This window comes from Xanthomonas theicola (assembly GCF_014236795.1).
In the GTDB taxonomy this organism is placed as follows: Bacteria; Pseudomonadota; Gammaproteobacteria; order Xanthomonadales; family Xanthomonadaceae; genus Xanthomonas_A; species Xanthomonas_A theicola.
In genome coordinates this window covers 1,304,312-1,359,556 of sequence record NZ_CP049017.1, presented here as the reverse complement: position 1 = coordinate 1,359,556, position 55,245 = coordinate 1,304,312, and the positions used below count along the sequence as shown (strand labels likewise).

The following is a 55,245-nucleotide window of genomic DNA, read 5'->3' as shown; positions in this document are numbered from 1 at the left end:
GACGCGCAGGCGTTGCGGCGGCCAGCGCAGGCCGTGCCGCGCGTCGAGTTCGGCGTACAGCGCGCGCAGGTCGGCCGCCGCGGTGCGCACCTGTTCGTGCTCGATGCCCGCCGCCTCGCGCAGGCTGGCGAAATACAGCACGCTCACCTGCACGCTCATGCCACGTTCCCGACGTCGCGCTTGCCGCCGCGCTTGCCGAGCAGCCGCACCGGGCCGATGGTCATCGCGTGGGTCAGTGCCTTGCACATGTCGTAGACGGTCAGCGCGGCGACACTGGCGCCGGTCAGCGCCTCCATCTCCACGCCGGTGCGGTGCACGGTACGCACGCTGCATTCGATGCGCAGCACCTGCGGCGAGGCCCAGTCGACGGTAAAGCGGCAGCCGTCGATCGGCAGCGGATGGCAGAACGGGATCAGTTCATGAGTGCGCTTGACCGCCATGGTGCCGGCGATCACCGCCGTGTCGACGATGCCGCCCTTGGCGCTGCGCAGCGCATCGGCGCGCAATTGCGCGGCCACCGTGGCGGGAAAGCGCACCCGCGATTCGGCCACGGCGACACGTGCAGTGACGGTCTTGGACGAGACGTCGACCATCGCCGGCAACCCGCGCGGATCCAGATGGGTCAGCGCTTTCGCCGCCGCGCGGGCGTGCTTGGCCGGTTTCTTGTTCATAGGCTGCGCTGCCGCTCCACGGCACCATGCTCAGGCGCTGCCGGACATCGGCGTGCCTTGGTGGATCGGTTGTTCAGCGATTCGTCCATGCCGCTCATCCACCGATCAGGAACATCTCGACGTGCTTGCCGCGCGCCGCCCGCGCATCGCCACGCAGTTCGCTGTAGCGATCGCCGCGCTGGCCCCACAGCGCCTGCACGCGTTCGGCCAGCGCGTCCTCGCCGCCGGCCAACGCCGGTTTCAGGTCGGTGCCGGCGGCAGCGAACAGGCAGGTATAGAGCTGGCCGTCGGCCGAAACCCGGGCGCGATGGCAGTCGCCGCAGAACGGCGCGCTGACCGATCTGACGAAGCCGATCTCGCCGCCACCGTCGACGAAGGCATGGCGCGCGGCGACTTCGCCGGCGTAGTGCGGATCCAGCGCGCGCAGCGGCCAGCGCGCGGCGATACGCTCGCGCAGTTCGGCTGACGGCACCACCCGCTCGCGGCGCCAGGCGTTGCAGGTGCCCACGTCCATGTACTCGATGAAGCGCAGCACCTGGCCGCTGCCGCGGAAGTGCGCCAGCAGCGGCAGCACCTGGTCGTCATTGATGCCGCGCTGGATCACGCAATTGATCTTGACCGGCCCCAGACCGGCGGCCACCGCCGCGTCGATACCCGCAAGCACCTGCGCCATCTCGCCGCGGCCGCCGGACATATGCCGGAAGGTCGCCGCGTCGATCGCGTCCAGGCTCACCGTGACTCGATGCAATCCGGCCTCGCGCAAGGCCTGTGCGTGCCGCGCCAGCAGCGAGCCGTTGGTGGTCATGGCCAAGTCGTCGAGGCCGGGGATGCGCGCCAGCCGTCGCACCAGTTCGGGCAGGTCGCGGCGCAGCAGCGGCTCGCCGCCGGTCAGGCGCAGCTTGCTGACGCCGTTGCGCACGAAGGCGCGCACCAGCGTCTCGATCTGCTCGAACGACAGCCGCGAGGCCGCATCGAGGCCGTGGTCCTCGGGCAGCTTGTCGGCCGGCATGCAGTAGCCGCAACGGAAGTTGCAGGCCTCGATCACCGACAGGCGCAGGTCGCGCAGCGGCCGTCCCAACCGATCCACCGGCGCAGCAGGCGGCAGCAGCGGGCGCAACACCGTGCTCATGGCGCCGGCACCTGCGGCGCGCGCGGCATGTCCAGGGCCACGCACTCGCCCGGCCGCGCGACGCGGTGGCCGCGCGCGCGCAGGGCCTCGGCATCCTCGGCGCTGGCGTAGTGGTGCAGCATCATGCGTTGCAGCAGCTCGGCGGGATATTCCCGCTCCAGGTCGTCCGCGCCAGTATGCGACGGATTGCCGTGAAGGCCGCAGTCATGCGCCACCAGCTCGCCGTCGCCGGCATAACGGCTCAGCATTTCCGGGATCGGCCGGGTATCGCCGCTCCACACCAGCGCGCCCTGCAGGCGCAGCCCGTAGGCGGTTTCCGGCCAGTGGTGGCGCACCGGGAACACCTCCAGGCGCACCCCCTGGTGCCAGAACGCATCGCCCACCGCGATCAGCTGGAACGCGTCCCAGAAGTTGGCGCCGCCTTCGGCCAGGACGTTCGGGTAGTCGGCGACGCGCCGGTGCAACAGCGGCAGCACCGGCGCCGGCACGTACAGCCGCACCTTGCCGCGCCGCGCCGAGAAATAGGCGTCCACGAACAGCCGCTCGAACCCGGCCACGTGGTCCAGGTGCACATGGGTCACGAACAGCGCCTGCGGCATCGCCCCGTAATGCGCCTGGTAGGCGCTCAGGCCCTCGCCGCCGCAATCGATGCTCAGCCACGGCGCGCCATCGCGCTCGATGGTGGCCATCGGCGAGCCCAGCTCCACCGCCGAAGCGTTGCCGACGCCCTGGAAGCGCAGCGCCCAGGCCATCAGTAGCCCCGGTTCCAGGCCAGGTCGTAGGCGCGGCGCAGGCGCGCGTAGTCCTTGTTGACTTCGTCGACGCTGCGCTCACCGCGCAGCTTCAGCAGCGAGCGTTGCAGGCGCTTGAGGTTGCGCTCGCGCCAGCGCGTGGCCGGAATGCGCAGTACGCCGCGGTCGAAATCGATCAGCCAGCCGCGGCCGTTGCCGTCGAACAGGATGTTGTGCGCGTTGAGGTCGGCGTGATCCAGCCCGGCGCGATGGAAGTGCGCGACCAGCCGCCCGGCCTCCTCCCACGGCGCACCGCGCCCGGCGGCATGCGCGCGATCGGCCAGCGAGCGCACCCCTTCCAGCCGCTCTATCAGGATCGCGGCGCGGTAGCGCAGCCCCTGACGCAGGTAGCAGGCGGCCAGCGGCCGCGGCACCGGCAGCTTGCGCGCGATCAGCACGCGCATCAGCCGGAACTCGGCGAAGCTGCGGGTGCGGTCGGCGCCGGACCAGACGTAGCGGTCGCGACTGAGCCTGGCGACCAGGCCGCCGCGCCGGTACTGGCGCAGCACGCAGGTGCCGAACGGGGCGTCGACGAACCAGGCGCCGCCACGGCCGCCCTCGTCCACCGGACGCGCGCGCTCGGCCCAGTGGGCAGCGGAGAACAACGCCGGCTCGGCTTGCCGCAACCGTTGGCGGTCGAACAGAATGGCGCCATAGCCGCGGCCCTCGCGGTACGGCGTCAGCGCTTCGGTGGCGTCGAATGCGACCATTCAACGAGTCTAACAACACCATGCCGGCAACGCTCCCCTCGCTGTGCCTGTTGCGCCTATCGGCGCTTGGGGACGTGACCCACGTGGTCCCCCTGGTGCGGACCCTGCAGCGCGCCTGGCCCGAGGCGGCGCCGCTGCACTGGGTCATCGACAAAGCCGGGCGCAAGCTGCTCGACGGCCTGTCCGGGGTCGTCTTCCACGACTACGACAAGCGCAGCGGCGTGGTCGGCATGCGCGCGCTGCGCCGCGAACTGCCGCCGCAAGGCTTCGATGCACTGCTGCAGATGCAGGTGGCGCTGCGCGCCAACGTGCTGTCCTCGTTCATCCGCGCGCGCCGCCGCATCGGCTACGACCCCAGCCGCTCCAAGGACCTGCACGGCCTGTTCGTCAACGAGCGCATCCCGGACCGCCCCGGCATCCATGTGCTCGACGCGATCGGCAGCTTCTGCGAACCGCTGGGTCTACGCCAGACCGAGGTACGCTGGGACCTGCCGGTGCCCAGGGACGCACACGCCTGGGCGCGCGCGCAGTGGCCCGACGACGGCCGCCCGGCGTTGCTGATCTCAGCGTGCTCCAGCCACGTGCGCCGCAACTGGTACCCCGACCGCTACGCAGCGGTCGCCGACCACGCCGCCGCGCAGGGCTGGCGGGTGGTGTTGTGCGGGGGCGTCAGCGCACTGGAGCGCAGCACCGCCGACGCCATCGTCGCGGCCGCGCGCGCGCCGCTGCTGGACCTGGTCGGCCGCGACACGCTCAAGCAGCTGCCGGCGCTGCTGCAGCGCGCGGCGCTGGTGATGACCCCCGACTCCGGCCCGATGCACATTGCCAACGCCATGGGCAGCAAGGTGCTGGGGCTGCACGCGGCGAGCAACCCGCGCCGCAGCGGGCCCTATTCGGACATCCGCTACTGCGTGGACAAGTACGACGCAGCCGCGCGCAAGTACCTCGGCAAGCCGGCCGCGCAGCTGAAATGGGGCAGCAAGATCGAGTTCGACGCGGTGATGGCGCTGATCGGCGTGGACGACGCGATCGCCGCGTTCGAGCGCTACCGCACCGACCACGGCATGTGAGCCGGCAGCGGCGCGGGACCACCGCCGCCTCGCATGCGCCCTAGCTGCGAACGCCACCGCAGGCCCCCGCCCAGCCGCCGCACGGCGACACCGCCGGAAGGCGGCGGCGCGCCCGGCCCCCGCTCAGGATGCGGCGCCACGGTAGTCCTGGTAGGACTTCTCTTCGACGTAGCTGGAGCCCAGCGCCAGATTGATCTGCTTCTTGATCCGCGCGCGCTCGTCGTTCTCGTAGTACACGCTGCGCGCGAGCCTGATGAACTCCTCATCGAAAGCCTGCGCCTTTTCCTTCGCCCGGATCTCGTCCTCAATCGCCCACAGGCGCTCGTTGACCGCCCTCAGCTCGGCCCGCAGGCGGGCGATGTCGCCGCCGGCGGTCGGATGCGCCATCCAGGTCTTTTCCAGCGCCGACAGCTCCGCGCGCACGTTGGCCAGCTTGCCCGCATCGCCGATGCGCTCGGACTTGATCTGCAGGATGGCGATCTTGTCGAGCAATTCGCCGAAGGAGATGGGGGCCAGGATTTCGGACATGGGAACACCCAAGCGATGGTGACCGGGAAGTGTAGCGGACGCGCCTTAAGGAAGGTCTGAACAACTCCGGCTGATCCTGCGACAATCGCACTGAGCCCAAGGGGATGACGACGATGCAGTTTTCTTTCGGCGACGCGGCGTACAACGGCAAGGGCAAGCAGACGCGGCGCGAGGTGTTCCTGGCGCAGATGGATCAGGTGGTGCCGTGGAATGGCCTGCTGGCGCTGATCGAGCCGCACTACCCGAAGTCGGGCCAGCCGGGGCGGCCGCCGTCCCCGCTGGAGACGATGCGGCGCATCCACTTTTTGCAGCAATGGTACGCACGGAGCAATCCGTCGGCGGAAGAAGCCCTGTAGGACACGGTGTCGATGCGCCGTTTCGCGAAGATCGGCGGCCTGGATGAGGTGCCGGAGGAGACCACGATTCTCAAGTGCCGCCACTTGCTGGAGCAGTACGATTTGGCGCGCACGCTGTTGGACCGGGTCAATGCGCATCTGTCGCGCAAGGGCCAGAGCTTGCGTGGTGGCACCATCGTGGACGCCACGATCATTGCCGCGCCCCGTTCGACCAAGAACCAGGACGGCGAGCGTGATCGGCAGATGCACCAGACCAAGAAGGGCAATCAATATTTCTTCGGGATGAAGGCGCACGTCGGGGTGGACGACGAGTCCGGCCTGGTGCACCACGTGGAATGCACGGCGGCCAACGCGGCGGACATCACGCAGGCGCCCAAGCTGCTGCACGGCAAGCAGGACACGGTGTGCGGCGACAGCGGTTACACCTGCCTGGTGGAGAAGCGCGAGGAGAGGACGAGCAAGCGCAAGCGGCGCTACCTGATCGCCGAGAAGCCCTCCAAGCTCAAGCAGATCAACAACAAGCGCGAATTGAAGTGGGCCCGACGCTGGGAGCATGCCAAGGCCAGCCTGCGAGCGAAGGTGGAACACCCGTTTCGGGTGATCAAGCGCCAGTTTGGCTACGTCAAGGTGCGCTATCGCGGCTTGGCGAAGAACACCGCGCAGGTGCTGACGCTGTTTGCGCTGTCGAACCCGTGGATGAAGCCAAAGCAGTTGATGCCTGTCGTGGGGAGGGTGTGCCTGTCACCCGGGCAATACCCCGAAAATGCGCCGGAGACGGCGAAAACCAAGGGGCTGAGTGCCGTCAGCGTGGCCGATTTGGATTGCCTCATCCTCTGACGGCGTTGATCAGACCTTCCTTAAAGCCGCGTGGGCGCGCATGGACGCAGCCGCCCAAAAAGGGCTCATCGCGGAATCGTGTGGGTGTGCTCGGCGAGTTGAAGTCGCCTTGGTCCTTGGAAGCACCTGATTACCCATCAGTCGCATCCCTTGATTCGGGGCTGGTCAATGCTGCAAGCCGCTGATTCGACAGAGGCGATGCGACGATGGCCAAGAAGAACCTGATCCAGTTCCAGGCGGGCATGAGCCTGCCGGCGTTCCTGCGGTCCTATGGGAACGAAGCGCAATGCCGGCAAGCCGTCTTTGAACAACGGTGGCCGCAAGGCTTCTTTTGCCCAGCGTGTGGACATCGGCGGTCTTGCCAGTTGCACAGCCGCGATCTGCTCCAATGCAATCGCTGCAAACATCAGACCTCCTTGACGCGCGGCACCTTGTTCGCTGATACCAAGCTGCCGTTGCGCACCTGGTTCCTGGCGATCTACCTCCTCAGCCAGCACAAGAACGGCATCTCGGCGTTGGCGCTGCGCCGGCAACTTGGAGTGAGCTACAACACCGCCTGGCTGATCAAACACAAATTGATGCAAGCCATGGTCGAACGCGAAGCCTCCCATCAGTTGAGCGGGGATATACAGGTGGACGACGCCTTTTGGGGCGGAGAGCGCCACGGCGGCGGGGCCGGCCGTGGCAGTCCGGGCAAGACCCCGTTTGTGGCCGCCGTTCAGTGCTCTGCGCAGGGACATCCTGTCGCCATGCGCCTGGATGTGGTGGCCGGTTTTCGCAAGGCCGAACTGACCCGCTGGGCAAGCCGCTATGTCGCCCCAGGCAGTCGCGTTGTTTCCGATGGCCTGAGCTGCTTCCCAGGCGTGGCCCTGGCCGGATGCCACCATACCGCCATCTTCAACCGCGGCCGGCGAGTGCCCACAGAGCCGGCGCTTATCTGGGTCAACACCCTCCTGGGCAACATCAAGAACGCCTTGCATGGCACCTATCACGCCTTGCGCCCAAAGTACCTGCAGCGCTACCTCAGCGAGTTCTGCTATCGCTTCAACCGACGCTTCGACCTGGCCGCCTTGGTGCCACGATTGATCTGCGCCTCCCTCCACACTCCACCGCTGCCCTATCGGATTGCTACGCTGGATGCGTGATGTGGGTAATCAGGTGGAAGCAAGCCCTTTTCCGCGATGTGTAGATGCGGGGTTCTACCCCGAAATCACGGCCGGTTGTGAAAGGGAGGAAAACCTTAGATCCTGCTGGATGCTCCTTCGCCGCCTCCTTGGGCTGTGGAATCGCTCGATGTATTCGAACACATCGGCCCTGGCTGCATCGAGTGTTTGGTACTTCATGCGATAGATGCGCTCGCGCTTGAGCTGGCCGAAGAAGCCCTCGCAGGCCGCGTTGTCACCGCCGTGGCCCACCGCACTCATCGAGCACACTAGCGCATTGGCCACCAAGTAATCCTGGTCGTGGCCGCTGCGGAACTGACTGCCACGATCCGAGCGCAGGATCACCGGCTCGCTGCCCTGGCGTTGCCAGACAGCCATCTGCACCGCGCCGATCATCCTTTGCCGATCCTGGCGATGAGGCATCGACCAGCCCACGACCAGATGGCTGAGCAAGTCGAGCACACTGCACAGGTACAACTTTCCTTCATCGGTCTTGATCTCGGGGATGTCGGTCAGCCCTACGGCTCAGTGTTGGCTTGGAGTAAGAGGTAGCCATCATGGTGCCCACCTGCAATCGTTCGGTCAGGTGTTGAAGGGATTCCGGATCGAAAGGCTTTCTTCGATGATGAGGCCGTGGTGCATGTCTTCCGTGTACAGGGTCTGACAGCCTTCGATGGCCGCCGCCGCAATGATGCAGGCATCGTAGAACGACAGCTGGTGCCGCTCGGCCAACTGCCGAGCCCGGTCGTGCACGTCGACCGTGAGAGGCACAACTTTACAGAACTCCCGCACCAGCGCAAGGAACTGCCCCACCTCGCCCCACCCCATCTTGAGCTTGCGCACACACACGTGCGTGACTTCGTTGAGTACCTGCACGCTGATGATCGGCCGCCGCTGAAGGAGCTTTTCAGCATCGTCCGCCTTCGCAGAGTCCTCGGACAGCAGGTAGAGCACCATGTTGCTGTCGAGGAATATCTTGGCGCTACCCCCGGCCATTGGCCTCTTCCCGGTTGAACCTGAAATCTGCTGGAAGCTTGCCGCGGAACGCGCGTAACCGTTCCAGCAAAGCTTCCGAACCTGGCTTTTTACGCACCGCGAAAAGGCGCGGCTCGTCCACAACAATCTCGATGTCGTCGCCCTCGCGCAGTTCCAGGGCCTCCACAAGGCTCGCAGGCAGTCGCACTGCCAGACTATTGCCCCACTTGGCTACCTGCATGTTGACGCCCTCCAGAGATATACATCACTGACGTATATCCTACAACTCCTGAGTGTCTTCGCAACCCCCGACGTCATTGGGTGACCTACCTAGCACTACCAGTCAGCGTGCATCCCGTGGTGATCCTTTTGCCTGCGGCAGTGTTGCTAGGAATGGAGGCTATCGCCGGTTCTGCGTGTCTACAAGCACCGCGTCGTCATTTGCAGCGGTTATCGGCTCAGTCCATTGATGTCAGTGAAATCAAAAGCCTCCTGATCGATGAAGCGCCCCGCACTGCGCAGCAGGGGAAGTAGCTCATCGTCCGCATACGCACAACCTGTGCGGCCAGGGTCTATTTGCTGAGATTTGGCGGCCATCTCTGGCAGGTGACCTCCACCGGCTGCCAGCAAGTACGACAGGTGTGCATAGCCAGGTCGCCAGGCCCTTGCCTGGGGAAAGACCTCGCGAAGGCTGGCGAGGATCTGCATCCCGGAGTGGTCAAGGTCACCAAAAAAATGCACGGGCAGCAGTGTTGAGCCGCTCCGCTCACTCCCTCGCGGCTCGAACAGCCAAGCCTCAATCGCTGGCAACAACGCTGCGAACGCAGGTTGACGCAAGTACAGGCGACAGCCCGCGCGCGAGCGCAACCTTCGGGCGCTGCCACGGAAACCCGCTGCATAAACCAGCAGGCTATCTTGCCAGTCTGAGTTACGCGCATCTGCCATGTGCTCGAAGGTGACTAGGTTCTCAATAAACAGAACCTCAGTGAGGGCGCGGGCTTTGCATTCATGGGTGTCTGCCATTTGCCTGGGAGAAGGCGCCAGCAGCAACTGAATCGGCACCTCGGCGAACTGGCCCGAAGTCGAGCCGAGTAGTCTCAGAAGTTCTTCGCGATGGTCCAGTACCTTGGAGCGCCCCTGGAAGGCACGCGCAGATGCCTCACGCAAGGCCATCGATCGGCCTGAACGGCATAGCGCGGCCAACGTGGCGAGGCTGCGGGTAGCCTCTTCCAGCGGCAGCCCTTCCATCGGAACCAGCGGGCTGCGGGCCAAGTGGTCCAGCACGGCGGCCGGATCGACAGGCGCCTCCTGCGGATGCGCTGACCAGTGCGCAGCCAAGTGATCTCGCCACTGCTGCCGCCAGCGCTGGGCCTGCGGGGTGTAACCGACCCACGCCGCAAGGGCGTCGAAATCACACAGTTCCAGTCGAGGCTTGCGATCACTGAAGTCGGCGAATGCGCGAGGTGCCTCCAGCAGCAACGTCGCCCATCCCGTGGCACATAGATCATCGAGTTGCATGCGCAGCAACTGAATCTGATCGGCATCCACGGCATCATGTAGTTCAGGTGCGGTCTTGCGATCCAAAGGCAGGCGCACGGGTCCCAAGGCCGTGCTGCGCTCGGCCTTCGCGAGCAGCAACCGTGCCAAGCGCAGCAGGAAGGGATGAGGCGCCGGCAAATAAGGTATCGAGGAGGATTCAGGCGTATCCATCATCAGGACTGGGGTCGGCCCTCGGTATAACCATCATCACCCTCTTTAATCGCCGGGCCGGATGTCTGGACACTCTCCGGCAAATTGGCAGGTTGGATGGTCGTCTGTTGCTGATGCTCTGCCAGCCAATGGGCACGTGCGGTCTCGCGGGCCTGCTCGGCATGCGCCCCCCATAACTTGGCCAGCGCGGGGCGGTTGAGCGTTTTTTCCTGGACTTCACTGATGAACAGTTCCTGGAATCCCTCCCCGCTCGGCCTGCGCGCCATCACCTTGGAAAAGGTGAACTCCTTGTCGAACTCGGGCTTGACCGCGCCCGACTTGGAGGTGGGCATGGCCACCACGAGTTGCAGCCCCAACGTCTGCGACAGGAACTGCAGCACGTTGCGCGAGCGTGCTTCATCCATCTTGGAGAATGCCTCATCGCTGAGCATCAGCCTCAGGGAGGGCGCCCCGCGGCGGTCACGACCAAAATGCCCGAGCGCATGGGCCAGCACAGCCGAGCGCACCACGTAAAACGGTGTTTCCAGCTCTCCGCCCGAGCCCGTGCCCCAGGTGGACAACCGTGTGGTACCTACCGGGCTGGTGCGCAAAATGTCATAGCGCCGATAGTTGCGATAGTCGGCCAGTTCGCGCAACGCGCGTTCGCTGGCCCCCTGGTCGTTGGCCAGCAGCAGGCAACGAATTTCCTCCGCGGTGGCGCGTTGCTCGTCGGTGAGCCGGGGCGAGGTGAAAATGGAGCCCCGATCATGCTCCAACCCTTCGACGGCGCGCTCCACCGCCTCGAAAAACTCCTGCACCTTCTGCATGCGAGGCACCCAATCCCATTCCAGCTTGAAGGTGTCGTTACCGAAGCGGATGTCCTGCAGATGGCGGTTGAGGCGCTGCAGCGTTAGCGCGCCTTGCTTGACGTCGTCGCGCACCTTGAAGCAAAAGCTGCTAGTGAAGACGTGGTTGAACTGGCCTTCGGCATCGCGCAGGGCGCGTGCATTGTCCGCCAGGCCGATGGCACGCTGGCGCTGGATCTGCTCGGCAATGGCGGAGCGAGCACGCTCAACCAGCGGCAGCAACTCTTCCAGGCGGTCCATGCTGCGCGGTGGGTCGATCCATGCGAAGCGCTCGCTGTCGTCGCGCGCACCCGATAGATAGACGCCCACGGCCTGCGCGAGTTCTCGCAGTGTGCGAGGCAGTCCTTCGCGCAAGCTCTGTACGCGCTGACGCAGCGCATCCAGGCTGGTTTCCGGTTCGGCCGCCAGCGACTGGGCCTCTGCCAGCAGTTGGGACTCGATGGCCAGCGCGGGCACGGCACCCGCAAAGCGCGAGGCCCACACCGTGGCGTTGGCATAGGCGATATCGAGCTCAGGCAGGCGTTCGGTCAGGTTTTTCTCGCGGCGGCGCAGTTCCGTGAGCTCCTTGCCCGTGGCGCCGACCTGGATCAGCTCTTCATTGCGCTGCCCGGTGACGCTCCCGATGCGGATCTTCAGGTCTGTTTGCTCTGCCAACAGCGCATCAATGGCCGACAGATCCAGCGCCTTGAGTGCCTGTTCGGCATGTGCATGCTGAACTTGGCTTTCCAATACAGCGAGCACCAACGGCGTCAGCGGCGTGAATACGGCGCCGTTGAACATGCGGGTAATCGCGAGCAGCGACTGTCGCAGCGCGGCAAGGTCCCGCGTCTGTGATGCCAGGCGCTTGAGTTCATCCTCGCACCATTGCCGCCGTCGCCGGCGCGCGGCCTCGCCGAATGCCAGTTCTCCATCGGGTGCGCGACATGCAAACATGCCGTAGCCCCGGCTGCCCAATCCTTCTTCCATCAGCCCCTGAGGGGTACGAGCCAGCTCGTCTTCGGTGTCCACTTTGCGTACGCGACCATACTGTGCGAGCAAGAAGGCGTGAGCCACCGGGTGCTGGCAGATCAACTCATGCAGCACGGCACGCGCTTCCAATTGGCGGCCCTCGGTGTCTTCCATCGCCTTGCGGCCTTGCACGACTTTTGGAGAGCGAATGCGGTAGTACTGCTTGACCAGCCGGGCACACTGCGCTTCCATACCAGCCTCGACGATGATGGCGAACCGGTCCCCCCCCATATAGCCTTCGATGGCGTTCTGCCAGTGGGTACCTGCGCGGGGCTCCACCAGTTGTGCCAGCAAGTGGGGACGGGCAGAGGGAATCTCTCGTTCGATCAGCGCCACCGCTTCATGTGCGTCCTTCGGACCTTGCGCTCGACCCGACTGCAGGCGGCGTAGTTCGGCGTCACGCTGCTCGGCGTCGTCCTTCAACTGGTTTAGCTGCATACCTACGTCGGTCAAGGCTTGCAGCACCGCACCTTGCACCGAGGCATCGTGGTCGTGAATGCCCTGGCGCAAGGTGGCCAGTTGCACGTCGAAGGCTTCCAGTTCGAAGGCAGGCAACTGCATGTCCAGAGCGCCGGCGCGTGTGTAGGCCCGGGCTATCGCTGGCCAGGGCTTGAGGACCTGCTGCGCGGCAGGACGCAGGGCTTCTACCGTAGCAGCCAGCGTTGGTACGGCCGACAAGTCCAGCGCCAGCAGTTGTTCGAGTTGTACAGCCATTGCGCCGATTCCGTGCGCCGCTTCCTGTACACGCCCCCAGTGCAAGCGAAACTGGTCGGACTGCAGCCGGATTTGGTTCTCCAGTGCCTGCTTCTCCAGTGCTACGTCGCTGTCGTCCAGGCGCTTGTCCACTCCGCGCAGTTGCTCGCGCAACTGGGTTTCCTGAGCGTCGAGCGAGGCCAGCTTCTCCTGCAATTGCGCCTGCCTCTTGTCCTGCGCAACGATCTGGCGCAGCACGGACGCCAGGTCATCGTGCGCCTCGCTGCGCGTGCGCATGGCATGGGCGATGGTGGTGGTGACGAATCGCCTAGCCTCTTGCAGTACCTGGTCGGCGCTGTCCTGGGCGGTGTCAAGCCGCCCCAGATTCAACGCCAGGCGCTCGGCCTCCAGCTTCAGGCTGGCGATGGACCGCATCAGCTCGCGCATCTTGTCAAGATCCTTGCTGAAGTCGTGCGGTTCCAAGATCTCGTCGCGCACAAGGTCGTTGACATTGCCTAGTTCCTTGTAAGCCATGGCCTTGACAAGCGACTTGGCCGCGCGGGTAGCGTCGTGCTCGCCTACCGCCGTCTTGCCCATCAGCGCGCCATACAGGTGCTGCAGATAGCCGCCCTTGTCGGGGAAGCGTTGCACCACCGCGGCAGACCTGTCGGTGTTGGCCTGCAGGCGGTGCTGGAGCTGCACGTACAGTTCCTTGAGCGGCAAAGGCATTGCGGCGAGCGCCTCCCCCGCGCGGCGAGCCAGATGGTCCAGCGAAAGCACTCGGCGCACGATGAAGAACTGCGGCGCACCCTGCAGGACGGCGCGCCGGCCATCCTCGAAAGCCTCCACACCCACCAACGCAGTGAAGGACTCCGCTTGCTCGCCCACCTGTTCGGATGCCTCGAATACGATGCCGGCATAGCTGGTCGAGCGGCTGCGCAGAAACACGCCGTCGGCCTGCTGTCCCAGGGCGTAGGCTGCCAAGGTGCGCGGCTCCTTGCCGCCACGCCGGCCCTGCGTGGACTCGTCCTGGCCGATGTTGAACTGCACTACATGCTGGTGCGCGGCTGTGAGTACGGTCTGGATCGCATCGAGCAGCGTGGACTTGCCCGACCCCGATTCGCCGGTCAGCAAAACGGCGTCGGCGAAGTGCCATTCACGGTCCTCCAGCGATCCCCAATGCCAAGTGAGCAGCTTGGCGATCCTCATGGGACGTCCTCGGGCGCTGGTGCGACGGTGAGCATGGAGGTGGGCTGGCGACCAACGATCCGCAAAGCCTCCTCCAGTGCCTCGTCGCTGACGAAACTCATCACCGGCCGCAGCACGGCCAGGCCCATCTGCATGTCTCCGGCGTCATCTCCCTCAACGAAATGGAGCACGCGGTGCTTGCGCAGTTCGCGCAGCAGGACCATGCGTTCACTGGCGGCGTTGGGCAGCTTGTGCGCCAACAGCGACACCACCGCTTGTGAAAGTTCCTCCAGGCTGATGGCCAGTCGTTCGTCCACCAGTGGACGTCGTCCAGTCAGCGCCTCGGTGTAGAGAAAGCGCAGAGCGATCACAGCGGCCACGAAATCGCGCGACAGGCGGGCGCGCAGGCGGCGCACGCCGTCTTCCTCGTCATCGCCTCCACCTTCCCCAGGGGGATAAAGCCGCAGCAGGCGCGCGTCGCTGTCGTGGACCAAAACGAATCCTATGCAGGCGAACCACTCGCGCAGCAGTTGCTCGCACTGGATGGCATCGTCATACAGCGCGGCCTCTGGCCGGGAGAGCTCACGCCACACCACGCCACTGGCCAAAAGTCGCCCAACCAATTCGGCGAAGCGTGCGGGCTTGAGGTTAGCGCCGCCCTCGCTCGCCAACCGCTGTTCGAGGTACTGGGCCACGGATTGCAGCATGTGTTCAGTGCCCCCTACCTGCATGGTCGGTCATTACATCGATTCCATCCGTCGGTTCGATGCGCAACTCATAGTCATCTGCCTGAAAGTAAGGCGTGCTCACTTGTCTGGTCGTCTTTCGAGCCTGCAAGAGGCGGCGCCCTTCGGCCGAACGCGCTGCGCCCACGGCATGCAGAACACGCACTGCGCCCTCGGCCGTATCCACCGGCAGCGCCGCCAGTGTGATCGGTCCTCTCTGCAGGTGGGGTATCAGGCCTTGCAGCACCTGTTGATCGCTGAAGGCAAAAGCTTCGGCTTCAGCCCGGCGCAGCAGCGCGTTCAGACGGCTGGTCTCGTCCACTACCAGCGCAGCCTGCGCAGGGGCTTCGGTCTCACGGTCGCGCAATGTCCAGCGCAACACGCCGCCGGGCAGACGGATCTCACTGGTAGCCAGTCGCTGAGCCAGCGCGTCGAGCAGTCCCTCGCGGGCGGGCTCCGGTTTCTCCTTCAGCCAGGCCATGGTGCGGCCCAGGGCGGATTCGGCACCATAGTCCAGGGACAGCGCTTGTCTCAGCAAGCTGGTGAAGCGGCGCGCGTAGTTGTTCATCTCCGAGCGCAACATGGGCAACTTCAAGCTGCAGGCGGCTTCGACCATGCTCTCGATGCGGTCCGCGAGCCACAGCATCGGGCTGCGGCCCTGCGCAGTGTGTTCAAGCCAGGGTGCGCGCTGCAGCAGATGAGCGTCCACCCCGTCGCGTTGCTCGCCGTCGAGGGCTCGCACCTCTTCCAAAGCCTCGCTGATCTGGCCGCGATGGCGCTCCGCCGAATCGGCCACCAGGCGCACGGCGTACTCCCGCGCAAAGCGCTTCTCGATGAAATCATTAAACTCGTTCCAGGCCACCTTCTGCGCCAGAGCTTCTCGCGTCAGGCTCTGGATCAAGTGGCGGAAATACTCGATGTCGTCCTGCAGGTCCTGCACTACGCGGCTAGCGAACTCATGGGCGTCCAGCAGTTCATCGGCATCTCGGGCGGCGATGAACGCCGCCAGCGCTTTGCGGGCCGAGCGCATGTTTCGCTGGCGCGTCTTGGCGCGGGAGTCATCAAGGTTGGCAAAGGTCTCGCTGAAGGCCTTGCCAGCCCGGCTCAGTTTGAGCGTGGGCCGCAGATCGATCGGGTCGCGGTAATCCTCCAGCCAGCCGTGTTCCTTGAGCTTGCGCAGCAGGTCGCTTGCGTAGGCACGCTCTTCTTCGGCACGTACAGTCTGCCCGGCTTCGAAGGCCAGACCGCGCAGCACGGGATTGGCCAGTGCATGTTGAATCACCTCCAGCACCAGTTCGCGGGTCAGCACCTCTGCGTAGTCGGCATTGGCTCCGTGCACCCGCTCGTGCAGGGCGCGCAGCACGGCAGCGCACAGCTCACGGTTGTCGTGAGTGAGGGGGCGAAAGAAGTATTCACGGGGAGGGACGAAGAACTGCATGCACTGCCTCAGGGATACTTGGACAAAAACCAACGCTGGCGATACCCACGGATACAAACACACCAAATACTAGGCTATGTCACAGGCGGGAGCGATGCAGCGACCGCAGCGGCTTCAGACATTTGCATGAATCCACTGGAGCAGACGCGGCACCGGCGATGCAGTCAGTATGCAAATGCGTCCACTTTGAAGGCCACTGGATCGCACGTATTGGCACCCTGCACTACCAGGTAGTAGTCGCCAGGTTCCACGTTGTCGCTCATGGTGTCGCTGCAGATCTCGACCGCTTTGGAGACGGCGACGCCTTTGGTGTTGAAGACCTGCAAGCCTGGCGTGGCGCCGTCGAAATCCGACTCGCCCAGGCATGATAGGTCGTGCGTATAGACATGCAGGTAGACCGTTTTGTTGCCGCGATTGGCATCGATGCGGTAAGTGCGGCTCTCGCCCGGGCCGATGGTGATGGGATGGAGCCGGCCATTGCCCCAAAGCCCCAAGGCCGTATCGCGGCCGATGGGGTACTGCACGAACTTGCGCTGCCAGGCGACCGGCTTGCCGTCGATCAGAACACGCCCATCGACATCGATGTGGACACGATGGGCATCCACCTGGGCCGCGACAGCTGCAATGGCGGACACGCTCCGGCTCTCGCGCCATGGACTCTGGCGCACCTGGATGCGGGTGCCATCGGACGCATCCAGCAGCCAGAACTCGCCGGCCCGCTGCGTGGTCAGAATCCGTCCACTGGGCAGGCGGTAGTGGGGCTCGCCGGCGCCCTTCGCGCCCCCCCAAGCGGGCGCGTGGGCGCCACTGGGAGCCGGAACCGGTGCAGGCGGCGGCTGGGCCTGCGTGCGACAGGTTCCGATGGCCGGATTGGCGGCCGGCGGACTGACACCCGCCTCCGCGCTGCAAACTTTGGACACGGCGGCGAGCGAGGCGGCCAACTTGTCCTGCTTGTCGCTGAGCGCCTTGCGTTCGGCCGCATCGCCCACACCCGCCTGGGCGCACCAGGCATTGATTTCGGCCGAAGATTTCGGCCGAAGCGCCCGCCAGCGCCTGCGTGTCTGTCTGTCACAGCGTTGCCAGGTCCAAAGGCCTCGTTCCAGATCGAACTGCTCTGGCACCGCCGAGCGCAACTCAGCCGTTCGAACGCCGGTCAGGAACAGCAATTGAATGCCCTGGCGCGTGGTCTTGAAGCCACGGTACTTACGCAATGTCCGCAGGAACGCGGGCAACTCCTCCATGCGCAGGAACGGGTTATGGCTCACTGGAGGCTTCGGCACGGCCACGATGTCCAGATCGCTGGCAGGGTTCGCAGGCAGGCCCTTCTCCACCATTGCGTAGCGAAACATCTGGTTGAACCAGGTGCGCACCTTCTCCGCGGTGGTCAGCGCATGGCAGCGCTCGATCTTGCGACGTCCGACGTCCCCCCGGTTTTGAGTAGCACGGCGATTTGGAGTCTAATCCCCAACGAGACGGAGATTGGACGTGAAGAAGCGCTTTTCCGAAGAGCAGATCATCGGCTTCCTGCGTGAGGCCGAAGCCGGCGTGGCGGTGAAGGACCTGTGCCGGCGGCACGGGTTCAGCGAGGCCTCCTACTACCTGTGGCGCAGCAAGTTCGGCGGCATGAGCGTGCCGGAGGCCAAGCGGCTCAAGGAGCTGGAGGCGGAGAACACGCGGCTGAAGAAGCTGCTGGCCGAGCAGCTGTTCGAGAACGACGTCATCAAGGACGCCCTGCGAAAAAAGTGGTGACCGCACCGGCGCGCAGGATGCTGGTGCGGCACCTGATGGAGCGCGGGCTCCCTGAGCGGCGGGCGCTGGCCGTGGTGCGGATGAGCGCCAGCGCGCTGCGCTACGTCCCACGTCCGGATCGCAACGTCGAGCTGCGCGAGCGGATCCTGGCGCTAGCGCAGCAGCACAAGCGCTACGGCGTCGGGATGATCTATCTGAAGCTGCGGCAGGAGCAGTGGCCGGTGAACTACAAGCGGGTGGAACGGCTGTATCAGGAGGCCAGGTTGCAGGTGCGCCGGCGCAAGCGGAAGAAGGTGCTGCTGGGCGAGCGCCAACCGTTGCTTCGGCCTGGAACCGCCAACCAGGTCCGGTCGATGGACTTCGTGTTCGACCGCACCGCCGAGGGCCGGGTGCTCAAGGCCCTGACCATCGTCGACGATGCCACGCACGAGGCGGTGGCGATCGAGGTGGAGCGGGCCATCTCCGGCCACGGCGTGGCCCGGGTGCTGGATCGGCTGGCGCTGACACGGGGTCTGCCGCAGGTGATCCGCACCGACAACGGCAAGGAGTTCTGCGGCAAGACGATGGTGACGTGGGCCCACGAGCGCGGTGTGCAGCTGCGCTTGATCCAGCCAGGCAAGCCGAACCAGAACGCCTACATCGAGAGCTTCAACGGCCGCCTGCGCGACGAATGCCTCAACGAGCACTGGTTCCCGAGGCTGCTGCACGCCCGCACCGAGATCGAGACCTGGCGACGGGAATATAACGAGGAGCGACCGAAGAAGATCTTGGGCGGCCTGACCCCGGCCGCCTATGCCCAACAGCTAGCGGCCAAAGCCGCTACGATGAAACCCGGACTCTAAAGAGCCCCGCTACTGAAAGCGGGGGGACGTCGGCGGTGCTACGGAATAGCTCGCTGTCGGTCATCGGCACTAAGCGTAACGGGGGCGTGTCCACGTCGATGCATATCACTGCGCGCAAAGAACAATTCAACCGGGCCTTTGTCGGCGCATTGGCGGCGCAAGCGGGGATCAATTCCTCCGTGCCGACCGTTGACAATGACAGCATCGACATCACGTTCATTGGCAAGGACTTTCGTGGCCTGATACGTGATCCGCAGAGTAAATATCCCCCGGCAAAGCCGGGGGCTTTAGAGATGTGAGCCGCTCAAAGCGGCTGCGGGAGCGCTACGCGCCTCCCTTGTTAGGGCCACCTGAAGGTGGCCGACTACCTCGGCAACTGCAATTGGTCCAAGCGCCGATCTTCCGCCTCTTGGTTCTGGATGTATGCCCCGATCAACCCTTCATCCCGACCTACCCTCGTAACGAAGTAACCTCGCGCCCAGAAGCTCTGCCCTACAAAGTTCCGCTTCCGCTCCCCATACACCCGCGCTAGGTGGATGGCGCTCTTGCCCTTGATATAGCCCACTGGACCGGCCAGATTTCCGTAGACACTCAGTCGCCGCTCTGCGCGTAGCGCCTTTCAAACTCTACCGGTGACACGCCGCCAGCGGAACCATGCCGGCGGATCGGGTTGTAGAACATCTCGATATAGTCGAACACGTCCGATGCCGCCATGGCGCGTGTCGGGTAGATCCGACGCTTGATACGTTCCTTCTTCAAGACGCTGAAGAAGCTCTCGGCCACGGCGTTGTCATGGCAGTTCCCGCGTCGGCTCATGCTCGGCACCATCCGGTGCGCCTTCAGGAACGACTGCCAATCGCTGCTGGTGAACTGCCAGCCCTGGTCGGAGTGCACCATCACGCCAGGACCGGGCTTGCGCCGCCACGCCGCTGCCACCAGTGCCTGCAGCACCAGATCGCTGGTCATTGTCGAAGCGGTTGCCCAACCCACGATCTGGCGCCAATACAGCTCCATTACCGCTGCCAAGAACAGCCAGCCCTCGTAGGTGCGGAGATAGGTGATGTCCGTGACCCAGACCTTGTTCGGGGCCTGCGGAATGAAGTCCCGGTTGAGCACATTCGCCACCACGCCGACCGGACCTCCCCGCTAACGCGGCTTGCTGCCGTAGCCAACCTGCGCTCGCAAGCCTTCGGCCTTCATCAAGCGCCGCACCCGGTGACGGCTGCAACGCTCGCCGGCCTCACGCAGATCCAGGGTGAGCTTGCGATAGCCGTACACCGCGCCGCTGGCCAGCCAGTGGTGCTTGATCAGGCCCAGCAAGCGCTGGTCCTCGCGTTCGCGGACGCTGGTGCCGTTGCGCAGCCAGGCCTAGTAACCACTGCGATGCACGCCCAGCACCCGGCACATCGTCGCCAGACGAAACTCCCGGACGTGCGCACGCATGAACGCGTACTTCGCCCTTACCCCTTGGCAAAGTACGCGGCGGCTTTTTCTAGGATGTCGCGCTCCTCGGTTACCCGCCTCAGTTCGGCCTTGAGCCGGCGAATCTCCGCTGAGTCGGTCGACGCCGCTGCAGCGCCGGCTGCCGGCGCCATCTTCCTGGCGGCCTGCACCCACCCGTATAGCGTGTGCTTGGGAATCCCGATTCGGGAGGCCACATCCACCACCGTGAAGCCGCGTTCGATCACCTGCTTCACCGCCTCGGCCCGGAACTCATCCGTGTACTGCTTGCTGTTGCCCATAAACACCTCGGTCATTGCCATCAATTATGGCGTCCGGATGTCTACGAAAGGCTGGCCGGTCCAGACTCCCGGATACGTCAAACTTCTACTGCCTCCCCGGCAGAGCCGGGGGAACTCTCAGGTTGGTTTAGCCTCGCACGACGCGCTGACCGGGCTGCCGAACCGGCGCATGCTGGAACGGAGCCTGTCGCAGCGCGTGGCCGACCTGCGCCGCAAGACTCGCCGGCATGGGTTGATCGTCCTCGACATCGATCACTTCAAGGAGGCCAACGACTTCTACGGGCATGCCGCCGGCGACCGTACTCTGACCGAACTGGCCGCGCGGCTGCGCTTCGAGGTACGGGCGCCGGACGAGGTGTTCCGTTTCGGCGGCGAGGAATTCGTGGTGGTGGCGCGGCTGCAATCGCGCAGCGAACTGGCCGCGTTCAGCAAGCGCCTGCACCAGGCCGCGCGCGAGGCGTTGCGCGGCCCCAACGGCAACATTACCGTGTCCCTCGGTGCGGCCATGCTGTGCGACGAGCAGCACTGGCAGGATTGGTTCTCGCGCGCGGACACGGCGCTGTACCAGGCCAAGAACGGCGGCCGCGACAACGACGTGGTCGCCGACGACCTGACCCAGGACTGATCGACCGCGTTGCCCGCGCGCCAGCCCTGAGCCGGTGGGCGCGCGGCCGCCAGCAGCCGGGTGCCGCAGTGCCCGTGCCGTCCGTCAGCGCGCAACCGGCGGCGATGGCGCCAGCGCCACCTCCTGCGGCAGCACCGCGTCCTGGCCCCAGCCGCCGAGCGCCTTGTACACCCGCACTACGCCGATGTTGACCGCCGCCTGCGCATCGGCAAGGGCGTCGTCGGCGGCCAGTTGGGTACGCTGGGTGTCGAGCAGGGTCAGGAAGTCCTCCGAGCCCTCGCGGTAGCGGATCTGCGCCAACGCTTCGGCGCGCTGCGCCGCCTGCGCCTGCTCGGCCACGATCGCCAGCCGCGCCTGCTGCTTGGCGTAGGCGGTCAGTGCGTTCTCGGTGTCTTCCAGCGCACCGAGTACCGCCTTCTCGTAGTCGGCGGCGGCACCGTCGGCCTGCGCCTCGCTCGCGCGCAAGCGCGCCCGCACGGTGCCGAAGTCGAACGCGGCCCAGGTGATCGACGGGCTCAGCGACCAAGCCTTGCTGCTGCCTTGCAGCAGCGAGCCGGCATCGCCGGACAGGAAGCCGACGAAGCCGCTGAAGCTGATCCGTGGGAACAGGTCGGCCGTGGCCACGCCGACCCGCGCCGTCGCCGCCGCCAGCCGGCGCTCGGCGATGCGCACGTCGGGGCGACGGCGCAGCAGCTGGGTGGTATCGCCGAGCGGCAACTCGCGGGCGTAGGCCGGCATGGCACGTGGCGCCAGCATCGCGTCCAGCGCGCCGGGCGTGCGTCCCAGCAGCACCGCCAGACGATGCCGGGCCTGCGCCTCGCTGACTTCCAGCAACGGGATGTCGGCCTCGATCGCCTTCAGCCGGGCGCGGCTGCTCTGCACGTCCAGTTCGCTACCGGCACCCAGTTGCCAGCGGGTCTCGGTCAGGCGCTGGGTGTCGCGCAGGTTGTCCAGCGTGGTGCGCGCCACCGCGATGCGTTTCTGCGCGCCGCGCAGTTCGAAGTAGTTGCGCGCCACTTCCGCGGCCACGGTCACCTGCGCATCGGCCATGCCGGCCTGCTCGGCCTCCAGGTCCGCGCGCGCCGCTTCGCTGGCGCGGCGCTGGCGTCCGAACAGGTCCAGTTCCCAGCCGGCATCGAAGCCCAGGCTGTAGCTCTCGGTCAGCACGCGCGCGCCGCCGGCGTCGGCATCCGGCGCCTTGCCGCGGCTGTAGTCGCCGTTGGCGGTGACGTGCGGCGCCTGGTCCAGGCGCCGTTCGGCGAAGGCCGCGCGCGCCTGGTGCACGCGCGACAAGGCGATGCGCAGGTCGAGGTTGGCGGTCAGGCTCTGGTGCACCAGTTGCTCCAGCACCGGGTCGTCGAACTGCGCCCACCACGACGCCACCGGCGAGGTGGTGGCGAACACCGGCGCCGCCGCGCCTTGCAGGGTCACCGGCGCCGGTTCGGGCGCGCGGTAGTTGGGGCCGACGCTGGCGCAGGCGCTGAGCAGCGCCAACGCCAGCGCGCCGATCGCGGGACGGATCACCATGGCAGCACCTGGCCCACATGGGTGTAGCTGCCGGTCGGGCCGTCGGCGTCGAGCAGCGCCATCATCACGCTGCTGCGCGCGCCGTCGGCCACCTCCAGTTCGCCCTCGCCGGCGTTCATGTCGGTCTTCACGTAGCCGGGGTGGATGGTGTTGACCTTGATCGGGGTGTCGCGCAGTTCGTAGGCCAGCTGCACGGTCCACGCGTTCACCGCGCTCTTGGACACGTTGTAGGCCGGCACCTTGAAGTCGTAGATCGGCGAGCCCGGCTGGCTGTGCAGCGTGACCGAGCCGAGCAGGCTGGACACGTTGACGATGCGCGCGGCCGGCGCGGCGCGCAGCAGCGGCAAGAACGCCTGGGTCACCGCAATCAGGCCGAACACGTTGGTGTCGAAGGTGCTGCGCCAGGTCTCCAGGCTCTGCTGCGAGACCGCCAGCTTGAGGTCGTCGAGCAGGATGCCGGCGTTGTTGACCAGGATGTCGAGCCGGCCGTGGCGCGCCTGCACGGCGGCCACGGCGGCGGCGATGCTGGCGGCGTCGGTGACGTCCAGGGTCAGCGCCTCCACCGGCAGGCCCTCGCCCTGCAGTTCCAGGGCGGCGGCGGTGGCGCGGGTGGTATCGCGGCCGGCCAGCAGCGTGTGCACGCCGGCCTCGGCCAGCTGGCGCACGGTGTGCAGGCCGATGCCGCGGGTGGCGCCGGTGACGAGGGCGATTTTCTGGGTCGTGGTCATGCGGATTTCCTTGGATGAGGGAATGGACGATGAAGGAATGGACGGATCAGGCGTGGGTCGACGCATCGGCGGCGTGCGCCGGCGCATGCGACACCAGCGGACGCCCGGCCAGCTTGCGCAGGGCGACGTAGAACACGGGGGTGAGGAACAGGCCGAACAAGGTCACCCCGAGCATGCCGGCGAACACGGTGATGCCGGTGGCCGAGCGCACTTCCGCGCCGGCGCCGTGCGAGAACACCAGCGGCACGGTGCCGGCGATGAACGCGATCGAGGTCATCACGATCGGACGCAGGCGCAGGCGGCAGGCCTGCAGCGCCGATTCCACGATGCCCTTGCCCTGCAGCTCCAGTTCGCGGGCGAACTCGACGATCAGGATCGCGTTCTTGCACGCCAGGCCCATCAGCACCACCAGGCCGACCTGCACGAACACGTTGTTGTCGCCGCCGCTCAGCCACACCCCGAACAGCGCCGACAGCAGCGTCATCGGCACAATCAGGATCACCGCCAGCGGCAGCGTCCAGCTTTCGTACAGCGCGGCCAGCACCAGGAACGCCAGCAGCACCGCCAGCGGGAACACCACCATCGCTGCGTTGCCCTGGGTCGCCTGCTGGTAGCTCAGGTCGGTCCATTCGATCTCCATGCCGTTGGGCAGCACCTGCTTGGCGATCTGGGTGAGCTTGGCCATCGCTTCGGCCGAGGACAGCATGCGCGCATCGGCCTCGCCGGCCAAGTCGGCGGCCGGATAGCCGTTGTAGCGCAGCACCGGGTCCGGGCCGTAGCTCTGCTTGATCGTCACCATCGCGCCGATCGGCACCATGTCGCCGGCCGCGTTGCGGGTGCGCAGCCGCGCGATGTCCTCGACGTTCTCGCGGAACGGCGCGTCGGCCTGGGCGATCACCTGCCAGGTGCGGCCGAACTGGTTGAAGTCGTTGACGTAGGTCGAGCCGAGATAGGTCTGCAAGGTGTCGAACAGATCGGTCAGGGCCACGCCCTGCGCCTTGGCCTTGACCCGGTCCACCTCGGCGTCCAGCTGCGGTACGTTGGCCTGGTAGGTGCCGATCGGGAAACTCATGCCCGGGGTCTGCGCCACCGCGCCTTGCATCGCATTGACCGCGTTCTGCAGCGCGCCGTAGCCCAGGTTGGCGCGGTCCTCGATGAACAACTGGTAGCCGTTGCCGTTGCCCAGGCCCAGGATCGGCGGCGGCATGAACGCGAACGCCATGCCTTCGCCCAGCTGCGAGATGCGCTGGTTGATCTCGGCGTTGATCTCCAGCGCGCTGCGCTGGCGCTCGGCGAACGGCTTCAGGGTCAGGAACACCACGCCGGTATTGGGGGTGTTGGTGAACTGCAGCGCGTTGAGGCCGGGGAAGGAGATCGAATGCGCCACGCCGTCGGTCTGCATGGCGATGGTGGCGACCTTGCGCAGCAACGCGTCGGTGCGCTCGAGCGAGGCGCCTTCGGGCAGCTTCACGCCGGCGATCAGGTACATCTTGTCCTGGGTCGGGATGAAGCCGGCCGGCACCGCCTTGAACATCACCCCGGTGACCAGCAGCAGCACGAGGTAGACCGCGAACACTGCGCCGCGCCGGCCGAGGATGCGCGAGACCGCGCCCTGGTAGCGGTGCGAGCTGCGGTTGAAGAAGCGGTTGAACGGGCGGAACAGCCAGCCGCCGAACAGGCGGTCCATCACCCGCGACGGGCCGTCCTTGGGCGCGTCGTGCGCCTTCAGCAGCAGCGCGGCCAGCGCCGGCGACAGGGTCAGCGAGTTGATCGCCGAAATCACCGTGGAAATGGCGATGGTCACCGCGAACTGCTTGTAGAACTGGCCGGTCACGCCGGACAGGAACGCCATCGGCACGAACACCGCGCACAGCACCAGCGCGATCGCGATGATCGGACCGGACACCTCGCGCATGGCCTGGTGCGCGGCGGCCAGCGGGGTCAGGCCTTCCTCGATGTTGCGCTCGACGTTCTCCACCACCACGATCGCGTCGTCCACCACGATGCCGATCGCCAGCACCAGCCCGAACAGGGTCAGCGTGTTGATCGAGAAGCCCAGCACGTACAGCGCGGCGAAGGTGCCCACCACCGACACCGGCACCGCGATCAGCGGAATGATCGAGGCGCGCCAGGTCTGCAGGAACAGGATCACCACCAGCACCACCAGCAGCACCGCCTCCAGCAGGGTGTGCACCACGGCGGTGATCGAGTCGCGCACGAAGATGGTGGTGTCGTAGACCGCCTCGTACTTCACGTCGTCGGGGAACTGCTTGGTGAGTTCGTCCATCTTGGCGATCACCTGGTCGCGGATCTGCAGCGCATTGGCGCCAGGCGCCTGGAAGATGCCGATGCCGACCGCGTTCTTGCCGTCCAGCTGCGCGCGCAAGGTGTAGTCGCCGGCGCCCAGCTGCAGGCGCGCGACGTCGGCCAGGCGCACGGTCTGGCCGTCGGCGCCGACCTTGAGCACGATGTCGCCGAACTCCTGTTCGGTGCGCAGGCGGCCCTGCGCGTTGATCAGGGTCAGGAACTTGCTCTCGGGCATCGGCTCGGCGCCGAGCTGGCCGGCCGAGACCTGCACGTTCTGCTCGCGCATCGCGCCGACCACGTCGCTGGCGGTGAGCCCGCGCGCGGCGATGCGCTCCGGATCCAGCCAGGCGCGCATCGCGTAGTCGCCGCCGCCGAACACCTGCGCATCGCCCACGCCCTGGATCCGCGCCAGCGCGTCCTTGACGTGCAGGCGCGCGTAGTTGCGCAGGTACAGCGTGTCGTACTTGCCCTTCGGCGAGGTCAGGTGCACCACCATCAGGAAGGTCGGCGATTGCTTCTGCGTGGTCACGCCTTGCCGGCGCACGTCCTCGGGCAGGCGCGCCTGCGCCTGGGCGACGCGGTTCTGCACCTTGACCGCCGCGTCGTCCGGATCGGTGCCGGGGCGGAAGGTGATGGTCATCTGCAGCACGCCGTCGGAGCCGGCCACCGACTTGATGTACATCATGTTCTCGACGCCGTTGATCGCCTCCTCCAACGGCGTGGCGACGGTCTCGGCGATGACCTTGGGATTGGCGCCCGGATACACCGTGCGCACCACCACCGAAGGCGGCACCACGTCGGGGTATTCGCCGATGGGCAGCATCGGGATGGCGATCAGGCCCGCGGCGAAGATGACGATCGACAGCACGGCCGCGAAGATCGGCCGGTCGATGAAGAATCTGGAAAAGTCCATGGGTGGTGGTCCTGGAAACAGGTGGAACGGGTGGCCGAACAGGAACGCGGGCAACGCGGCGGCGGCGCGGACCACCGCGGTGGCCCGGCTTGGCAAGCACCGGTCGCCAGCGCGACCGGTCTACGACGCTGTGCGCGCCCTGGCGTCAGTCGGGGGCGACTCAGTCGAGGGCGACGGCCTTGCGCGCGGCCGCCGGCGAAGCCGTGGCCAGGGCCACAGGCTTGGCCTGCACCGGCATGCCGGGCATGAACACTTTCTGCACCCCGTCGACGATGACCCGGTCGCCGGGGTTGAGCCCGCCCTGCACGATGCGCAGGCCCTCGGCGCTGCGCCCCAGTTGCACGTCGCGGCGCTGCGCCTTGCCGTCCTTGTCGACGACGTAGACGTACTTGCGGTCCTGGTCGGTCAGCACCGACTTGTCGTCGATCAGCAGCGCGTTGAAGCGGCCGCTGCCGAGCAGGCGCACGCGCGCGAACAGGCCCGGGGTGAAATTGCGCTCGGCGTTGTCGAGCACGGCGCGGACGCGGATGGTGCCGGTGCTGCGGGTGATCTGGTTGTCGAGGAAATCGACCTTGCCGGCATGCGGGAAACCGTCCTCGCCGACCAGGCCGACCTGCACCGGCAGCTGTCCGTCGCGCTCGCTCGGCCGCTCGCCCTTGCGCGCCATCTGCGCGTAGCGCAGGAAGGTGCCTTCGTCGGCATCGAAGTACACGTACACCTTGTCCAGCGACACCAGCGTGGTCAGCACGCTGGCGCTGTCGCCGGCGCTGACCAGGTTGCCGGCGGTGACCAGGGCGCGGCCGGCATGGCCGTCGATCGGCGCGCGTACCTGGGTCCATTGCAGATTCAGGCGCGCGGCGTCCACCGCGGCCTGCGCGGCGAGCACGTCGGCCTCGGCCTGGTCGGCGGCGGCGTGGCGCTGCTCCCACGACTCGACGGAGATGGCCTGCTGGTCGGACAGCTTCTTGGCGCGCGCCGCCTCGCTGCCGCTGAGCTTGGACTGGGTCCGCGCCCGCGCCAGTTCGGCATCGGCTCGCGCCAGTTCGGCGCGGTAGCTGCGCGCGTCGATGGTGAACAGCACCTCGCCCTTCTTCACTTCCTGACCTTCGACGTAGTTGACCTTGTCGATATAGCCGGACACGCGCGGCCGCAGGTCGACATGCTCGACCGCCTCGACGCTGCCGCTGAACTCGTCCCACTGGCTGATTTCCTTCTGCAACGCAGGCGCGACGCCGACCGCGGGCGGCGGCGGCGGGCCCTGTTCGCCGGCCTTGCCGCCGCAGGCCGCCAGGGCCGCGGCCAGCAACGCGATCGCCAGCGGGCGCAAGGTACGCGACGTGGAGTGGAACGACATTGGAATCGGGTTCATGGAGAGACCTCATGAGTGGAGGAAAAAAAATGCGATGCGGTCATCAACGAGGTGCGTGGATGCGCGTGCCGGTGTTTGTCGATGTCGACCACGGCCTGGCCGGGCACGCCGCCCTCGGCCAGCAGCGACACCGCTGCCCGGCCCACGCCGAGCGTGGTGAACCATTCCGGGCAGTCGTCAGCGCCGGCCTCGGTGCGGCACACCGGATGGGTCAGCGACAGCAGTTGCACGCGCACGCCGAGCGGCTTGGCTTCTTCGTGCAGAACCTGGGCGAGCATGCGGATCGCGGCCGCGGCGACCGAACTCTCGCCGTGCCCGGCCCAGGCGCGTAGCGCGCAGGGGTTGCCGAGCAGCAGGTAGCGGCCGCCGCGCTCGGCCCGTGCCAGCAGCGGCAGCAGATGCCGCGCGGCCGCCAGTTGCGGCAGCAGGTCGGCCTCCAGGCGCCGGCGCAGTGCGGCCAGCGGTTGATCCAGCAGGCGCCCGGACCGTGGCGGGCTGCCGAGACTGGCGACCACGCCGGCCAATGGCCGCGGCCGCTGCGCCAGCGCCGCCGCCAGTGCCGCGGCGCCGGCATCGTTGCCGACCGAGCCCTGCAGCACGTCCAGCGCCGGTTCGTCGCCGTAGCGGGCGCGCAACGCACGCAGCCGGCCGCGATCGCGTGCCACCGCCAGCACCGGACTGCCGGCCTCGAGCAGCGCGCGCACCACCCCGCGGCCGATGTGGCCGGTGCCGCCGAGCACCAGGATCTCGGGATCCAACGTCCCGCTCACGGGACTTTTACTCCCGCAAACGGGACAATCGCAATGCGATCCAGCCGATCGCCGGCGCGCTGGCCGAGCCGCATGACGCTGCCGCCCTGACGGCGCGGAGGCGGGGTGAATTCGCGGAAAGCCTTCAATTGGCCGGCTTCCAGCGCGGCCATGAGCGTAACATGGGCCCGATCCGGGCGGCGGATGCCACCGAGACGTTGGAACAGCGTGCGCAACAGCATCGGGAGTGGCCTGGGTAGCGGCGAATGCTCAACAGGTTAGGCGCCAAAGCCGCACTTGATTAGTCCGAATTAAGGGGAATAATCATCCCGCCACCGGTCCAATTTCCCTATACCACAGGAACCCGCCATGACCCACGATCTGAACGACACCCTGATCTTCGTCAAGGTGGTCGAGCAAGGCAGCTTCATCGCCGCGGCCAACGCGCTCGGCCTGCCCAAGACCACCGTCAGCCGCAAGGTCCAGGACCTGGAGGCGCGCCTGGGTGCGCGCCTGCTGCACCGGACCACGCGCCGGCTCGGGCTGACCGAGGCGGGCGCCGTCTATCATGAGCATTGCCAGCGCATCGCCCGCGAACTGGAGGAAGCCGAAAGCGCGGTCGGACAACTGCAGGCCGGCCCGCGCGGCTGGCTGCGTTTCAGCGCGCCCTACTCCGCCGGCATTTCCTGGGTCGCGCCGATCCTCGGCGAATTCCACAAGCAGCATCCGGAAGTGCGCCTGGAAATGGTCATGACCAGCGACAAGGTCGATCCGATCGCCGAAGGCGTGGACGTGGCCCTGCACATGGGCGCGCTGCTGGATTCGACGATGATCGCGCGCAAGCTGGCCACCTTCCGCACCCAGGTGTTCGCCAGTCCCAACTACATCGAGCGCCATGGCGAGCCGCTGCACCCGGACGACCTGCAGCACCACCGCACGCTGGCGCTGAGCAATGGCCGCAACGGCAGCAACCGGCTCAGCTGGCCGCTGCGCAACGGCAAGCAGAGCGGCGAGTTCGCAATCCAGCCGATCCTGGTCGCCAACGATTCGGCCGCGCTGATCGGCGGGCTGGTCTGCGGCGAAGGCCTGGTGCTGGCCAGCGACGCGACGATCAAGCCGCTGATCGAGGCTGGCAAGGCGCGGCGCGTGCTCGGCGGCTGGGTCGGCCCGGACCTGGATTTCAATGCGGTGTTCCCGGGCGGGCGCATGCTGTCGCCAAAGGTGCGCGCCTTCGTCGATTTCCTGGTCGACAGGCTCAACTTCGACGTCAGCTACATGATGGCGCAGTGCCCGGCCAAGCTGGCCACGCAGCAGGCCGACAGCGGCGCCGAGTTCACTCTGTGCAGCGGCGTGGCGATGAACACCCAGACCTTGCCGCTGCCGCCGCAGCTGGCCGAGCTGCCGCTAGCGGACGCCGAACCGGCGCCGGAGCTGGAGGAAGAAGCGCTGGTCTGAGCGGGCGGCGGCTGGCTGCGCAAGACCACCGCCACGCGCCTGCATGGACACAGTGCGCCGCAACGCGAACGGGCCGCACCGGCGGCCCGTTCGCGTTGCACACCGGATGGACCGGCTCAGGAACGCAGCGGCACCACGCGGATCTCGACGCGGCGGTTCTGCGCGCGCCCGGTCTCGGTGCTGTTGTCGGCGATCGGGTACTTCTTGCCCGCGCCCAGCGTCTCGATGCGCTCGCGCTGCACGCCCTGCGCGGTCAGATACGTGGCCACCGAAGCGGCACGCTGCTCGGACAGACGCTGGTTCACCGCGTCGCTGCCGATGCTGTCGGTGTGCCCGACCACCTCGATCATGGTCTGGTTGTACTCGCCCAGGGTCGACGCGACGCCGTTGAGCGCCGAGTAGAACTGCGGCTTCAGCGTGGACCGGTTGAAATCGAAGGTGATGCCGTCGGGCAGGTTCAAGGTGATGTTGTCGCCGTCGCGGCGCACGTCGATGCCGGTGTTGGCGGTACGCTCGCGCAGCGCGCGCTCCTGGCGGTCCTGGTAATTGCCGATCGCCGCGCCGCTGAGCGCGCCGATGCCGGCGCCGATCATCGCGTGCTGGCGGCGCTCGGTGGCGCTGCTGCCGCTGAGCAGGCCGGCGGCGACGCCGACCGCGGTGCCGATCAGCGTGCCGCGGCCGGTGCGGTTCTGCTGCTCGGTCGGATTGCCGTACTGGTCGCGCTGCACGTAGGAACCGCCGGTGGCGCAGGCGGACAACACCAGCGCGCCGGCCAGCGCCACGGAAATGCCTTGGATGGCGGTACGTTTCATCGTGCTCTCTCCCGGAACCTGAATTGAAGTGGGAAAGCATAAACAGTCGTTCGCCAGACCGGGATGAACGGCGCGCGACCGGCGCGTCGTGCGAATGCACCACGTTCAGGAATGCGCCAGCAACGCGTCCACGTCCTCGGCGCGCAGCGCATGCTCCCAATCGCCCATCAGCGCCAGGTACAGCAGCTTGCCGAATTCGGCGCCGATCCGGCGCATCACCGCGTCCGGATCGGGAATCAACCGCGCATCGCCGATCAGGCCGAAATGCACGCGGTGGTTGTAGCTCATGATCGACACGCCGACCCCGATCGAGCCGGTCTGCGGCACCCAGAACATCATCTCGCGCACGCCGCTGCCGGCCAGGTACAGCGGCTGCTGCGGCCCCGGCACGTTGGTCGCCACCGTGCTCGCCTTGCGGCTGAACAGGTCCAGCGCCAGCGACTGCAGCGCCGCCGGCGCCATGCCGACCGCGGCCAGCAATCCGAACACCACCATCGCCTGGCGCGACTGCTTGAGTTGCCGCATCGCCGCGGCGACGCACTGCACGCGCCGCACCGGATTGGCCTCGCCCACCGGCAGGTCCAGGAACACCAGTCCGAAATGGTTGCCGAGCTTGCGCGCATGCTCCAGCGGGCGCAGGTTGACCGGCACCGTCGCGCGCAGGGTCACCCCGTCCAGGCGTTCGCCGCGCTCGAGCATGTAGTGGCGCAAGGCGCCGGCCACCGTCGCCATCAGCACGTCGTTGACCGTGCAGTCGCAGGCGCGGCCGACTGCCTTCACTTCGTCCAGGTCCAGCGGCTCGGCCCAGGCCGCGCGCTTGCTGACGCCCAGGCGCCCGCGCAGCAGGGTCGGCGGATCGTCGGACAGCAGCAGCGCGTTGGCCAGCTCGCGGCCGATCAGCCCGCCTTCCTTGGCCAGCATCGTCGCCAGGTTCGGGGCCTGGTACATCTGGCGGCCCTTGTCGAGCACGCGCCCGCCCAGTTTCAGGTAGCGGTCGATGGCGCCGACCCGGCGCACCACGTCCTTGCCGTCGTCTTTCAGCCAGGCACGGCCCAGCTGTGCGGACGGCTCCGGAACACGCTGCATGTCGGTCAGCGACAGCAGCACCTGCACCAGCGCGATGCCGTCGGCGTAGCTGTGGTGGATGCGCGCCACCAGCGCCGAACCGCCTTCGTAGCGTTCGATCAGGTGGAACTGCCACAGCGGCTTGGTCTTGTCCAAGGGCGTGGACGCCATCTGCCCGGCGAAGCGCTCCAGCGCCTGCTTGCCGCCGCGCCCGGGCAGGGCCGACAGGCGCACGTGCCAGTCCAGGTCGAAATCGTCGTCGTGCTGCCAGTAGGCGCCGGTGGCGGTGTCCACCGGCTTCTGCTGGAATCGTGGGAACGCCAGGAAGCGCTTGCGCACCAACTGCTTGAACCGCTGCAGCGACAGCGGCTCGTCGAGCATCAGCACACCGGTGATCATCATCGGATTGGTCGGCCGCTCCATCCGCAGCCAGGCGGTATCCACACGCGACATCGGTTCGCGCCGCGGCTTGCGGCGGGCTGTGCTGGCGGCCATGCATCCTCCTGTGCCCGGCCCGAGTGAATCATGGGCCGGCGAAGGGCGTCAATGGCAGCGCCAGGCTCGGCGCTGCCACGGACCCATGCCGCGAGGGGCGCGCTCAGCCCGCGCCGCCGGTCGCGCGGTATGCGGCCAGCGCGGCATCGCGCCCGGCGGCCAGGTCCACGATCGGCTGCCGCGGATAGTGCGGCGCGCTGGCGGCCAGGCGCTGCGGCGACAGCCACGGCGCGAAGCGTTCGGCCACCGGCAGCGCCGCCAGTTCCGGCACCCAGCGCGCGATGTAGCGCCCGTGCGCATCGAACTTCTGCGCCTGGGTCACTGGGTTGAACACGCGGAAGTACGGCGCGGCGTCGGCGCCGGTGCCGGCCACCCACTGCCAGCCGAGCGTGTTGTTGGCCAGGTCGGCGTCGACCAGCGTGTCCCAGAACCAGCGCGCACCCTCGGACCAGTGCACGCGCAGGTGCTTGCACAGGTAGCTGGCGACGATCATCCTCACCCGGTTGTGCATCCAGCCGATGTGCCACAGCTCGCGCAGGCCGGCATCGACGATCGGCACGCCGGTGCGGCCGCGCTGCCAGGCCTGCAATTGCGCCGGGTCCGGCGCGGTCCAGCGGAAACGGGCAAAACGCGGATTGAGGTTGTGCTCGGGCGTGGCCGGGAAATGGTGCAGCAGGTGATGGGCGAAATCGCGCCAGCCGAGCTGGCGGATGTAGCCGTCGATCGCCGCGCCGGTGGCGGCGCTGCGCTGCTTTTCCAGTTCGGCGACGATCCGCCACGGCGCGATCTCGCCGAAATGCAGATGCGGCGACAGCCGCGAGGTGCCCACTTGGTCGGGACGGTCGCGGCCTTCGACATAACCGCGCAGGGCGCCGTCGACGAACACCTCCAGCGCCTCGTGCGCGCCGGCCTCGCCCGGCTGCCATACCTCCCAGAAGCCGCGGTCCCAGCCGAGCGCCGGCGCCAGGCCGAGCTGCGCCAGTGCCAGGCTTTGCAGCGCCGCGGGCGGCGGCGGCAGGGTCTGCGGCGCGGGCAACAACGCCGGCACCTGCCAATGGCTCAAGGCGCTGCGCCAGAACGGCGTGAACACCTTGTACGGCCCGCCCTGCTGGGTCGCCAACTGCCACGGCTCGAACAGCAGCGCGCCGTTGTGGCTGTGCACCTGCAGGCCCTGCTCGCGCAGTTCGCGCTTGAGCCTGGCATCGCGCGGCTGCGTGGCCGGTTCGTAGCGGCGGTTCCAGTACACCGCGACCGCGCCGCACTCGGCGATCAGCTCGCGCAGCACGGTCTCGGCCGGACCCTGGCGCAGGATCAGCCGCGAGCCCAGTGCCCGCAGTTGCGCATCGAGCGCGGCCAGCGAACGCTGCAGCCAGCTCAGCGATGCCGCGCCGGCGGCCCACGCGCCTTCGTCGCCAGGGCTGTGCAGATACACCGGCACGGGCGTGTGCCCGGCTGCCAACGCCGCGTGCAGGGCGGGCTGATCTTGCAGGCGCAGGTCGCGCCGGAACCAGACGATGGCGTAGCTCATGCACACGCGAAGGGCAGCCAAGGACCGGCCATGATACCCAGCGGCCGCGTCGCCACCATGCGACGGAGCGCGGCGCGGCGGCACATCCCGGACACCCGCAAACCCAGGCATCGGGGTCGCCCCGGACCTGCCGTAGGACTGTCCACCGCCGTAGACATCATCGGCGAGCATGCGCACGCGCCGCGGGGCGCCTGCTACGCTTCTATGCAGGCGCCGTCATGTCGAAGCGGCGCCGCTACCGCGTCTGTTGGGGTGGATTCCCGGGGTAAGGAGTCCATCCAGGTTTTTGCTGCAGCGCACGCGACACGGACGTTCACCGTCTCGCGCGCATCGGGAAGTCCGCCATTGCATCTCCGAACCCACGACCGTCGTGGTTGGCGAGCGCGTGGGCGCACCGAGGCCCACACAGTCCGCGCCGGCCCTGCCCCCAGGCCGACGCGCTGCTGCAGCCAGCAAACACCGCAGTCCGGTCGTGCCCGTCGCCGACATTCGCAACGATCATCAGGAGAGCAACGAAGATGGACAAAAGCATCGGAAAAGCCGTACTGGCGCTGGCGCTGGGTCTGGCCGCACCGCTGGCGATGGCCTGCACCACTGGACCTGGGGAATTCCAGAACGAAATCGGAATCGACGACGGGCGGGAAGCCTGCGGAAGTCCGGGCGGCGTCAGCACCCCGGTCTATGTGCTGCAGGGCGTGATCCAGAACCAGGGATACGAAGCGGACGGACGTCCGGCAGGCGGCAAGCGGCTGAAGATCCGCGCGTATTCGCGTTTCGCCAACGCCAGCAACGGCCGGGTCGACGCCGACTACATCAACGTGCGCTGCAACGCCTACGACCCCATCGGCAAGGGCTACACCACCGATTACGACAGGGAAAGCAACGGTGCCCTGGCGACGTGCACTTCAAGTCGAACTTCGTCTACGGCATCTATCGCAAGATCACTGTGGTCTGCACGCATCACGCGAGGTTCGGCGTCAACAGCTACGACGCCACCAGCAGCGCGGAATTCATCATTCCGATGTGACCGCAGCCGGGCGGACGCTGCGCCCCGCCGGCGCCCGGAACGCTCCGGGCGCCGTACCCGCAGCGGATGCGCAGCGCGGCCGATACCGCCGTCCCCGTGCTATTCGAACGCGCCCACCGAATCGTGCGCGAGGTTGTCGAAGCGGGTGTATTCGCCGAAGAACTTGAGCTTGCACGAACCGGTCGGACCGCCACGGTGCTTGCCGATGATGATCTCGGCCAGGCCCTTGTCCGGCGAATTCTCCTTGTTGTAGTAGTCGTCGCGGTAGATGAACACGATCATGTCCGCGTCCTGCTCGATGGCGCCGGATTCGCGCAGGTCGGCCATCACCGGACGCTTGTCGGTGCGCGTTTCCAGCGAGCGGTTGAGTTGCGACAGCGCGATCACCGGCACGCCCAGTTCCTTGGCCAGGCCCTTGAGCGAACGCGAGATCTCGGAGATCTCGGTGGCGCGGTTCTCGCTGTTGCCGGGCACGCTCATCAGCTGCAGGTAGTCGATCACGATCAGCCCCAGGTCGTGCTCGCGCTTGAGCCGGCGCGCCTTGGAGCGCAGGATCTCCGGCGACACGCCAGGCGTGTCGTCGATGAAGATCTTGGTTTCCTTCAGCATCTTGATCGCGCCGGTCACCCGTGCCCAGTCCTCGTCCTCGAGCTGGCCGGTGCGCAGGCGCTGCGCGTTGATGCGGCCGTTGGAGGAAATCAGGCGCATCGCCAGCTGCGAGGCCGACATTTCCATCGAGAACACCGCCACCGCTTTCTTCGACTTGATCGCCGCATACTCGGCGATGTTCAGCGCCAAGGTGGTCTTGCCCATCGCCGGGCGCGCGGCGAGGACGATCAGGTCGGTCGGCTGCAGGCCGGCGGTCATCGCGTCGAAGTCGCTGTAGCCGGTGGCCAGGCCGGTGATGTTGCCGCCGTTCTCGAAGCGGCTGCGCAATTCCTCGAACGCGTCCTTCAACGCGCCCGGCATCGCCACGAAGTCGCTGCGCCCGCGCGCACCTGCCTCGGCGATCTTGAACACCGCCTGCTCGGCGCTGGCCAGCAGTTCCGAACTCTCGCGGCCCTCGGGCTGGAAGCCGTCGTTGACGATGTGGGTGCCGACCTCGATCAGCTGCCGCAGCACCGCCTTGTCGCGCACGATTTCGGCATAGGCGGCGATGTTGGCCGCCGACGGCGTAGTGCTGGCCAGCTCGACCAGATAGGCGCCGTCGCCGACCATCTCCAGCTTGCCCTGCGACTCGAACCACTCGCCCAGCGTCACCGCGTCGAACGGGCGGCCCTTTTCGGCCAGCTCGCGGATCGCACGGTAGATCAGTTGGTGGTCGCGGCGATAGAAGTCGTTGTCGGTGAGCTGGTCGTTGACCCGGTCGTAGGCGTCGGGCGCCAGCATCAGGCCGCCGAGCACTGCCTGCTCGGCCTCGATCGAATGCGGTGGCACGCGCAACTGGTCGATGCGCGGTTCGCTGCGGTCGCCGCGCTCGCTTTTGCGGTCGCCGCGGTAGCCGGGACGGGCGGACATGGGCTGGATCTTCTCTCTGCAGGCGCGGGCGGCGGGCGCCGCGCACGGCGCGGCCCGGTCGGGCATCTTAGTCAGCGCGGCGCGGCGCGGCCAGGGACAAGTCTGTGGACAACCCGTTGAGAACTGCGCCTGCCGCGCGCCGCTGTCGCCCGACCGAGCGTGGCCGGTGCACGTCGCAGCGGCTGCGACGGCGCCCGCCCTGCGTTCAGGCCTGCAACTCGTCGACCCAGGCAACGAACTTGTCGACGAACCCCTGCAGAAACTTGCGCGTGTCCTCGTTGCCGATGCTGCCGTCGGCCTCGATCAGCCCCTCCTTGAACTGCACGAACACTTCCGGCTGGCCCAGCACCGGCATGTCCAGGTAGGCCAGCACGTTGCGCAGGTGCTGCTGCGCCAGCGCCGTGCCGACCGCGCCGACCGAGACCCCGCACACCGCCGCCGGCTTGCCGGCGAAGGCATTCTCGCCATAAGGGCGCGAACCCAGGTCGAGCGCGTTCTTGAGCACGCCGGGAATCGATCGGTTGTACTCGGGCGTGACGAACAGCACCGCGTCGGCGTCGCTGATCTGCGTCTTCAGCCGCTTGCCCTGTTCGGGGTAGTCGTGGTCATGGTCCTGATTGTACAGCGGCAGATCGCCGATTTCCACGTACTCGAAGCGGGCGCGGTCGCCGGCGAACTTTTCCAGCGCCAGCGCCAGGCGCCGGTTGAACGACGCCTGGCGCAGGCTGCCGACGAACACGGCGATGCGGTACTGATTCATGGCGGACTCCTGATCGATTCAATGAGGCTTGCAGCCTAGCGGCGGGCGCGGTGCGACCAGGTGAACGCGGCAGGCATCAGCCACCGGCGATCGCCAACCGCGCCAACACCGCGGCCGGCAGCGGCAAGGCGACGAAGCCGGGCGTGGCGCGTACCCGCTGCAGTCAGTCGCACAGCCGCCGATAGCGGTCCAGCGCGATGCCGCCATCCTCGGCGCAGATGGTATAGGCGAACAGCGCGGTGTCGGCCGCACCGTAGCCGGGGCGGATGAATCCGGGTTGCACCCGCAGGTGCTGCTCCATCACCGCCAGCACCTGTGCGGCGGCGGCGCGCAGCCGCGGCAGCGCGGCGCGGGGCGGCGAACAAGAACCGCGCCACCGCCACATACGGCTCGGCTGTACTGCTCGGAGAACAGCCAGTTCAGGGCCTGCGCGCGCTGCCAGCGTCGCTCGGCAGATACGCGGTGCCTTCGGCGAGCCTGCACAGGAGGGCTTGGACTCGGCCAGCACGCGGCCGTCCTGGCGCTCGAGCAGCGGCACCTTGCCGTTGGGGATTGTTGGCCAGGTACTGCGGGGTGCGCGTCTGGCCGCTGGCGCTGTCGATCTCGACCCAGCGATAGCCGCAGCCGCGCTGGTCCAGCAGCCGCCGCACCTTTTCAGCAGTTGCCGGACAGCGCCATGCGGTACACGGTCAGCGGAAAACGTTCGAAGGCATCGCCGGCTCCTGCCGCAGGGTGAAAAGAACCGCGTGCCGCTCAGCACCGCGCCAGCCAGTCTGCGCACCACTGCCCCCACACTTCCACCTCGTGCGCATGCAGCGGCTCGGGCAGGCGATCCTGGCGCAGGTAGCGCGAGCCGAGCTTGGCCGCCACCGACTTGGAATTGGCATTGTCGGCGCCGATGGTGTGGATCGCCTCGGTCCAGCCCAATTGCGCGAACGCCACCACGCGATCGACGCACGCGCCGCTTCCGGCGCATAGCCCTGGCTCCAGGGCGCGCGCGCGATCGAGCAGCCGATCTCCGGGCCGGGCCGGGCATGCGGCTGCCACGGCCCGACCTGGCCGATCCACTGCCCGCTGCGCTTCTCGATCACCGAAAACATCGAAAACCCCTGCAGTTGCCGCTGGCATCGACGAAGCGCGCCACCGCCTGCCGGATCGCGCGCTCCTCTTCGCTCAGCGACTCGCTCAGCAACGCAGTCACGTTGAACAGGTCGTCGCAAGGCAGCGGCATGGCGATACTCGGCGGGCGGAACCCGCATTAGTATCGGCCGTCGCCGCGGCCCGGAAAACGCGGCACCAGGCCGGCCTTTTGCCGATGTCGCCGAGCGGGCTCAGCGCGGGCTGACCGTGTCGCTGGCCGCGGCGGTCTGGGTGACCAGGCGCCCGTCAAGCACCGGCAGGCGATCGCTGCTGGGCTTGTCGTCCATGCGCACGGTCTTCTCCTGGCCGTCGTAGCGATAGGTGACCTGGTAACCCTTGACCACGTCGTTCTTGCCCATGGCGATGCGGCTGCCCGGCTTGCTGTCCATGCGCATGCTGCCGGTGCTGCCGTCGTCGTTGCGGTAGGTCACGTTGTAGCCGGTGATCCGCGACGACTCGGCGGTGCTGTTCTCGGTGTGGCACTGGCGCTCGGTGTGGTCCACCACGCGGCCGCCGACATGGTTGCGGTCGACCCGGTTGCCGATGAAACCGCCGGCCACCGCGCCTGCCGCGGTGGCGGCCTTGCGTCCGTTGCCGCCGCCGATCTGGTTGCCGAGCAGGCCGCCGACCACCGCACCGATCACGGTGCCGCCGACGTTGCCGTCGCGCTCGGGCAGGCGCTCCTGCACCACCACGTCGTTGCACACCTCGCGCGGCGTTGTAATGGTGGAGGTCTCGCGCAGCGGCTCGGTGCCGATCACCTGCGCATAGCGCTGCTCCTTCTGCGTGATCGGATCGATCCGCACCACGTCGGCGTATTCCAGCTTGCCGCCGACGCCGTTGTCGGCGACCGCGTCGCCCCCCGGGGCGGCGCCCAGAGCCGGACGCGCGTTGCCACTGCCGGTGAACTCCGGCTTGTCGCGGTTGTTCATGAAGGCCGCGGTGGCCACACCGCCGACCAGCAATGCGCCAGCCGCGACCAGAATGGTTGTCGTATTGCTTTTCATCGTTGCTCTCCTGCGGGCTGGCCGCGTTGTCCACGGTGCTGTGATTAGCATGCGCAAACTGAACCGATCCGTTCCCTATTCAGCGATGCTCTGCGGCGCGGCCTGGCGCGATCGCGGCAACGGCGCCATATCAACCGTGTTAGCGTTTCCATCCACTGGCCGGAGGACTGTCCATGCCCAACCCGATCATGCTGCCTTTGCTGCGCTGGGCCGGCAAACTGCGCTACCCGACCCTGTTCAAAGTGACCGCCGGCCTGTTCCTGGCGAGCATGCTGTTGCCCGACCCGATTCCGTTCCTGGACGAGATCGTGTTCGGCCTGGGCACCTTGCTGCTGGCCAACTGGAAGCGGCGCACGCCCACGCCCGGCACGCCGCGGCCGGTCGTGGCGGATGCACCGCGGGTGCGCCGCTAGCGTCGATGCAACTGATCGACAGCCATTGCCACCTCGACGCCAACGCGTTCGACGGCGACCGTGCGGCGGTGGTCGCGCGCGCGCAAGCGGCCGGCGTCGCGGCGCAGGTGGTACCGGCGGTGACCGCCGCGGCATGGCCGAAGCTGCGCGAGGTGTGTGCCGCCGCCGATCTGTACCCGGCCTACGGCCTGCACCCGCTGTTCCTGGACCGGCACCGGCCGGCGCACCTGGCGCTGCTGGCCGAATGGATCGCGCGCGAACGGCCATGCGCGGTCGGCGAATGCGGGCTGGACTTCTTCGTCGACGGGCTGGACGCGACGGAGCAGCATCGCTACTTCGACGGCCAGCTGCGACTGGCCCGCGAGTTCGACCTGCCGGTGATCGTGCACGCCCGACGGGCGGTGGACGCGGTGATCCTGGCGATCCGCAAGGTCGGGCGCCTGCGTGGCGTGGTCCACAGCTTCGCCGGCAGCGCGGAGCAGGCGCGGCAACTGCAGTCGCTGGACTTCCTGATCGGCCTTGGCGGCCCGGTGACCTACCAGCGCGCGCAGCGCCTGCGGCGGCTGGCGGCCGAACTGCCGATGCCGCAGCTGCTGCTGGAGACCGACGCTCCCGACCAGCCCGACGCCGACATCCACGGCCAGCGCAACGAACCTGCGCGGCTGCGCACGGTGTTGGACACCATCGCCGCGCTGCGCGGACAGCCGGCGGCCGAGATCGCCGAACAGACCACACGCAACGCGCAGCGCCTGTTCGGCCTGGACCGGATCGCCGCACCGCTGCACTGAGACGGCGTCGCGCCCGGCTCTTTCGACGCGGCGGCAGCCTAGCGCGGGCCGCGCTCGCCGCCGCGGCTCACCTCGCCGCCGGCGTTGCCGGCGCAATGCACCCGACAAGCGCGGCAAGGACGAACGCAGCAAGCGCGCATCGCCCGCGATTGCGGCGCCGCGGTACGGGGCTACCCTGCTTGCAACGCCGCCGCGGTCGCGACTGGCGCCTGCTCCCGTTTCGGCTTCAACAGTATCTCCAGCGCCTTGCCTGCCGCGGCGAACGCGAACGCGCCGGTGACATGCGTGGCCGCGCCCAGCCCGGCACCGCAGTCCAGGTTCAGCACTGCGTCCGGCCCCAACTGCGGCCGCAGCCCGCAAACGCTGCCGTCGGCCTGCGGGTAGCGCACGTTCTCCAGCGAGTACACCGCCGGCACGCCGAAATAGCGCTGCGGGTTCTTGGGGAAGTTGAACTCGCTGCGCAGTTTCCTGCGGATCAGTGCCAGCATCGCGTCGTGTTCGGTCCGCGACACGTCGCGCACGCGCACCAGGGTCGGGTCGGTGCGCCCGCCGGCCGAGCCCACGGTCAGCAACGGCAGCTTGCGCCGGCGGCACCAGGCGATGGTCTCGACCTTGACCCGGAAGCTGTCGCAGGCATCGATGACCAGGTCCAGGCCGGTATCGAGCAGTGCGGCGATGTTGGCCGGGGTCAGGAACGACGGCAGCGCCAGCGCCTCGATCGCGGGATTGATCGCCACGCAGCGCTCGGCCATGGCCTGCGCCTTGTTGCGCCCGTAGTGCCCAGCCAGCGCCGGCAACTGGCGGTTGGTGTTGGACACGCAGATATCGTCGGCATCGATCAGGGTCAGCTGCCCGACCGCCGAGCGCGCCAGGGCCTCCACCACCCACGAGCCGACCCCGCCCATGCCGACCACGGCCACGCGGCAACGCGCCAGGTGCTCGATGGTGCCGCGCCCGTACAGCCGGTCGATGCCGGCGAAGCGCTCACGCAGTTGTTCGTTCATGCGCGCAGTCTATTGCATCGGCGATGCGCGCCGACGGCGCGTACCATCCGGGGTCCGCCGCCGATATGCCCGACGCATGGCCAGCCCGCCCGCTCCCGCCTCCGCTTCCTCTGCCTCCCGCTACCTGTTCGTGCTGTGCGCCGGCGTGCTGGTCGGGCTGGTCGCCGCGACGATGGCGATGCGCGCCCTGCAGGCGCGGCAGGATCGGTTCCCGCACGCGCTGATGCAGGTGATGGACAGGCAGGTAGCGCTGCTGCAGCGCAGCCGTGCGCACGATCGCTGCGCCGCCGCCGACCTGCAGGCACGCACGCAGGCGCTGCAGCTGCTCGGCAACGACTTGGAAACCGCGTTCCCCGCGCTCGCCGACGACAGCCGCTTCCTGCAACACGCCGACGCACTGCGGACGACGCTGCGAACGGCGCAGGCGACGCTGCCCGGCAACTGCGCCGCGCTCGACCGGCTGGTGCAGCGCATCGACGACGACTGCGACGCCTGCCACCGCGATTTCCGCTGAATTGCCCCTGACCCTGCGCTGCGCCACGGACGACCAACGCGTCCGATTAGCGCTGCATTCACGTGGCGGCGGACAGGATGCCTGCGACTGCGGCCCGGCCGCCTTCATTCACCGTCGAGGAGAGAACCCATGAAGATGCATCTACCGGCCACCGCCGCCGTCGCCGTCCTGGCATTGGCCGGCTGCGCCACGTCCCCCGGCTATGGCGGTGGTTACGGCGGCGGCTACAGTCAGCCGTCGCGCGGCTATGCGAACACCCGTTGCGCCGACTGCGGCATCGTCACCCGCATCGACACGGTGGCTTCCGGGCGCACCGCACCCACCGCCACCGGCGCGATCCTCGGCGGCATCGTCGGCGCGGTCGCCGGCCATGAGATCTCCGACCATACCGGCGGCAGCAAGGGCAATCAGAACGTGTCGGCCGTCGCCGGCGCGGCGGCCGGCGCGCTGGCCGGCAACCAGATCCAGAAGAACGTCACCAGCGACACCTACGACGTGCACGTGCAGATGGACGATGGTCGGGTGATCGTGGTCAACCAGCGCGATCTGGCCGGGATCGGCGAGAACACCTACGTGCGCGTGGTCAACGGCCGCGTGGTCGCGCGCTAGGCGTACGGTTCCTTAGCTGCAAAGCGAAAAGGCCCGCAACGCGGGCCTTTTCCATGGGCGCGGCGGTGGCGTGCGACCACCGCGCCGGGGTTCAGACCGGCTGCACCGCGTCGGCCTGCAAGCCCTTCTGGCCCTGTACCACGGTGAAACTGACCTTCTGGCCTTCCTTCAGGCTCTTGAAGCCCTGGGTCTGGATGGCGCGGAAGTGCACGAACACGTCCTCGCCGTTCTGGCGGCTGATGAAGCCGAAGCCTTTGGCATCGTTGAACCACTTCACGGTGCCGTTTTCGCGATTGCAGGTAGTCATGGACTTACTCCTTGGAACACGTCTCAGGGGTGGGTACGCCGGGGGTTCGGCGGCTGGTTGCAAGGAGGAAGCGAGGTATAACGCTGTAGCGGATCGGATGGATCTACCGCATCGGGCCACGATTCACTGTGACCTTTGCAAACGCAGCGGCTGAAACTTACCCCGGCCAAAATGAAAATGCAATCAGCAAAAACACCCTGTCTGTCAACCCCAAAATCGCTCCTGGAGACCGCCGCGTGGATCCTACGTTCATCTACCATATGATCGCCGGACTGCTGGTGTTCTTGGGGCTGGCCGGGGTGGTGCTGCCTGCCCTGCCGGGGATACCGCTGATGTTCGCCGGGCTGTTGCTGGCGGCATGGGCCGACGGCTTCCAGCGCGTGGGCTGGGTGATGCTAGCGGTGCTCGGCGTGCTGACCCTGCTGTCGTTCCTGGTCGACTTCCTGGCCACCGTGTTCGGCGCCAAGCGCGTCGGCGCCAGCCCCAAGGCGCTGTGGGGCTCGGTGCTGGGCGGGGTGGCGGGGTTGTTCTTCATGCCGGTCGGCCTGTTCGTCGGCCCCTTCGTCGGCGCCCTGGCCGGCGAATACTGGCATGGCCGGCAACTGCATCGCGCCACCAAGGTCGGCCTCGGCACCTGGTTGGGCATCGTCCTGGGCACCGCCGCCAAGCTGGCCCTGGCGCTGGCGATGGTCGGCCTGTTCGCGGCGGCCTGGCTGTTCTGACCCGGCGCCATGCGCGGCACGAGATGAACGTGTGATGACCCCGTTGTGGCGGCTGCTGTATTTTCGCAGCCGGCTATTCACATCGGCAGCGCACCACCCGCCCGCGCCGCCTGTTTCCGAGAGACCCTGCATGATCCATCGCCCGGCCCGTCCCCTGTTGCTGCTGTCCTTGGCGGCGATGCCGCTGGCCCACGCCCAGGAAGTGATGCCCACTCCCGCCTCGCCCGAAGCCTGCGTCGCCATTACCAGCGACGCCGCGCGCCTGTCCTGCTACGACCAGGCGCTGTCGCACCGGGCCGATCCGCAGGCCGCCGATGCGGCGGCGAAGATGGCCAGCGAGAGCCAGAAGCAGCAGCGGGATACGTCGATCCCGCAGGACGCCGGCCTGGCCGAGCGCACCCGCCAGCGCGCCGCCTCGCTGTTCAAGGACGACCGCTACGACGCCACCATCGCCAACGCCGGCAAGGGTTCGCTGCTGGACAGCCGCTGGGAGCTGGCCAGGGATTCCAAGTTGGGCAACTTCCAGCTGCGCGCCTACAAGCCGGTGTACCTGCTGCCGGCGTTCTGGACCAGCAAGAAGAACGAGACCCCGTCCTCGCCGAACCCGAACAACACGGTGACCACCGCCGAGCCGCTGGACAGCATCGAAGCCAAGTTCCAGCTCAGCTTCAAGACCAAGATCGTGGAGAACATCTTCGGCGACAACGGCGACCTGTGGGGCGCCTATACCCAGAGTTCGCGCTGGCAGGTCTACAACAGCGAGCAGTCGCGGCCGTTCCGCGAGACCAACTACGAGCCGGAACTGGCGCTGGTGTTCCGCAACAACTACAGCCTGTTCGGTTGGAAGGGACGGATGACCGGGATCCAGCTCAACCACCAGTCCAATGGCCGCAGCGACCCGCTGTCGCGCAGCTGGAACCGGGCGATCCTCAACATCGGTCTGGACCGGGAGAACTGGGCGCTGGTGCTGCGTCCATGGTACAGGCTCCCGGAAAGCAGGCGTCAGGACAACAACCCGGACATCGAGGACTACATGGGCCGCGGCGACGCGACCTTGACCTACAACCGCGGCGGCCACGAGATCTCGCTGATGGCGCGGCATTCGCTGCGCAGCGGCGATCGCTCGCACGGCGCGGTGCAGCTGGACTGGGGCTTTCCGATCAGCAACCTGCTGCGCGGCCACGTGCAGGTGTTCGACGGCTACGGCGAAAGCATGATCGACTACAACCATCGCGCCACCTACGTGGGCCTGGGCGTGTCGCTGCTGGAGTGGTACTGAGGCCTGACAGGCGCGACGCCGGCATCGCGCGGCGGCCCTCCGTGGCCGTCGCGCGACACTGCCGCCGCGCTCAGGTCCAGTCGGTCAGGCCTTCGCGGCGGCAGGTTTCCTGGAACGCAGGACGCGCCTTCATCCGCTGCGCATGCGCCTGCAACGCCGGCCAGGCATCGCTGGGCCGCGGCATGTTGCGCGACCAGCGCATCATCATCGTCAGCATGAAATCGGCCGCCGACAGCTGCGCGCCGAGCAGGTACGGACCGTTCGCCTGCAGGTGCCGCGCAACCTGTTCCCACGCCGCTTCCAGCTTCTGCCGCGCCTGCGCCTTGCTCGCCTCCACGTTGTCGGCACCGGCCGGCTCGTCCGGATAGAACCAGGCACGGTACGCCGGCTGCAGCGTGTTTGCGCAGAACAGCATCCAGCGGTAGTACTCAGCGCGCGCCCGGCTGCCGGGCGGCGGCGCCAGCCCGGCCTGCGGATGCAGGTCGGCCAGGTGCAGCACGATCGCCGCCGCCTCGGTCAGCACCTGCCCGTCCAGCACCAGGGTCGGCACCACGCCGGCCGGATTGAGCCGCAGGTACTCGGGCGCTTTGTGCTCGCGCCGATCGAAGTCCAGGGCGTGCAGGGTATGCGGCACCTCCAGCTCGATCAGCAGCCAGTGCACCACCAGGGCGGCGGTGCTGGGCGAGTAGTACAAGGTGGCGCTCATGCGATCTCCTGGTGGGTCGCCGGAGCCGGGCGACACGGCGGCGGCAGTCTCGCATGCCGCGCCGTGCCCGCGCGCGGCGCCGGCTCAGGCCGGCTCGACCACCACCGGGATCTTGCCGATGCGCGCTTGCCATTCACGCGGGCCGCTCTTGTGCACCGACGCGCCGCTGGCATCCACCGCCACGGTGACCGGCATGTCCTTGACCTCGAATTCGTAGATCGCCTCCATGCCCAGGTCTTCGAACGCCAGCACGCGCGCGGCCTTGATCGCCTTGGACACCAGGTAGGCCGAGCCGCCGACCGCCATCAGGTACACGGCCTTGTTGTCGCGGATCGCCGCGATCGCCGCATCGCCGCGCTCGGCCTTGCCGACCATGCCGAGCAGGCCGGTCTGCTCCAGCATCTGCCGGGTGAACTTGTCCATGCGCGTGGCGGTGGTCGGGCCGGCCGGGCCCACCACTTCGTCGCGCACCGGGTCGACCGGGCCGACGTAGTAGATGAAGCGGTCGGTGAAGTCGACCGGCAGCGCCTGGCCACGGTTGAGCATGTCGATCATGCGCTTGTGCGCGGCGTCGCGGCCGGTCAGCAGCTTGCCGTTGAGCAGGATCACCTCGCCCGGCTTGAAGCGGGCCACTTCCTCGCCGGTGATGGTGTCCAGGTTCACCCGGCGCGCGTTGCTCGGGTTGTAGGTGAGCGTGGGCCAGTCTTCCAGCGACGGCGGCTCCAGCATCACCGGGCCGCTGCCGTCCAGGGTGAAGTGGGCGTGGCGGGTGGCCGCGCAGTTGGGGATCATCGCCACCGGCAGATTGGCGGCGTGGGTCGGGTAGTCCTTGACCTTGATGTCCAGCACCGTGGTCAGCCCGCCAAGGCCCTGCGCGCCGATGCCCAGCGCGTTGACCTTCTCGTACAGCTCCAGGCGCAGTTCCTCGGCGCGATTGGACGCGCCGCGCGCCTGCAGGTCGACGATGTCGATCGGCTCCATCAGCGCTTCCTTGGCCAGCAGCATCGCCTTCTCGGCGGTGCCGCCGATGCCGATGCCGAGCATGCCCGGCGGGCACCAGCCGGCGCCCATGGTCGGCACGGTCTTGAGCACCCAGTCGACGATCGAGTCGGAGGGATTGAGCATGACGAACTTGCTCTTGGCTTCCGAGCCGCCGCCCTTGGCCGCGACGATCACCTCGACGTAGTCGCCCGGCACGAGCTTGGCGTTGACCACCGCCGGGGTGTTGTCGCGGGTATTGGCGCGCTTGCCGGCCGGATCGGCGAGCACGCTGGCGCGCAGCTTGTTGTGCGGATGGTTGTAGGCGCGGCGCACGCCCTCGTTGACCATGTCCCCCACGCCCATCGTGGCGTCGTCCCAGCGCACGTCCATGCCGACTTCCAGGAACACGGTGACGATGCCGGTGTCCTGGCAGATCGGCCGGCGGCCCTCGGCGCACATGCGCGAGTTGATCAGGATCTGCGCGATCGCGTCCTTGGCCGCAGGCGACTGTTCGCGCTCGTAGGCGGCCGCCAGGTTCTTGATGTAGTCGACCGGATGGTAGTAGCTGATGTACTGCAGCGCATCGGCGACGGACTGGATGAAGTCTTCCTGCTTGATCGAGGTCACGGCTGGCTCTACGGCTGGCGGGGGGAAACCGGGCTATTTTAGGGCAAAGCGGCCGACCCGCCCGCTGTCACGCCGGCATGCCCTGTTCCGTCCTGGTCGCCATGCATCCCGATCCGACCTTCGAGTCGCAACGTCCCAGGCTGTTCGGCCTGGCCTACCGGTTGCTCGGCAGCCGCAGCGACGCCGAGGAGGTGGTGCAGGATGCATGGCTGCGCTGGCAGGCCGGCGACCGCGCCGCGATCCGCGACCCCCAGGCCTGGCTGGCGACCGTCGCCACCCGGCTCGGGCTGGACCGGCTGCGCGCCGCGCGCAGCGCCCGCGTCCACTACACCGGCCCGTGGTTGCCCGAGCCGCTGGAGATCGCCGAGGAAGCCGACCCGGCCGAGCGCCATGCGCGCGCAGAGCAGGTGTCGGTGGCGTTCCTGGCGCTGCTGGAGCGGCTGGGCCCGGACGAACGCGCCGCGTTCCTGCTGAAGGAGGCGTTCGACTACGACTATGCGCAGATCGCCAGCCTGCTCGGCCACGCACAGGCCAATTGCCGGCAGTTGGTGCACCGCGCCCGCAAACGCCTGAAGGCCGAGCGTCCGCGCTTCGCGGTCGCGCCGGAGCGGCACCGCCAGCTGTTGGAGCGCTTCATGCACGCCGCGCACAGCGGCGAGCGCGCGGCCATCGTGGCCCTGCTCGACGCCAATGCGCGGCTGCTGTCCGACGGCGGCGGCAAGGTCGCCGCCAGCCTGCGGCCGCTGCTCGGCGCCGAGCGCATCGCCAGGCTGTATTGGGCGGTGGCGCGACGCAGCCTGGGCCTGCAGGTGCGGATCGGCTCGGTCAACGGCGAACCGGCGATCCTGCGTTTCCAGGGCGGGCGGCTGCATTCGGCGACGCTGGTGGTGATCGCGCGGGACCGCATCATCGAAGTGCTGACGCTGATGAACCCGGACAAGCTGCCGGCGTTGGCCGGACCGCGTTCGCCTGCGCCGGTGGGCGCCTGACGCAGACGCGGCTGTCACGCCCCTGCGCGCTGCCGCGTCCTTGCAGCGAAGACGGCGACTGCGGCCGTCATGGCACGCGCCCCATGCACTTCCATCGCATCGACTACACCCGCCACGAACCCGGCGCCTTCCGCGCCCTGCTGGCCGCCAGCCAACACGTCCACGATGGCGTGCTCGGCGCGGAACTGGCCGAACTGGTGTTCCTGCGCGTCTCCCAGCGCAACGGCTGCACATACTGCATCGACATGCACGCCACCGCGCTGCGCAAGGCCGGCATCGAGCCGCGCAAGCTCGACACCGTCGCCGGCTGGCACGAGAGCCGGTTCTTCGACCCGCGCGAACGCGCGGCGCTGGCGTGGGCCGAGGCGCTGACCACGCTGCCGTCGGGCGCACCGCCGCAGGCCGCCTACGATGCCCTGGCAACGCACTTCGAGGACCGCGGGATCAGCGCACTGACCATGGCCATCGCCGTGATCAATGCCTAGAACCGGCTCGGGGTGGGCCTGCAACCGGCGCTGCCGTGAGCGCAGCAGCGGGCGGCATGGCCGCCCGGCGGTCATGCCGGCCGCAGGATGCCTGGGGCCGGACCACGCGGTCGGCGCCGGCCGATGCCGCCTCGCTCCGACCGCCTGCCGCCTGTTGCCGGATACCTGCTGCCGTCGCCGCGGATCGCGCCCGCGGCGACGACCGCCCGGGCGCGCGGACATGTCTGCGCAACACGCCGCCGCTAGTGTTCGCGCAACCCCAGCGCAGAACGAGGCCGGCATGATAGCGTCCGCGCAACTCCAGCGTAGAACAAGACCGGCATGATCAAGAAATTCCTGGCGGGCAGTACCGCCTCGGACGGCGAGAACCCGACGCTCGCCGAGCCGGAGACACAGGCGTGCGCCGCTGCCCGCGCCGGCCATCGCCTGCTGATGTGCGCGCCGCAGCACTTCGCGGTGGACTATGTGATCAACCCCTGGATGGAAGGCAACGTCCACGCCGCCAGCCGCGAACGCGCGCAGGCGCAATGGAACGCGCTGGTCGCTGCGGCGGAGGCGGCAGGCGCGCAGGTCGAGCGGATCGATGCAGCGGCCGGGCTGCCGGACATGGTGTTCAGCGCCAACGCCGGCCTGGTGCTCGGCGAGGGCTTCGTGCCCAGCCGTTTCCGACATGCCGAACGCCGCGGCGAGGAAGTGCTGTTCGCCGAATGGTGCCGCCGCGCCGGCTTCCGCATCCGCGCACTGCCCGAGGACCTGTACTTCGAAGGCGCCGGCGACGCGCTGCTGGACCGCGGCGCGCGGCGCCTGTGGATGGGCCACGGCCATCGCAGCGACCTGGCCGCCGCGCACGAACTGGCCGACCTGCTGGACATCGACGTGCTGCCGCTGCGCCTGGTCGACCCGCGCTTCTACCACCTGGATACGTGCTTCTGCCCGCTGCGCGACGGCTACCTGCTGTACTACCCGGCCGCATTCGACGACGACGCCCAGCAGGCGATCGCGCGCCGCATCCCGCGGGCGCAGCGCATCGCGGTCGGCGAAGCCGATGCGCTCGCCTTCGCCTGCAATGCGGTGGACCTGGACGAACGCCTGCTGCTCAATCGCGCCACGCCCGCGCTGTGCGCGGCGCTGGCCGGGATCGGCTACCAAGTGGTGCAGACCCCGCTGGACGAATTCCTCAAGGCCGGCGGCGCGGCCAAGTGCCTGACCCTGCGCCTGGACGAGTGAGCCCGGGCCGACGCCGGCGGCGCGGCATTGCCGTGCGCAAGCAGGGCTGCACCGGCCGCGGGCCGCGGGCCCGGTTGCGCAGGCGCTGATGGCGGCAGTTGCCGGCACGCACGCCGCCGCCCCTGGCGCATGCGCCCACGGCGGCCGGCGCAGTTCCACACCCCCGCGCGCACCTGGCCCCGGCACAATACGCCGATGGCCTCCCACTCCTCTTCCCCTCCCCACCGCGCGGCACGGCGCGGCGCCGCTACCGGCCCCAGCCTGCGCGAGCGCTTCGAGGCGATGCGCAACCTGCCTCCGTTCCTGCGCCAGATCTGGCGCACCAGCCGCTGGCTGACCCTCAGCAGTATCGGCTTGCGCGTGCTGCGCGCGCTGATCCCGGTGGCTTCGCTGTACATCGGCAAGCTGATCATCGACGAGGCGATCCACCTGGTCGGGCAGTCGCCCGGCTTCAGCTCGTTCGGCGCGGCGCTGGCCAGCGCGCGGCTGGACCGGCTGTTGCAACTGCTGGCGCTGGAACTGGCGCTGGCGATCGGCTCGGACCTGCTCGGACGACTGGTCGGCTATGCCGACACGCTGCTGTCGGAACTGTTCAACAACGTCACCAGCGTGCAGCTGATGGAACATGCCGCGCAGCTGGACCTGGAGGATTTCGAGGATCCCGAGCAGCAGGACAAGCTCGACCGCGCGCGGCGCCAGACGATGGGCCGGATGAACCTGATGGGCCAGCTGTTTGGCCAGGTGCAGGACGCGATCACCGTGGTCAGCTTCGCGATCGGCCTGCTGGTCTACGCGCCGTGGCTGATCGTGCTGCTGGCGGTGGCATTGGTGCCCGCATTCGTCGGCGAGTCGCACTTCAACGCGCTGGGCTACTCGCTCAACTTCCAGTGGACGTCGGAACGGCGCCAGCTCGACTACCTGCGCCAGGTCGGCGCCAGCGTCGAGACCGCCAAGGAAGTGAAGATCTTCAACCTGCACAGCTTCCTGATCGAGCGCTACCGCGCGCTGGCCGATCGGTTCTTCCAAGCCAACCGTGCGCTGGCGCGCAAGCGCATGCTGTGGGGCACGCTGCTGGCGGCGTTGGGCACGCTGGGTTACTACGCCGCCTACGGCTACATCGCCTGGCGTACCGTGCGCGGCGACTTCAGCATCGGCGACCTGACCTTCCTGGCCGGCAGCTTCCTGCGCCTGCGCCAGTTGCTGGAGGGGCTGCTGATCGGTTTTTCGCAGGTGGCCGGGCAGGCGCTGTACCTCGACGATCTGTACTCGTTCTTCCGCATCGTGCCGGAGATCCGCACCCGGCCCGGCGCGGCGCCGGTGCCGCGGCCGATCGTGCGCGGCTTCGTGTTCGAGAACGTGGGCTTCCGCTATCCGGACGCCGCGCAGTGGGCGGTGCGGCACCTGGACTTCGAACTGCGCGCCGGCGAGGTACTGGCGCTGGTCGGCGAGAACGGCGCCGGCAAGACCACCCTGGTCAAGCTGCTGGCGCGGCTGTACGACCCGGACGAGGGCCGCATCCTGCTCGACGGCCGCGACCTGCGCGACTACGACCTGGACGACCTGCGCGCCAACCTGGGGGTAATCTTCCAGGACTTCGTGCGCTACCACCTCAGCGCCGGCGAGAACATCGGCGTCGGCCGGGTCGATTCGATGACCGACGCGGCGCGGATCCGCGCCGCCGCGCAGCGGGCGATGGCCGCGGAACTGATCGAAGGCCTGCCGCACGGCTACGAGCAGTTGATCGGGCGCCGCTTCAAGACCGGCGTGGACCTGTCCGGCGGGCAGTGGCAGAAGATCGCGATCGCGCGCGCCTACATGCGCGACGCGCAGTTGATGATCCTCGACGAACCGACCGCGGCGCTGGACGCGCGCAGCGAATTGGAGGTGTTCCAGCGCTTCAAGGAACTGTCCGACGACCGCACCGCGGTGCTGATCTCGCACCGTTTCTCCAGCGTGCGCATGGCCGACCGCATCCTGGTCCTGGCCGGCGGCCGGATCGAGGCCAGCGGCACCCATGCCGAGCTGATGGCGCAGGGCGGGCGCTACGCGGAACTGTTCGAATTGCAGGCCGCTGGGTATCGTTGAGCATCGCCTGCCGGATCCGCCATGCGGCAACGCTTCCTGCCCTGCCTGCTCGCCGCCGCCCTGGCGCTCCCCGCCGCCGCGGGCAAGGCCCTGGCCAACCGCGACGAGGCCGCCTTACCCGGCGCGCCGAGCGAACGCCTGCAGGCGCTGCAGCGCGCGGCACTGGACGCGGGCGTGGCCAATTGCGCCACGCCGCGCGCGGACACCGCACCGTTCATCCTCGTGGTCCAGATCGGCGCCGACGGCGCGATCGGCGCCAGTCGACGCAACGGCACCCCGCCGCGGGCACCGCTGTCCCTGTCCGACGAACGGTCGTTCGCGCGGCGACGCGCGGCGACCCCCGTGCCTCCAAAAATGAGATTTAGAGTCGCTAACAAACATCGCGCGCAAGGGCACCGCGCGCAACGACCGGCTGGGACGCCGGCGCTGGGTGCTCGAGCGCACCCATGCCTGGTTCGCCCCGCAATGGGCAAGCTGCGCATTCGCTTCGAGCGCAGGATCGACATCCATTTTGCAGGGCTTTAGCTTGCTTGCTCCATCATCTGCCTACGGCTTCTTCCAGCGTTTTGTTAGTCGCTCTTACTCTTATTTGAACGCGCATGGAGTAGAATCGGCGACAGTTGCTCCCCTACAACGATCAACGGCATGTCCTCTGCTTTTGGCCCCGAAACGGTGCTCGACGTCCGCCACTGGACAGACGACTACTTCAGTTTCACCACCACCCGCAGCGAAGGTTTCCGCTTCGACAACGGCCAGTTCGTGATGATCGGCCTGGAGACGGAGACGCGGCCGCTGCTGCGCGCCTATTCCATCGCCAGCGCCAACTGGGAAGAGCGGCTGGAGTTCTTCAGCATCAAGGTACCGGACGGCCCGCTGACCTCGCGCCTGCAGCGCATCAGGCCCGGCGATGCGGTGCTGGTCGGCAAGAAGCCCACCGGCACGTTGCTGATCAGCGACCTGCACCCCGGCCGCCATCTGTACCTGCTCGGCACCGGCACCGGCCTGGCGCCGTGGCTGTCGGTGATCAAGGACCCGGAGACCTACGAACGCTTCGACAAGGTGATCCTGACCCACGGCGTGCGCTTCGGGAAGGATCTGGCCTACCGCGACTACTTCGAGAACGAGCTGCCGCAGCACGAGTTCCTCGGCCAGACCATCCGCGACAAGCTGCTGTACTACCCGGCGGTGACCCGCGAGGACTTCCGCAACCGCGGCCGGCTCACCGAACTGCTGGAAAGCGGGCGGATGCAGCAGACCCTGGGCCTGCCGCCGCTGGATCCGGAGCATGACCGGATGATGATCTGCGGCAGCCCGCAGATGCTGGCCGACCTGCGCCAGACCCTGGACGCGCGCGGCTTCGCCGCCTCCTCCCGGATCGGCACGCCGGGCCACTACGTGTTCGAGCGCGCCTTCGTCGAGAAGTAGCGCGCGACGCGCCGCGTGCGCTGCCAACGGCGACGCGTCGCTGCACGAGGGGCGTCAGCCCATATCGGTTGTGGCAAACTTTCGACCTTATGGGAGACGAGCAAGCACAGGTTCAATGGGATGAGGGCTGGTGGGATCTGGGCGATCTGGAGACGGATCGGCCAGCGTGGGAAGTGGTGGAGCGCTTGCTTCCAGCGGGCTGGGAGCGGGCGGCACATGATTGCCGCGCCATGGTGCGCCGCCATGGCAACATCACGTCGGCGTCGATGTTGCTGAGGGTGCTGCTCATTCATTTGCTCGACGGCTGTTCGCTGCGCGAGACCGCGGTTCGCGCTCGTGAAGGCGGGGCTTGGCCGATGTCTCCGACGTGGCCCTGCTCAAGCGGCTGCGCGGCAGTGGCGAGTGGTTGCGCTGGATGAGCCAAGCGATGATCGAGTGGCTGGCGGACTCGTCCAAGCCGGTAGCCGCTGGAGAAACGCGCAGATGAGGCACAGGCCCCGGACCTGCTGCCCAAGCTGCGGCGTCTGCGCGTGGGCCAGGTCCAGGGCTGGGCGGCGCAGTGGCGCGATGCGCAGGGCGTCATCCCCATCCAGGTGTGTGCATGGAGGAAGTCGGCCCGGCAAACCCGCCTCACACTGGAGACATTGCATCGCACCGCCAGGCGCAAGGGCCGCAAACTGCGCCCGCGCACGATGCAGATGGCCGGCTACGTGGTCCTGGTCGGCACGCTGCGCGACCAAAGCCCCGAAAGATTGCTCGAACTGTACCGGTATCGCCGGCAGGTCGAGCTGGCGTTCAAGCGGCTGAAGTGGCTGCTGCAACGGGGACATCTGAAGAAGACCGATCCCCAAGGCGCCAAGGCTTGGCTGCAAGGCAATGTCTTCGTCTCGGTGCTGATCGAAAGCTTGCTCGTGGTGGGCGGGCGTTTTTCCCCTTGGGGCTACCTGCCCGCATCCGGACAAGCGACGGTGCCGTTGGCGCGAGGCGTCCTTGATGCGCCACCTGCCGAGGCAGGCCGTCAATCCGATGCTCTGGTTGCTCGATAGCTTGCGACTGGAAGCACATCGCCGCCAGCCTGCGCGAACCACCCCGCCGCAGAACTGACCAGCAGGATGAACTGCACCCGATGAATGGGTAGCGCTTATGGGCTGAAGCCCCTCCTACAGAAAGCAGATCGCTCGACTCGCCGCACGCCGACAGCCCGAAGATCCGTGACGCACGCGCAACGGCCGGCGCCAATTCCGCTCAGCCCAGCGCGCGCTCGATGTCGGCGGCCAGCGCGTGCGGCTTGTCGGTGGGCGCATAGCGCGCCAGCACCCGGCCGTCGCGGCCGACCAGGAACTTGCTGAAGTTCCACTTGATCGCGGCGATGCCGAGCATCCCTGGCTTCTGTCGCTTGAGCCATTGCCACAGCGGATGCGCGGCGTCGCCGTTGACATGGGCCTTGGCGAACAGCGGGAAGTCGACCGCGTAGCGCAGCGCACAGAACCGCTTGATCTGGTCCGCGTCGCCGGGCTCCTGGTGGCCGAACTGGTCGCAGGGGAAGCAGAGCACCGCCAGCCCGCGCTCGCGGTACCGTTGCCACAGTGCCTGCAGCCCGGCGTACTGCGGGGTGAAGCCGCACTGGGAGGCGACGTTGACGATCAACAGGACCTTGCCGGCGTAGTCGGCGAGCGGCTGCGGGCGGCCGTCGATGTCGGTGGCGGTAAACGCGTAGGCGGTGGTCGGCGTGTCCATTCCATTCTCCATGCTGGCGCTGCGCGCGGGCACGGCGAACGGCCCGATGCCCGAGGCGGCCTGGGCCTGGGACGCATGCCGGCATCTTCTCATGACCGCGCTCGTGCCGCGCGAAGCGAGCGCGGCCGTGGCCTGCGCCAGGGAGAAGGTCC

Annotated in this window: 50 protein-coding genes and 10 pseudogenes (1 of these 60 running past the window's edge); 23 read left to right on the top strand and 37 right to left on the bottom strand. The window is 67.8% G+C overall.

Annotation, left to right across the window (positions count from 1 at the left end; translation table 11 throughout):
- The 5 genes from G4Q83_RS06185 to G4Q83_RS06165 form a co-directional block, all read right to left on the bottom strand.
- Positions 1-159: the 5' portion of a MoaD/ThiS family protein gene (locus G4Q83_RS06185; protein WP_128420299.1), read on the bottom strand. 87 nt of this gene lie to the left of the window's left edge; 159 of the gene's 246 nt are visible here — the first part of the coding sequence; its start codon is at positions 157-159; its stop codon lies beyond the left edge, outside the window.
- A complete protein-coding gene (moaC, locus tag G4Q83_RS06180) occupies positions 156-671 on the bottom strand; it encodes a cyclic pyranopterin monophosphate synthase MoaC (RefSeq protein WP_128420298.1) in 516 nt (171 codons plus the stop codon). Before moaC ends, G4Q83_RS06185 begins: the two co-directional genes overlap by 4 nt.
- 94 nt (positions 672-765) lie before the next feature.
- A complete protein-coding gene (moaA, locus tag G4Q83_RS06175) occupies positions 766-1,800 on the bottom strand; it encodes a GTP 3',8-cyclase MoaA (protein ID WP_128420297.1) in 1,035 nt (344 codons plus the stop codon).
- Positions 1,797-2,552 (bottom strand): MBL fold metallo-hydrolase, encoded by a 756-nt coding sequence (locus G4Q83_RS06170; protein ID WP_128420296.1) that lies wholly within the window; start codon positions 2,550-2,552, stop codon positions 1,797-1,799. Before G4Q83_RS06170 ends, moaA begins: the two co-directional genes overlap by 4 nt.
- Positions 2,552-3,301, bottom strand: coding sequence for a 3-deoxy-D-manno-octulosonic acid kinase (locus G4Q83_RS06165; protein ID WP_128420295.1), 750 nt, complete (start codon positions 3,299-3,301; stop codon positions 2,552-2,554). Before G4Q83_RS06165 ends, G4Q83_RS06170 begins: the two co-directional genes overlap by 1 nt.
- A 20-nt stretch (positions 3,302-3,321) precedes the next feature.
- On the opposite strand from G4Q83_RS06165, the gene G4Q83_RS06160 reads away from it, so the two are divergent.
- On the top strand, positions 3,322-4,371 hold the full coding sequence (locus G4Q83_RS06160; protein ID WP_128420294.1) for a glycosyltransferase family 9 protein: 1,050 nt from the start codon (positions 3,322-3,324) through the stop codon (positions 4,369-4,371).
- 123 nt (positions 4,372-4,494) lie between these two features.
- Here the strand turns inward: G4Q83_RS06160 and G4Q83_RS06155 are convergent, their stop codons facing one another.
- Complete coding sequence (locus G4Q83_RS06155; RefSeq protein ID WP_128420293.1) at positions 4,495-4,899, bottom strand: DUF6165 family protein; 405 nt, start codon at positions 4,897-4,899, stop codon at positions 4,495-4,497.
- 113 nt (positions 4,900-5,012) lie between these two features.
- On the opposite strand from G4Q83_RS06155, the pseudogene G4Q83_RS06150 reads away from it, so the two are divergent.
- Positions 5,013-5,996 (top strand): annotated as a pseudogene (locus G4Q83_RS06150) (IS5 family transposase); the annotation flags it as partial.
- 302 nt (positions 5,997-6,298) lie between these two features.
- Positions 6,299-7,237, top strand: a complete 939-nt coding sequence (locus tag G4Q83_RS06145; RefSeq protein ID WP_128422000.1) for an IS1595 family transposase — start codon at positions 6,299-6,301, stop codon at positions 7,235-7,237.
- Positions 7,238-7,291: 54 nt separating this feature from the next.
- On the opposite strand, the pseudogene G4Q83_RS06140 reads toward G4Q83_RS06145, so the two are convergent.
- The 3 genes and pseudogenes from G4Q83_RS06140 to G4Q83_RS06130 all read right to left on the bottom strand — a co-directional run.
- Positions 7,292-7,771, bottom strand: a pseudogene (locus G4Q83_RS06140) (transposase); the annotation flags it as partial.
- Positions 7,772-7,837: 66 nt separating this feature from the next.
- A complete protein-coding gene (locus tag G4Q83_RS06135; RefSeq protein WP_246432293.1) occupies positions 7,838-8,212 on the bottom strand; it encodes a PIN domain-containing protein in 375 nt (124 codons plus the stop codon).
- Between the two features lie 25 nt (positions 8,213-8,237).
- Positions 8,238-8,471: an AbrB/MazE/SpoVT family DNA-binding domain-containing protein gene (locus tag G4Q83_RS06130; RefSeq protein ID WP_128421519.1), complete on the bottom strand. Its 234-nt coding sequence runs from the start codon at positions 8,469-8,471 to the stop codon at positions 8,238-8,240.
- A gap of 77 nt (positions 8,472-8,548) precedes the next feature.
- On the opposite strand from G4Q83_RS06130, the pseudogene G4Q83_RS23050 reads away from it, so the two are divergent.
- Positions 8,549-8,626, top strand: a pseudogene (locus G4Q83_RS23050) (IncC plasmid conjugative DNA transfer DtrJ family protein); the annotation flags it as partial.
- A gap of 54 nt (positions 8,627-8,680) precedes the next feature.
- On the opposite strand, the gene G4Q83_RS06120 reads toward G4Q83_RS23050, so the two are convergent.
- From G4Q83_RS06120 to G4Q83_RS06100, 5 genes and pseudogenes are all read right to left on the bottom strand, one after another.
- Positions 8,681-9,943, bottom strand: a complete 1,263-nt coding sequence (locus G4Q83_RS06120; protein WP_246432292.1) for a hypothetical protein — start codon at positions 9,941-9,943, stop codon at positions 8,681-8,683.
- On the bottom strand, positions 9,943-13,695 hold the full coding sequence (locus G4Q83_RS06115; RefSeq protein ID WP_128421520.1) for an SbcC/MukB-like Walker B domain-containing protein: 3,753 nt from the start codon (positions 13,693-13,695) through the stop codon (positions 9,943-9,945). Before G4Q83_RS06115 ends, G4Q83_RS06120 begins: the two co-directional genes overlap by 1 nt.
- Complete coding sequence (locus tag G4Q83_RS06110; RefSeq protein WP_128421521.1) at positions 13,692-14,381, bottom strand: DUF4194 domain-containing protein; 690 nt, start codon at positions 14,379-14,381, stop codon at positions 13,692-13,694. The genes G4Q83_RS06115 and G4Q83_RS06110 overlap by 4 nt, the downstream gene beginning before the upstream one ends.
- A 4-nt stretch (positions 14,382-14,385) precedes the next feature.
- Entirely contained in the window at positions 14,386-15,837 is a 1,452-nt protein-coding gene (locus G4Q83_RS06105; protein WP_128421522.1) for a Wadjet anti-phage system protein JetA family protein, read from the bottom strand.
- Between the two features lie 1,085 nt (positions 15,838-16,922).
- A pseudogene (locus G4Q83_RS06100) lies at positions 16,923-17,246 on the bottom strand (tyrosine-type recombinase/integrase); the annotation flags it as partial.
- A gap of 76 nt (positions 17,247-17,322) precedes the next feature.
- Between G4Q83_RS06100 and G4Q83_RS06095 the strand changes: the two are divergent.
- A protein-coding gene (locus G4Q83_RS06095; RefSeq protein ID WP_185817416.1) for an IS3 family transposase occupies positions 17,323-18,428 on the top strand; the annotation gives its coding sequence in 2 pieces (ribosomal slippage) (positions 17,323-17,581 and positions 17,581-18,428; 1,107 coding nt in all).
- 98 nt (positions 18,429-18,526) lie between these two features.
- Positions 18,527-18,727: a hypothetical protein gene (locus tag G4Q83_RS06090; protein ID WP_185817353.1), complete on the top strand. Its 201-nt coding sequence runs from the start codon at positions 18,527-18,529 to the stop codon at positions 18,725-18,727.
- A 65-nt stretch (positions 18,728-18,792) separates the two neighbouring features.
- Here the strand turns inward: G4Q83_RS06090 and G4Q83_RS06085 are convergent.
- Positions 18,793-18,993: pseudogene (locus G4Q83_RS06085) on the bottom strand (transposase); the annotation flags it as partial.
- A 26-nt stretch (positions 18,994-19,019) separates the two neighbouring features.
- Positions 19,020-20,170: pseudogene (locus G4Q83_RS06080) on the bottom strand (IS3 family transposase).
- A 169-nt stretch (positions 20,171-20,339) separates the two neighbouring features.
- On the opposite strand from G4Q83_RS06080, the gene G4Q83_RS06075 reads away from it, so the two are divergent.
- Positions 20,340-20,795 (top strand): GGDEF domain-containing protein, encoded by a 456-nt coding sequence (locus G4Q83_RS06075; protein WP_185817352.1) that lies wholly within the window; start codon positions 20,340-20,342, stop codon positions 20,793-20,795.
- Positions 20,796-20,879: 84 nt separating this feature from the next.
- Here G4Q83_RS06075 and G4Q83_RS06070 read toward each other — a convergent pair whose 3' ends face one another.
- From G4Q83_RS06070 to G4Q83_RS06045, 6 genes are all read right to left on the bottom strand, one after another.
- Positions 20,880-22,322 carry an efflux transporter outer membrane subunit gene (locus tag G4Q83_RS06070; RefSeq protein WP_128419940.1) on the bottom strand — a complete coding sequence of 481 codons (1,443 nt, stop codon included), beginning with the start codon at positions 22,320-22,322 and terminating at the stop codon, positions 20,880-20,882.
- Entirely contained in the window at positions 22,316-23,050 is a 735-nt protein-coding gene (locus G4Q83_RS06065) for an SDR family oxidoreductase (protein ID WP_128419939.1), read from the bottom strand. The genes G4Q83_RS06070 and G4Q83_RS06065 overlap by 7 nt, the downstream gene beginning before the upstream one ends.
- Before the next feature lie 46 nt (positions 23,051-23,096).
- Positions 23,097-26,270, bottom strand: coding sequence for an efflux RND transporter permease subunit (locus G4Q83_RS06060; RefSeq protein WP_128419938.1), 3,174 nt, complete (start codon positions 26,268-26,270; stop codon positions 23,097-23,099).
- A gap of 160 nt (positions 26,271-26,430) precedes the next feature.
- On the bottom strand, positions 26,431-27,624 hold the full coding sequence (locus G4Q83_RS06055; RefSeq protein WP_386273488.1) for an efflux RND transporter periplasmic adaptor subunit: 1,194 nt from the start codon (positions 27,622-27,624) through the stop codon (positions 26,431-26,433).
- A gap of 11 nt (positions 27,625-27,635) precedes the next feature.
- Positions 27,636-28,409, bottom strand: coding sequence for an SDR family oxidoreductase (locus G4Q83_RS06050; protein WP_128419936.1), 774 nt, complete (start codon positions 28,407-28,409; stop codon positions 27,636-27,638).
- The gene (locus tag G4Q83_RS06045) at positions 28,406-28,630 is read right to left on the bottom strand and encodes a hypothetical protein (protein ID WP_128419935.1); all 225 of its coding nucleotides are present in this window, start codon (positions 28,628-28,630) and stop codon (positions 28,406-28,408) included. Before G4Q83_RS06045 ends, G4Q83_RS06050 begins: the two co-directional genes overlap by 4 nt.
- 127 nt (positions 28,631-28,757) lie before the next feature.
- On the opposite strand from G4Q83_RS06045, the gene G4Q83_RS06040 reads away from it, so the two are divergent.
- Positions 28,758-29,843, top strand: a complete 1,086-nt coding sequence (locus G4Q83_RS06040) for a LysR family transcriptional regulator (RefSeq protein ID WP_128419934.1) — start codon at positions 28,758-28,760, stop codon at positions 29,841-29,843.
- 116 nt (positions 29,844-29,959) lie between these two features.
- Here the strand turns inward: G4Q83_RS06040 and G4Q83_RS06035 are convergent, their stop codons facing one another.
- The 3 genes from G4Q83_RS06035 to G4Q83_RS06025 form a co-directional block, all read right to left on the bottom strand.
- On the bottom strand, positions 29,960-30,655 hold the full coding sequence (locus tag G4Q83_RS06035) for a YiaD family glycine zipper/OmpA-like lipoprotein (protein ID WP_128419933.1): 696 nt from the start codon (positions 30,653-30,655) through the stop codon (positions 29,960-29,962).
- Between the two features lie 105 nt (positions 30,656-30,760).
- Complete coding sequence (locus G4Q83_RS06030; protein ID WP_128419932.1) at positions 30,761-32,215, bottom strand: WS/DGAT/MGAT family O-acyltransferase; 1,455 nt, start codon at positions 32,213-32,215, stop codon at positions 30,761-30,763.
- A gap of 103 nt (positions 32,216-32,318) precedes the next feature.
- Positions 32,319-33,743, bottom strand: a complete 1,425-nt coding sequence (locus tag G4Q83_RS06025) for a cryptochrome/photolyase family protein (protein WP_128419931.1) — start codon at positions 33,741-33,743, stop codon at positions 32,319-32,321.
- An 898-nt stretch (positions 33,744-34,641) separates the two neighbouring features.
- On the opposite strand from G4Q83_RS06025, the gene G4Q83_RS24025 reads away from it, so the two are divergent.
- A complete protein-coding gene (locus tag G4Q83_RS24025) occupies positions 34,642-34,770 on the top strand; it encodes a hypothetical protein (protein WP_281401992.1) in 129 nt (42 codons plus the stop codon).
- Between the two features lie 99 nt (positions 34,771-34,869).
- Here the strand turns inward: G4Q83_RS24025 and G4Q83_RS06015 are convergent, their stop codons facing one another.
- From G4Q83_RS06015 to G4Q83_RS05995, 7 genes and pseudogenes are all read right to left on the bottom strand, one after another.
- Positions 34,870-36,288, bottom strand: a complete 1,419-nt coding sequence (locus G4Q83_RS06015) for a replicative DNA helicase (protein ID WP_128419930.1) — start codon at positions 36,286-36,288, stop codon at positions 34,870-34,872.
- Between the two features lie 205 nt (positions 36,289-36,493).
- Positions 36,494-37,048, bottom strand: a complete 555-nt coding sequence (locus tag G4Q83_RS06010) for an NADPH-dependent FMN reductase (RefSeq protein ID WP_128419929.1) — start codon at positions 37,046-37,048, stop codon at positions 36,494-36,496.
- Between the two features lie 76 nt (positions 37,049-37,124).
- Positions 37,125-37,726, bottom strand: a pseudogene (locus G4Q83_RS06005) (glutathione S-transferase family protein).
- Positions 37,727-37,801: 75 nt separating this feature from the next.
- Entirely contained in the window at positions 37,802-37,993 is a 192-nt protein-coding gene (locus G4Q83_RS24485; RefSeq protein ID WP_246432427.1) for a hypothetical protein, read from the bottom strand.
- A gap of 47 nt (positions 37,994-38,040) precedes the next feature.
- Positions 38,041-38,148 (bottom strand): annotated as a pseudogene (locus tag G4Q83_RS24480) (GNAT family N-acetyltransferase); the annotation flags it as partial.
- Positions 38,136-38,279, bottom strand: a complete 144-nt coding sequence (locus G4Q83_RS23035; RefSeq protein WP_246432291.1) for a hypothetical protein — start codon at positions 38,277-38,279, stop codon at positions 38,136-38,138. The gene G4Q83_RS23035 and the pseudogene G4Q83_RS24480, both read right to left, overlap by 13 nt.
- Before the next feature lie 100 nt (positions 38,280-38,379).
- Positions 38,380-39,195 (bottom strand): glycine zipper 2TM domain-containing protein, encoded by an 816-nt coding sequence (locus G4Q83_RS05995; RefSeq protein WP_128419928.1) that lies wholly within the window; start codon positions 39,193-39,195, stop codon positions 38,380-38,382.
- A 173-nt stretch (positions 39,196-39,368) separates the two neighbouring features.
- Here G4Q83_RS05995 and G4Q83_RS05990 point away from each other — a divergent pair, with 173 nt between their 5' ends.
- Entirely contained in the window at positions 39,369-39,608 is a 240-nt protein-coding gene (locus G4Q83_RS05990) for a DUF6116 family protein (protein WP_128419927.1), read from the top strand.
- Between the two features lie 5 nt (positions 39,609-39,613).
- The gene (locus tag G4Q83_RS05985; RefSeq protein ID WP_128419926.1) at positions 39,614-40,396 is read left to right on the top strand and encodes a TatD family hydrolase; all 783 of its coding nucleotides are present in this window, start codon (positions 39,614-39,616) and stop codon (positions 40,394-40,396) included.
- A gap of 170 nt (positions 40,397-40,566) precedes the next feature.
- Here the strand turns inward: G4Q83_RS05985 and G4Q83_RS05980 are convergent, their stop codons facing one another.
- Complete coding sequence (locus G4Q83_RS05980) at positions 40,567-41,400, bottom strand: tRNA threonylcarbamoyladenosine dehydratase (protein ID WP_128419925.1); 834 nt, start codon at positions 41,398-41,400, stop codon at positions 40,567-40,569.
- Positions 41,401-41,476: 76 nt separating this feature from the next.
- Here G4Q83_RS05980 and G4Q83_RS05975 point away from each other — a divergent pair, with 76 nt between their 5' ends.
- Complete coding sequence (locus tag G4Q83_RS05975; protein ID WP_128419924.1) at positions 41,477-41,914, top strand: hypothetical protein; 438 nt, start codon at positions 41,477-41,479, stop codon at positions 41,912-41,914.
- Positions 41,915-42,043: 129 nt separating this feature from the next.
- Positions 42,044-42,523, top strand: coding sequence for a glycine zipper 2TM domain-containing protein (locus G4Q83_RS05970; protein ID WP_128419923.1), 480 nt, complete (start codon positions 42,044-42,046; stop codon positions 42,521-42,523).
- Positions 42,524-42,614: 91 nt separating this feature from the next.
- Here the strand turns inward: G4Q83_RS05970 and G4Q83_RS05965 are convergent, their stop codons facing one another.
- Complete coding sequence (locus G4Q83_RS05965; RefSeq protein ID WP_128419922.1) at positions 42,615-42,830, bottom strand: cold-shock protein; 216 nt, start codon at positions 42,828-42,830, stop codon at positions 42,615-42,617.
- 260 nt (positions 42,831-43,090) lie between these two features.
- Here G4Q83_RS05965 and G4Q83_RS05960 point away from each other — a divergent pair, with 260 nt between their 5' ends.
- Both G4Q83_RS05960 and G4Q83_RS05955 read left to right on the top strand, forming a co-directional pair.
- The gene (locus G4Q83_RS05960) at positions 43,091-43,552 is read left to right on the top strand and encodes a DUF456 domain-containing protein (protein WP_386273489.1); all 462 of its coding nucleotides are present in this window, start codon (positions 43,091-43,093) and stop codon (positions 43,550-43,552) included.
- A gap of 130 nt (positions 43,553-43,682) precedes the next feature.
- Positions 43,683-44,831: a phospholipase A gene (locus tag G4Q83_RS05955; RefSeq protein WP_128419920.1), complete on the top strand. Its 1,149-nt coding sequence runs from the start codon at positions 43,683-43,685 to the stop codon at positions 44,829-44,831.
- A 70-nt stretch (positions 44,832-44,901) separates the two neighbouring features.
- Here the strand turns inward: G4Q83_RS05955 and G4Q83_RS05950 are convergent, their stop codons facing one another.
- Together G4Q83_RS05950 and G4Q83_RS05945 are read right to left on the bottom strand one after the other, a co-directional pair.
- Positions 44,902-45,537: a glutathione S-transferase family protein gene (locus G4Q83_RS05950; RefSeq protein ID WP_128419919.1), complete on the bottom strand. Its 636-nt coding sequence runs from the start codon at positions 45,535-45,537 to the stop codon at positions 44,902-44,904.
- A gap of 84 nt (positions 45,538-45,621) precedes the next feature.
- A complete protein-coding gene (locus tag G4Q83_RS05945) occupies positions 45,622-47,145 on the bottom strand; it encodes a fumarate hydratase (RefSeq protein ID WP_128419918.1) in 1,524 nt (507 codons plus the stop codon).
- Positions 47,146-47,246: 101 nt separating this feature from the next.
- Between G4Q83_RS05945 and G4Q83_RS05940 the strand changes: the two genes are divergently transcribed.
- From G4Q83_RS05940 to G4Q83_RS05900, 8 genes and pseudogenes are all read left to right on the top strand, one after another.
- Positions 47,247-48,134, top strand: a complete 888-nt coding sequence (locus tag G4Q83_RS05940) for an RNA polymerase sigma-70 factor (protein WP_128419943.1) — start codon at positions 47,247-47,249, stop codon at positions 48,132-48,134.
- A gap of 83 nt (positions 48,135-48,217) precedes the next feature.
- The gene (locus G4Q83_RS05935; protein WP_128419917.1) at positions 48,218-48,619 is read left to right on the top strand and encodes a carboxymuconolactone decarboxylase family protein; all 402 of its coding nucleotides are present in this window, start codon (positions 48,218-48,220) and stop codon (positions 48,617-48,619) included.
- A gap of 321 nt (positions 48,620-48,940) precedes the next feature.
- Positions 48,941-49,846 carry a dimethylarginine dimethylaminohydrolase family protein gene (locus G4Q83_RS05930; protein WP_128419916.1) on the top strand — a complete coding sequence of 302 codons (906 nt, stop codon included), beginning with the start codon at positions 48,941-48,943 and terminating at the stop codon, positions 49,844-49,846.
- Positions 49,847-50,041: 195 nt separating this feature from the next.
- Complete coding sequence (locus G4Q83_RS05925) at positions 50,042-51,931, top strand: ABC transporter ATP-binding protein (protein WP_128419915.1); 1,890 nt, start codon at positions 50,042-50,044, stop codon at positions 51,929-51,931.
- A 370-nt stretch (positions 51,932-52,301) separates the two neighbouring features.
- Positions 52,302-52,456, top strand: a pseudogene (locus tag G4Q83_RS05915) (IS5/IS1182 family transposase); the annotation flags it as partial.
- A 120-nt stretch (positions 52,457-52,576) separates the two neighbouring features.
- Positions 52,577-53,356, top strand: a complete 780-nt coding sequence (locus tag G4Q83_RS05910) for a ferredoxin--NADP reductase (protein ID WP_128419914.1) — start codon at positions 52,577-52,579, stop codon at positions 53,354-53,356.
- Between the two features lie 263 nt (positions 53,357-53,619).
- Positions 53,620-53,765, top strand: a pseudogene (locus G4Q83_RS05905) (IS4-like element ISCku3 family transposase); the annotation flags it as partial.
- Positions 53,766-53,886: 121 nt separating this feature from the next.
- The gene (locus G4Q83_RS05900; protein WP_158255002.1) at positions 53,887-54,402 is read left to right on the top strand and encodes a transposase; all 516 of its coding nucleotides are present in this window, start codon (positions 53,887-53,889) and stop codon (positions 54,400-54,402) included.
- A gap of 199 nt (positions 54,403-54,601) precedes the next feature.
- Here G4Q83_RS05900 and G4Q83_RS05895 read toward each other — a convergent pair whose 3' ends face one another.
- Positions 54,602-55,093, bottom strand: a complete 492-nt coding sequence (locus G4Q83_RS05895) for a glutathione peroxidase (protein WP_128419942.1) — start codon at positions 55,091-55,093, stop codon at positions 54,602-54,604.
- Positions 55,094-55,245: the final 152 nt, after the last annotated feature.

Excerpts from the sequence above, each read along its gene's own strand:
- G4Q83_RS06105 (WP_128421522.1), bottom strand. The coding sequence starts at position 15,837 with ATGCAGTTCTTCGTCCCTCCCCGTGAATACTTCTTTCGCCCCCTCACT.
- G4Q83_RS05990 (WP_128419927.1), top strand. The coding sequence starts at position 39,369 with ATGCCCAACCCGATCATGCTGCCTTTGCTGCGCTGGGCCGGCAAACTG.
- G4Q83_RS06160 (WP_128420294.1), top strand. The coding sequence starts at position 3,322 with ATGCCGGCAACGCTCCCCTCGCTGTGCCTGTTGCGCCTATCGGCGCTT.
- G4Q83_RS06090 (WP_185817353.1), top strand. The coding sequence starts at position 18,527 with ATGCATATCACTGCGCGCAAAGAACAATTCAACCGGGCCTTTGTCGGC.
- G4Q83_RS05930 (WP_128419916.1), top strand. The coding sequence starts at position 48,941 with ATGATCAAGAAATTCCTGGCGGGCAGTACCGCCTCGGACGGCGAGAAC.
- G4Q83_RS05970 (WP_128419923.1), top strand. The coding sequence starts at position 42,044 with ATGAAGATGCATCTACCGGCCACCGCCGCCGTCGCCGTCCTGGCATTG.
- G4Q83_RS06040 (WP_128419934.1), top strand. The coding sequence starts at position 28,758 with ATGACCCACGATCTGAACGACACCCTGATCTTCGTCAAGGTGGTCGAG.
- G4Q83_RS06055 (WP_386273488.1), bottom strand. The coding sequence starts at position 27,624 with ATGTCGTTCCACTCCACGTCGCGTACCTTGCGCCCGCTGGCGATCGCG.
- G4Q83_RS05935 (WP_128419917.1), top strand. The coding sequence starts at position 48,218 with ATGCACTTCCATCGCATCGACTACACCCGCCACGAACCCGGCGCCTTC.
- G4Q83_RS23035 (WP_246432291.1), bottom strand. The coding sequence starts at position 38,279 with ATGCCGCTGCCTTGCGACGACCTGTTCAACGTGACTGCGTTGCTGAGC.
- G4Q83_RS06070 (WP_128419940.1), bottom strand. The coding sequence starts at position 22,322 with ATGGTGATCCGTCCCGCGATCGGCGCGCTGGCGTTGGCGCTGCTCAGC.
- moaA (WP_128420297.1), bottom strand. The coding sequence starts at position 1,800 with ATGAGCACGGTGTTGCGCCCGCTGCTGCCGCCTGCTGCGCCGGTGGAT.
- G4Q83_RS06035 (WP_128419933.1), bottom strand. The coding sequence starts at position 30,655 with ATGAAACGTACCGCCATCCAAGGCATTTCCGTGGCGCTGGCCGGCGCG.
- G4Q83_RS06060 (WP_128419938.1), bottom strand. The coding sequence starts at position 26,270 with ATGGACTTTTCCAGATTCTTCATCGACCGGCCGATCTTCGCGGCCGTG.
- G4Q83_RS06030 (WP_128419932.1), bottom strand. The coding sequence starts at position 32,215 with ATGGCCGCCAGCACAGCCCGCCGCAAGCCGCGGCGCGAACCGATGTCG.
- G4Q83_RS06130 (WP_128421519.1), bottom strand. The coding sequence starts at position 8,471 with ATGCAGGTAGCCAAGTGGGGCAATAGTCTGGCAGTGCGACTGCCTGCG.
- G4Q83_RS06045 (WP_128419935.1), bottom strand. The coding sequence starts at position 28,630 with ATGCTGTTGCGCACGCTGTTCCAACGTCTCGGTGGCATCCGCCGCCCG.
- G4Q83_RS05960 (WP_386273489.1), top strand. The coding sequence starts at position 43,091 with ATGATCGCCGGACTGCTGGTGTTCTTGGGGCTGGCCGGGGTGGTGCTG.
- G4Q83_RS06015 (WP_128419930.1), bottom strand. The coding sequence starts at position 36,288 with ATGTCCGCCCGTCCCGGCTACCGCGGCGACCGCAAAAGCGAGCGCGGC.
- G4Q83_RS06065 (WP_128419939.1), bottom strand. The coding sequence starts at position 23,050 with ATGACCACGACCCAGAAAATCGCCCTCGTCACCGGCGCCACCCGCGGC.
- G4Q83_RS06075 (WP_185817352.1), top strand. The coding sequence starts at position 20,340 with ATGCTGGAACGGAGCCTGTCGCAGCGCGTGGCCGACCTGCGCCGCAAG.
- G4Q83_RS06135 (WP_246432293.1), bottom strand. The coding sequence starts at position 8,212 with ATGGTGCTCTACCTGCTGTCCGAGGACTCTGCGAAGGCGGACGATGCT.
- G4Q83_RS05940 (WP_128419943.1), top strand. The coding sequence starts at position 47,247 with ATGCATCCCGATCCGACCTTCGAGTCGCAACGTCCCAGGCTGTTCGGC.
- G4Q83_RS06115 (WP_128421520.1), bottom strand. The coding sequence starts at position 13,695 with ATGAGGATCGCCAAGCTGCTCACTTGGCATTGGGGATCGCTGGAGGAC.
- G4Q83_RS05980 (WP_128419925.1), bottom strand. The coding sequence starts at position 41,400 with ATGAACGAACAACTGCGTGAGCGCTTCGCCGGCATCGACCGGCTGTAC.
- G4Q83_RS05895 (WP_128419942.1), bottom strand. The coding sequence starts at position 55,093 with ATGGACACGCCGACCACCGCCTACGCGTTTACCGCCACCGACATCGAC.
- G4Q83_RS06110 (WP_128421521.1), bottom strand. The coding sequence starts at position 14,381 with ATGCTGCAATCCGTGGCCCAGTACCTCGAACAGCGGTTGGCGAGCGAG.
- G4Q83_RS06120 (WP_246432292.1), bottom strand. The coding sequence starts at position 9,943 with ATGATGGATACGCCTGAATCCTCCTCGATACCTTATTTGCCGGCGCCT.
- G4Q83_RS05910 (WP_128419914.1), top strand. The coding sequence starts at position 52,577 with ATGTCCTCTGCTTTTGGCCCCGAAACGGTGCTCGACGTCCGCCACTGG.
- moaC (WP_128420298.1), bottom strand. The coding sequence starts at position 671 with ATGAACAAGAAACCGGCCAAGCACGCCCGCGCGGCGGCGAAAGCGCTG.
- G4Q83_RS05995 (WP_128419928.1), bottom strand. The coding sequence starts at position 39,195 with ATGAAAAGCAATACGACAACCATTCTGGTCGCGGCTGGCGCATTGCTG.
- G4Q83_RS06170 (WP_128420296.1), bottom strand. The coding sequence starts at position 2,552 with ATGGCCTGGGCGCTGCGCTTCCAGGGCGTCGGCAACGCTTCGGCGGTG.
- G4Q83_RS05925 (WP_128419915.1), top strand. The coding sequence starts at position 50,042 with ATGGCCTCCCACTCCTCTTCCCCTCCCCACCGCGCGGCACGGCGCGGC.
- G4Q83_RS05975 (WP_128419924.1), top strand. The coding sequence starts at position 41,477 with ATGGCCAGCCCGCCCGCTCCCGCCTCCGCTTCCTCTGCCTCCCGCTAC.
- G4Q83_RS05950 (WP_128419919.1), bottom strand. The coding sequence starts at position 45,537 with ATGAGCGCCACCTTGTACTACTCGCCCAGCACCGCCGCCCTGGTGGTG.
- G4Q83_RS06165 (WP_128420295.1), bottom strand. The coding sequence starts at position 3,301 with ATGGTCGCATTCGACGCCACCGAAGCGCTGACGCCGTACCGCGAGGGC.
- G4Q83_RS06025 (WP_128419931.1), bottom strand. The coding sequence starts at position 33,743 with ATGAGCTACGCCATCGTCTGGTTCCGGCGCGACCTGCGCCTGCAAGAT.
- G4Q83_RS06010 (WP_128419929.1), bottom strand. The coding sequence starts at position 37,048 with ATGAATCAGTACCGCATCGCCGTGTTCGTCGGCAGCCTGCGCCAGGCG.
- G4Q83_RS06155 (WP_128420293.1), bottom strand. The coding sequence starts at position 4,899 with ATGTCCGAAATCCTGGCCCCCATCTCCTTCGGCGAATTGCTCGACAAG.
- G4Q83_RS05955 (WP_128419920.1), top strand. The coding sequence starts at position 43,683 with ATGATCCATCGCCCGGCCCGTCCCCTGTTGCTGCTGTCCTTGGCGGCG.
- G4Q83_RS06145 (WP_128422000.1), top strand. The coding sequence starts at position 6,299 with ATGGCCAAGAAGAACCTGATCCAGTTCCAGGCGGGCATGAGCCTGCCG.
- G4Q83_RS05985 (WP_128419926.1), top strand. The coding sequence starts at position 39,614 with ATGCAACTGATCGACAGCCATTGCCACCTCGACGCCAACGCGTTCGAC.
- G4Q83_RS05965 (WP_128419922.1), bottom strand. The coding sequence starts at position 42,830 with ATGACTACCTGCAATCGCGAAAACGGCACCGTGAAGTGGTTCAACGAT.